Origin of the sequence: Streptomyces sp. NPDC001728 (assembly GCF_040297565.1) — a bacterium.
In the GTDB taxonomy this organism is placed as follows: domain Bacteria; phylum Actinomycetota; class Actinomycetes; order Streptomycetales; family Streptomycetaceae; genus Streptomyces.
Genome location: NZ_JBEOZK010000004.1, coordinates 168,412 through 226,082, shown reverse-complemented (window position 1 = coordinate 226,082; position 57,671 = coordinate 168,412). Strand labels below are relative to the sequence as shown.

The window sequence follows — 57,671 nt, the reverse complement described above, 5'->3', positions numbered from 1 at the left end:
CTGACCCAGCCGGTCGCGAACAAGGCGGTCGCACTCCAGGCCTGCAACGGCTCCGCCGCGCAGCGCTTCGTGTAGTCCCGTCGTCCGAGGGGACCTGCCGTGAGATCGGAACACTGAACTGGCTCTGCCCGCCGGGCGTTTGATCTAGATGACCAGCACACGGGCCACGGCGAGCGCAGGCGCTGGCCGTGGTCGTGGTCGTCCGCGACCACGGCCAGCGCCAGGTCCAGTCCCGAGGTGACGCCCGCGCAGGTCCATACCCGTCCGGCCTTGATGAAGATCGGGTCCGCGTCGACGGCGACACGCTCGTGGTCCGCCACGAGGCGCGGGGCGGTGAGCCAGTGTGTGGTGGCCGGGAGTCCGTCCAGCGGTCCCGCCGCGGTCAGCAGGTGCGCGCCGGAGCAGATCGAGCCGACTCGTCGGGCCTTCGTGCCGCCGCACGCTCGGCGTCCGCGATCTCCACCCGGTAGCCGGGAACGCCGGCGGGCAGCATCCGGGTGGCGACCGAGAACACCTCGGCGGGACCTGTGACGTCCAGCAGCTCTACGCCGGGGAAGGCCGTGATGACGACTCTTCGGGTTCTTGGCACCCCGCCGTCATCACTCCGGGCTCCAGAAGGCCGCACTGACGCAGTTCTTCTGTCAGTTCGGGCCATGCAGCGGGCACGGAAGGGCCACCGGCCGTCGAGGTCGCGGTCGCGGGCCATGCGGTCGCCGTCCGTGCCGGGGGGGGCAGTTCCCCGGGCGGCTGCGTCAGTTCGACTGCGCCGTCGGCTGCGGGACTGCCAGCTGGCGGATCGTCGGCAGGTCCGCGTACAAGTTGGCCCCGGGGCACTCCGTCGGGTAGCCGTCGCGGTGTCCCGAGATCCGGTTCAGTGTGACCACCTGGCCCTTCTTGTACAGGCCGTTGTCCGCCGCCGCGACGAGGTTCACGGTCCCGGCGGGGTCGTACCCGTACAGACCGAGCTTCCACGCGGCGACGCCCGCGATCGCGTCGAGTACCGGTGCGGTGCTGACGGCCTCGTTGTAGTTGCCGAGGACGGCGATGCCGGTGGTGTCCGTGTTGAAGCCGTACGTCTGGGCGCCCAGGACCGGCTTGTCGATGCCGCCCGCGCGGCCCTCGAAGACGGTTCCGCACTTGTCGACCAGGAACTGGTAGCCGATGTCGTTCCAGCCCTGGCCCTGGACGTGGTAGAGGAAGATCGCGCGGATGATGGCGGCCGACTGGTCGCAGGTGTAGTCATTGGTGCCGGCGGTGTGGTGGACGAAGACGGCCTTCGTCTCGGCCGTGTACGTCGGGGGGGCCAGGACCAGCGACTCGTCCGCGCCCCAGCCCGAGCGCGGGGTGACGGCCGGCTGCCCGTTCGCGGTGAGCGTCGTGGACGTTCGCGTCTCCGCACGGGCCTCATCGGCGAGCGGGTCCACGAGTTCGAGCCGCAGGCCCTTGGGCAGGCTCGCCCGGGTGCCGGGCGCGGCGGTGACCCGTACCTGCACGCCGTTCGACGGACCGGTCCACAGCGGCTGGGTACCCGCTCGTACTCCGGGGGCGCGGCCGTCGAGGCCCGTTTCCGGGGTTCGTGCGTCCAGGTCGAGCGCGCGCCAGGCGGACCAGGCACCGGTGCGGTGGTCACGGGTACGGACCTCGGCCGTGCCGCCCAGTTCGGCCCGGGGATCGGTCCAGGTGAGCCCGATCATGCTGAAGGGTTCGGTGGTGCGGGCCGGCAGGGCGCGGCGTACGGGATCGGTGTCGTCGAGCCGGATGCTCTGCAGTCCGTGCCCGCTGCCGTCGGCGGCGGGGGACGCGGATACGGGCGTCGGGGCGGCTGCGGTGGTGGTTGCGGTGAGGCCGGTGGAGGCCAGGACGACAGCGGCGAGTCCGGCCACGGTGGCGGCGCGGCGGCCGGTACGGCCGAGGAGCTGGGGAATCACGGTGTTCCTTAGGAGCTGGTGGGGACGGGGCTGGGGGTCGAAGCGGGGGCGGCGTCGGGGTCCGCGCTCGCGCAGTTGCCGCGCCCGAAGGCGCCCTCCGCGGTGGAGCGCATGACGTGCCGACCGGCGACGGTGAGGCCGCAGCCGGCCCGGCCGCCCCTCTCGCCGAGGGTGACGCTGACGGCCGGGGTCGTGCCCTGAGGCAGACGTACCGTCTTCCGCCAGGGCAGGCGGACGTTCCTGACGATGTCTTCGGCGTCCGCCTCGCGGTAGGCGATGTCGGCGGTGCCCTCGCCGAGGACCTCGTACGCCACTTCGGTCCGCGCGGTCGCGGATGGCCCTCCGGCCACCGCGTTCCCGTTGGCGTTCCCGTGTCCGGGCTCGGAGGTGTTGTCGGATCCGAGGGTTCCGTAGGCCGCGAGCGCGCCGCACAGGGCGAGCAGGCTCGCGGTGGCGGCCACGAGGATTCGGTGGCGCTTCCGTGAATCCGTTGCGGATCCCGGGACTTCTGGTCCGTCCGGAACCGGCGGACCTTCCGTGGACGACATCATCGCTCTTTCGTTCGGCGGCTGATTGCGCTGCGTTATACACCGCCGGGTTCCCCGGATGCGAGGGTACGGAAGAATCGGACGAATTCCCTCGTCACACGCCCTCCGGTCACCGACACGCCGTCATATGCCCGCATGGTGACGGAGTGCGACGCTGTCGTCCGCTCGTTCGGGCACGCCCTCGTTCCGTTCGAATTCCCACCCGACTGGCAGACATGTCACCTGGGCCGACACCCCGCCCGGAAAGTATGATGAGGCGATGTCTGACATGACCGAGACCACGCCCGGCTGGCTGACCAAGGACGAGCTGGAAGCCGCCCGCGCCCAGATGCCGATCCTGTACGTCGAGGCCGTGCCCGTGCGCGTGGACGACAGCGGCGAAGTCACCAGTATCGGAGTGCTTCTGCGCATCGGCGCGGACGGAACGATAAGCCGCACCCTGGTGTCGGGGCGTGTCATGCACCACGAGCGGGTCCGTGACGCGTTGCTCCGCCATCTGGAGAAGGACCTCGGTCCCATGGCCCTCCCCCGAGTCCCGGCGTCCTTGCAGCCCTTCACGGTCGCCGAGTACTTCCCCACGGCCGGTGTCACGGCCTACCACGACCCGCGTCAACACGCCGTCTCCCTCGCGTACATCGTTCCGGTGACCGGCGACTGCCGACCTCGGCAGGACGCGCTGGACCTGGTGTGGTTCAGCCCGCAGGAAGCGGCGTCCGCCGCCGTGCAGGGCGAGATGCCGGGCGGTCACGGGATGGTGCTGAAGCAGGCGCTCGCCCATGTGGGTCACGTCTACTGAGGGCCCCTGCGCGCTCACCACGAGGGGCGCCGGTTCCCGTCCGCTCGACGACGGAACCGGCGCCCCTCTCGCGCGTCCGGGTCAGGACACCACGCGCAGGTGGGTCGGCCAGCCGATGTCGGCGCGGTCGAGGAGCCGGAACATCGCCTTGATGTCCACCGGATTGAGCTTCACACAGCCGTTGGACTTGTAGTCGCCGGCGCCGTCCCAGCGGCGGGGTTCAGTGCCGCCCGCGCTGCCGTCGCGGTTCATCTCGGAGTGGATGAACATCTCCGTGCGTGTCAGCGTGCCCTTGGAGCACTTCATGTCCTCCAGGTGGATCGCGTAGCCCTTGATGAGGTTGCCGTTGTACGTGGGGGTCTTGAGCTTGATCCTCCAGTTGCCGTTGGGCAGCCAGCCCCTGGCACGTACGCAGTCGTCCGTGACCTTGAGACCCGATCCCGCCCGGTAGGTGGCCCAGAGCTTCGTTCCCTTGAAGACGGACAGGCGCGAGTCGGTCGGATCACTCAGGTTCTTGTCGAAGACCAGGGTGGTCGGCGCGTCCACGGGCTTCTGCGGCGCACCCCCGGGCCCTTGTGCGAGGGCGGCCGGTGCCAGGGCCAGGACGGTGGCCGCGGACGCGGCGATCACGGCTCCGCGCAGACGGCGTCCGTTGCTGCTGCTCTTGCTCATGTCTCTCTTCCTCGTGCTTCCCGCACGACGGGGGGACCCCGTCGTGCGGGAAGGGCGGGCGGTCGGGCCGTCAGACGGTGGCGAGGCGTACCTGTGCCGTCTTCGTCCCCTTGAAGGTGAAGGAGAACTGCTTGCGGACACCGGAGTTGCACGCGGTCTCCGCCTTGTACTCGCCGTTGCCGGCGTTGATGCGGACCTTGGCGCACTTGCCGTCCATGCTGGTGTCCTGGAGCCAGCCGGACACCGTCACGTCCTTGCCGGAGCAGCGCAGGCTCCAGCTCGCCGCCGCGCCGTTGATCACCGGAGCGGCGGAGGACGGGCAGCCGGCCGCGCTCGCCGGAGTGACGACGCCCAGGGCGAGTCCCCCTGCGAGTACGGCGGTCGACAGAGCGGACGTGATGGTCTTGCGGACAGCGGACATGGGTGCCCCCTTCGGGCGGACTGCTGGTGGGAACGCGGACCGGGACGAGGACCTGAACGCGACGCCCACCGAGGGGGCGTGCCGTCCGGGGTGCCGGCCGCAGAACCAGCATTGCCGGGCCGGCCGGGTCCGGGGAAGCCGATCCGGCGGCTGACCCAGGCACATCGATGCACCCTGCATCACGGGGCTCTGACCTGGGATTATGTACTGCTGCATGAAGGCCGTGCCGAGGAGACGGCATAGCAGGGCCGCTGGATCACGCTCGGGCCGCCCTTGCCCTCGCCGAGCGCCGATCCCTCACCCGGGCGCGGAGGGCTGCCGGCTGCTCGTGCCCCTCTGATAGTCCGGCGCCTTGACGGGGGGCTGTTGTCCCACCAGCAGGGCCAGCCAGGTGTCCGCGTCCACGCGGCCGGTCTCCGGCAGATCGTGCGTGCGCTGGAAGTACTTCAGGTCCTCCGTGGTGACCGCGGTGAACCTGCCCGAGACCGCTGTGCCGCCCTGGCCCACGTTGTTCAGCAGCTCCTGTACGGCTCGTACCTCGAACTCACCTGAACCCGGCCGGACGTCCATGACCAGCTCGGGCCAGGTCTTCTCGCCCACCTTGCCGTCGGCCTGCAGGTCGTGCCGTCGCTGGAAGTCCACGACGGCGTCCCAGGTGTCCTGCCGGAAGAAGCCGTCGGCCCGCACGTCGTAGCCGCGGGCGGTCAGGAGGTACTGGAGGGCGCGGGCGCGGGTGAACTGGTCTTCCACGCCCATGCGCAGCAAAGGCCACCTGCGCGGCGCCTCCCCCGCCGGTACGGCACCGGCCGCACCGGCGACCGTGGCCGCGGGGTCCTCGGCGGAGAGGCGGTCGTGGACCACCGCTCCGGCGATGAAGGCCAGGGCGACGGCCGACACGAAGAGGGCCGGGAGGAGCCGGCGGTTGCGGCGACGGGCGGGGGTGCTGCGGGCGCTCGGGGCGGTGGCTTGATCGGGTACCTGGTCGGGTGCTTGGTCTTTTGCGTGGTCGGGTGCGTGCTCGGCGGTTGCCGCTGCGGATTCGGGCCTTGCCCCGGCCCCGGTGGCGACGGCTCCCTTGTCGGCGGAGGGCTCGGAGGTCGGCCCGGCGGTTCCGGCCGTGCCGTCGGCTCCGGCCGTGCCGTCGGCTCCGGCCGTACCAGCGGTCCGCTCGGTCGCGTCCGTCGGAGCGGCGGGCGCCCCGCCTCCGCCCTCAGCCGTCCGCTGTCGGCCGTTCTCCCGCCAGGCGGCCCGGCAGAGCGCCCGCGCCTGTTCGAGTTCCGCCGCGGGGGCACGCAGTTGGGCGTGCAGATTGTCGACCACCCGCAGAGGAGCGGTCGACGCGTGCCTCGGGTTCAGGTAGCGCGACAGGGTCGTCTGGTCGACCCCGAGCCTCGTGGCGAGCGCCTGTTGCGTCGGCCGGGCGCCGCCGGTCGTACTCCCGGCCTCTTCCCACCAACGGCGCATCAGTTGTGCCAGTCGGGTCCCCGCACTCCGCTGCCCGTCCCGGGCGCCTCGCTCGTCCGTCATGTACGTGTGCCTCCCCGGCCTCGTGCGGAAGAGCCGGGCCTCGCCACCGCCGGCCTAGCGCATATCAGCAGGTCAGGTCTGTGCATGACAGCAGGCGTGGCTACGTCGGCCTCGGCGGCGCCGATCGTAACGACGTGGCCGTGGGGTCCGGCACCGGACCTTGCGGGTCGACCGCGCTCCCGCCCCGCCACCGCGCGGCGGCCGACGGGCCTACGTTCACCTGAACGAGTGCGCTGGACGGCACGGTCGCGGAGTCGGCGGCTCACCCGTGGGGAGGAACGAGGGCGGCCCCCTCGCGACGGGCTACTGCACGTTCAGCCGGAACTGGTGGGAGAGGTCCGTGGGGCAGGTGAAGACGCGGAGTTCGCCGAAGCGGCCCAGGTTGAGCCCGGGGTCCTTCCCGCTGTCCAGGGTCAGCAGCAGGCGCATCCGGGTTCCGCATGCGGCGCAGTCGATGGGCACGAGGTCGGTGAGGTGCCAGCTGGGCCAGCCCCCTGCCTTCCAGCCGGGGAGGCAGGCGAGCGTTCTGGCGTACTCGGTGTCACGTTCTTCGGCCCACTCCCGCGCCGTTTCGACGAGCTCCTCGGGGAGTTCGCCCTGCTCGGGCAGGTCCACGACACGGAACGGGTCCAGGAGGCACGGGTTCGGCAGGTAGACGTCCTCGGCGTGCTCCGGCTGCGGCGGGTCGTCGAGGATCGGACCGGCGGCTCCCTCGGCGCGGAAGCGCAGTTCGGCGTTCGGGCCCCAGTAGTTCCACTGGCCCGGCGGCTCGGCGTGGTCGTCGGGGCACCACAGCAGCTGAAGCAGGTCCGTCCCTTCCGGCATGGGCAGGACGGGAACATCGCCGGCGCGGAGCTGGAGCACCGGGATCATGGGAACGGGTACGGCGGGGGCTTCCGAAACCGTCCGGATCCGCTCCCAGGTGACCATGTCGAGCGAGCCGGCACCGTCCATGATCCGCCGCTGCGCTTCGGCGTCCTCCTCGCTCATCACGTACGCGCCGCCACCCCGCGCACGGCGCCGTTCCTTCATCCGGCGGTCGCAGTCCTGCCAGATCTCCTTGTCCTGATCCGACAGCTTCTCCCGCTTGTCCACCACGTGCGGCGCCCGGCACACCGGCCACGGCTCGTCCCTCGGCCACAGCAGCGGGCCGCCGACCGAGTTGTCGTGCGGGCCGGGGTCACCCGCCGCCGGACGGAGGAGTACGGCGGAGCGGGCATGGGCGGCGAAGGCCGGTACGTCCGCGATCAGTGTCTGTGGGCCGAGCACGTCGATGTTCACGTTCGTGGTACCCCCGGGGAATTCGTACGGATGGTGGTGTCATGCGGGGAAGGAGCCGCGTACGAGGAGCCGCACGCCGACGCCGTGATGCGGCTGCCGATTGCCGACCCCCGGGTCTACCGGTTGCCGACCCCTGCGGCTGTCGGTCAGACCGCCGTGCTGTCCTGCTGCCTGCGCACCATCTCGGTGATCCAGACGGGCGCGAACGGCGACGTGCAGCCCGAGGGCGTCGGGTAGTCCTTGAGCACCTGCAGGCGCTCGCCGATGCCGATCGCGCGGGCGCGGTGTTCCGGGTGCTCGATCCCGATCTGGGCCAGGCAGTGGTTCATCGCCCATTGCAGGCGCTCCGGGGCGTCCCGCATCCGGGCCTCGATGATGTCGAGCAGTCCCGAGAGGTCGAGGCCGTCGGGCTTCTTGGCGACGCGCTCGGTCGTCAGCGCCCAGCCGGCGCTCGCGACCACGGGATCGGCGTCGGCGAGCCACGCGAGGCGCAGTTCCTCGGCATGCGGGTTCTTCTTCACGACGTAGTTCACGAGCCAGTCGTGCACCTTGGGTGTGCGGGCCTCGCGCAGCATCGCGTCCAGCTCGTCGCGCCCGAACGCCTTCGGGCGGCAGATCAGGAGGGCCAGCAGCCGCGCGGCGGTGTCGCCCGTCTCCCAGAGGCGGGACGCGAGGTCCTGCTGCGTCTTGAGCCGTTTCGCGAGCGCGCGCAGTCTGCCGAGGTTCACACCGTGATCGTCACCGTGCCTCTCGTTCACCGCGCGTGCCTTCGGGTCTTCGAGGGCGGCCAGCTCGGCCATCACCTCGGCGAGCTTCGACTCGGCCATCTCAGCCTCCTGTCCGTCCTGTACGACAGTCAGCCTACGACGGAGGCCGGCCGGAGCGTGGAGCGCACCGGCCGGCCCCCGAGCGCGATCCGGGCTCTCACCCGGCCGCCGGACCCCCGGGTTCCGTGAGGGCGGCGGGGTCGGTGAGGAGTCCGTCGTCGAGTGGACGGTCGGGGGTGCTCTCCTTGCTCAGCTCGTGGAACTTGCCGCCGAGTGGCGCGATGATGTTCTTCTCGATCTGGTGGTAGCTGGTGAGCTGGGAGAGCGGGACACGGCGCAGGTACCACTGGCCTCGGAGGTCGCAGCCCATCTCGGCGCCGCGGAATCCGCCGGTGGTCCACCCGTCGGCCTCGTTGCGGCGGGTCCGTTCCAGGCGGAAGAACTGGAAGATCTTCTCCGCGCTGTCGTACGCCCTCTCCCGGGGGTCGGCCGGCCGGGGGTCGCAGACGCCGAACCAGCATTCGGGCTCGTCCGCGTCGTCGAGGTAGGCGTCGTTGAAGCCCAGCCGGGGCCAGACGAAGGCGATGAGACCGGCTTCGTCCATCGGACAGTCGCTGGGGTCGGTGCCGTGCGGGACCGTGGTCGGGTCCAGGTAGAAGCGGCCGAGCCAGGTCGGCTGCCACAGGTAGAAGGGGTAGGAGCTGTCGTCCGAGAGTAAGTAGCTGTTGGCGTTCGAGAACAGCGCGTTTCCGCCGATCGGGCGGAGGCTGACCCCGTACTCGGGGATCGAGAAGCGTACGTCGAGCACTTCGAAGAACGAGCGCACATCGCGGAAGTACCGCTCCATCTGCCCGTAGCCCTCGGCAGCCGATGCGGGTACGCCATTCCGGAACGCCATCGTTTGAACCCCTTCGCCGTCGGACAGGGATCGCTCCGGCGAGAGCGGTCGTACGCCGCCGAGAGGTCGGCGGTTCGCCGGAGCTGCATCGGAGCGGGACCCACTCCAGGACCCGCGCCAGGCACCACAGCGGGCACCGCGGGCACACGGCCGATCGACGAGCACCCGCGACGACCACGCTGTGTGACCAAGATGCTTCAGTGTGTGGGATCTGTCGAACCGTCACAAGGGCGCGAAGCAGCCGATCTCGGGGGAGGGAGCACCACGATGTGGGATGCGGTGGTGGTGGGCGGGGGCGTGGGCGGGTGCTATCTCGCCCGTCGGCTCCTGGACCGGTCGGACGCCGTTCGGCGCCCGCCCCGGACCGCGCTGTTCGAGGCCTCGGACCGGCTGGGCGGCCGTCTCTGGTCGGCGCCGCTTCCGGGCATGCCCGGACCCGTGGCCGAGTTCGGGGGGATGCGCTTCGACGGCGGTGAGCACCATGTCGTCGACCTGGTCGAGCACCTCGGTCTGCGGACGGACGCGGCGCCCTTCTTCTTCGACAGGCCGGAGAACCTCGTCCACGCGCGCGGGGTACGGCTCCGCCGACGGGAGTTACGGGACCCGGCCGCCCCCGTCCCGTACCGGCTCGCCCCGGGTGAGCGGGGCCTGACCGGCGGCGAGCTGTCGCTTCTTGTCGCACGGCGCGTGCTGCCCGAGTTCTCGGCGCTGCGGGACGCATACGACCGGGCCGCCGTCCGCGGGGACGGGAGGACGGCGGCCTCGGCGGTCGCCCGGTACCGGGTGGCGCGTCGAGACGCCCGGTGGCGGGGGCTCCGTCTCCACGAGGTCCCCTGGGCGCTGCTCTTGGACACCGTCCTCACCCGCGAGGCCGCCGCACTGCTGCACGACACCGGGGGGTACAACAGCCGCTCCTCGGCCGGAAGTGTCGCGGGCACCCTGGACGAGATGTTCCAGGGCGCCCCGCCCGGCGGGCACCTCCGATTACGGCACGGCTTCCAGCAGGTCCCCCTCGCACTCGGCGAGCGCTTCGCCGCCGCCGGCGGCGACATCTTTCTCGGCCACCGGCTGACCGGAGTCGACCGGGCGGGGGAACGGGACGGCGAGCCCCTCTACCGGCTCCGCTTCGTCCGTACCGATGCGGCGGGGGCGGCCGGGCAGCTCGTCCACGTGCTGGCCAGGACGGTGGTCCTGGCGCTGCCCAACCGGGCCGTCGAACTCCTCCGACCGGGCGTCCTGCCAGTTGACGAAGGCCCCTTCCGCTCCGGGTTCGCCGCCTCGCGAGCCGTACCCGCGATGAAGCTGTTCCTCGGATATCCGTCCTCCTGGTGGCTCGGATCGGGGGTGAGTGAGGGCCGTGGCACCACCGATCTGCCGCTCCGTCAGTTCTGGTACTGGGCGACCGGGCCGGGTTCGGGGGGCGCGCCGGGGACGATGCTGGCGGCGTACGCGAACGGCTCGGCCGTCGACCAGTGGGCGGACCTCGCCTCCGGTCCGCCGTATCCGGACGGTGGGCTGAGGCGTCGGACGGGGGCGAGACCGGGGGGCGGGTGGGGTCCGGAGCCCGGGGTCGGATCCGGCTCGGGCCCTCGGATGGGGCCCGGGGTGGGGTCGGGGCCGGGGGTGGCGAGCCGGCTTCAGGTCGAGCGGGCGCACGCGATGCTTCTGGACGTTCACGGCATCGCCGACGCGCCGCCGCCGGTGTCGGCCCGCTGGCAGCACTGGTCCGTCGAGGAGCACGGCGGGGCCTGGCCCGTCTGGCGTCCCGGTCATGACCTGGAGGAAGTCATTCCGGTCATGCGGAGGCCTCTTCCGGGCGAGCCGGTGTACTGGGTCAACGACGCGTGGACACTGCGGCCCGGCTCGGTCGAAGGGGTCCTGGCAGCCGCCGAGCACGTACTCCAGGGACCGCTGCGTCGGGCACGGCCGAGCTGGCTCCGCGCTTCGGCCGCTCAGGGGTGGGAGCTTCCGGAGCACGACGGCGTGTGAGCCGGCTGACCGCCCGTCCATCCATCCGTCCGGCCTTCCGCACGTCCGCCCACCATCGTTGTCCGCCTTGACGCTTGACGGAGGATCATGAACATCCAAGCCCCGCCCCGTCTGTTCGACGAGTACACGCTGCCCGCGTACCTGGGATCCGTCCCCTCCGTGGCGGCTCTCCTCGGCGGCCGGCCGGACTCCTGGCAGGCCAAGGAGATCGGAGACGGCAACGTCAACTACGTCTTCGAGGTGACCGGTCCGGCCGGCCGCGTGTGCGTGAAACAGGCCATGCCGTACGTGCGCGTCAGCGGCGCGTCCTGGCCGCTCACTCCCCTCCGGGCGCGGTACGAGTACCGGGCGCTCCAGGAGCACGGCGGGGTCGTTCCGGAACGCGTGCCCCGGGTGCTGCACTACGACTCCGGGATGAGCTTGCTCGTCACCGAGTTCCTGACGCCGCACATCGTGCTCCGACAGGGGCTGCTCCAGGGCACCCACTATCCGCGGCTCGCCGGCCAGCTCGCCCACTACCTCGCGCGCTCGCTCTTCCTCACCAGCGACCTCGCGTGCGCGGCGCCGCGGAAACGGGCGCTCGTCGCCGAGTTCAGCGGCAACACCGAGATGACGCGGATCATGGAGGACATGATCTTCACCGAGATCTACCACGACCACCACCGCAACCGCTGGACCAGCCCCCACCTCGACACCACGGTCGAGCGCCTCAGGAAGGACGCCGCGCTCAAGATCGCGGTGTCCCGCCTCAAGCTGCGCTATCTCACCGGCGCCGACGCCCTGCTCCACGGCGACCTGCACACGGGGTCGATCCTGGTGACCGAGGACGACACGCGCGTCATCGACCAGGAGTTCGCGGTCCACGGCCCGATGGGGTTCGACATCGGCAGTCTCTTCGCCCACCTCCTCCTGGCCTACTTCGCCCTGGACGCGCACGGGAGCGGAGTCGCCGCCTCCCCTGTCCGCAGGACCGAGCAGCAGGAGTGGCTGCTGCGCGTCGTCGACGACGTGTGGCAGGGCTTCGCGAGCGGGTTCACCACGCTGTGGGAACAGGCGGACCAGGGGGACGCCTATCCACGCGCCCTGTTCGCGGACACCCGAGGGCTGCGGGCCGAACGCGAGCGGTATCTGAACGCGGTCCTCGCCGACACGATCGGCTTCTGCGGCGCCGAGATCATCCGCCGGATCATCGGCATGGCTCACGTGGCGGAGCTGGAGAGCATCTCCTCGGACGAGGACCGGGCCGCGTGCGAGCTGCGCTGTCTGCGGCTGGCAACCGATCTGTTGACGCGCCCGGCCGCGTATCGCGAGCCCGGGGCGCTCACCTCGGCGGCCGGAGCACTGCGCTGACCCTCCGGAGCCACCGGCCCGTGGCTCCGGGGACCCCTCTCGGCTCAGATGCCGCTGAGCGTGACGCCCGCCGTGGCCTCGCGCAGTTGTGGGGTCTGGGCCTGGATCAGGTGGAAGAGCGCCTCGCGGGCGAGCCGGCCCGCGGTGTCGCCGTACTGGACGGCCCGGCCTCCGGTCGCCGCCACACAGGCGGTCGCGGCCCGGACGCCGAGGTCCAGGGCGGCGGCCCGGATCTCGGTCCGGGCCGTCAGCTCCTTGTCCGGCGGGAGCTCGTCACGCAGGGCGTAGGCCTCGGTACGGAGCCGGGCGGCCTGGTCGGCCAGTCGGTGGGCGAGGGTCTCGTACGCGGCCCCCGCCCGTGGGGCGGCGGCGAGCAGCAGGTCGACGGCCGCCCGCAGGTGGCCGAAGACGGCCGGGTGGGCGTTCGCGTTCTCCGTGTCGTAGGCGAGGGCCCAGTCCTGCCTGGGTTCCAGGGAGATCACGTCCTCGTGCGGCACGAGGACGTCCCGGACCTCCACCGCCGTCGTGTGCGTTCCGCCCATCGCCCACAGCGGTGGGGAGTCGACGGCGACCAGCCCGTTCCGGGCTTCCGGCCCGCTGTCGACCCGTACGAAGAGGGCCCGGTCGTCGGGAGTGACCGCGCCGAGGATCGCCGTGTCCGTGATGGTCCAGCCGGTCATCCAGGGCATACGGCCCCGCAACCGCCAGCCGCCCTCGACCTGCTCGGCGGTCACGGGCGGGCTGGGATGACGGAGATACGCGAAGCCGGCGGTGGCGTGTCTCCCACCCGTGACCAGTTCGGGGAGCCGGCGGTCGCGCAGCTCGGTGTTGTCGCTCTTGGTCAGTGCCTTCACCAGCGCGAAGTGCTGGGTGTACACGAACCAGGTCGACGGATCGACGGCCGAGAGGATCTCGTGGACCGCGCGCACCACCTGGTCGTGGGTGCACCCGCTCCCCCTCGACGGCTCGTACCCCACGAGCCCGTACGCCCCTCGCCGGGCCAACTCGTCGAGGTGGGCCGGGGGAACACCGTCCAGTGCCGTGCGCTCCGCGACCGGTCGCAGCTCGGTGACCGCCGCCTCGGTGACGGCGGCGACCAGGCGTTCCCGGGCCAGAGCCGGATCCGTATCCAGGGCAGTGCCTTCTCCCGGCATCGTTCGCACCGGCGATCACCTCGTTCTGGGGCCGTCGTTCGATTCTCCGGTCGGGGGAACACTCCCCCGCCACGAGCGGGTGCACGCGGCCCAGTACACGCCACTTCGCGGTGGCGGATCCCGGCCGCCGGGGCGTCGGCGGTGCTCGTACGACCCTGCCGCTTCGACGCGCCCCCGTGCGCCCTCCGGAATGCTCGTGGTTCGTCCACCGTTCATGGCACGATCAGCCGTCGGAGGCCGCTCGTTCGGTCCGTGCCTGGAGCGTCGTGCCGCCCTGTCGGAACTCATCCCTGGACGGACATCGTGACCACACGTACACCTGGGTGGGGCCGTAGCCTCCGCCTCGCTCTCACCGCCCCTCTGCTGGCCGCCGGCGTGCTCCAGGCGACGCCGGCCCACGCGGCCCCGGCCGACGACATCCGGATCAACGAGGTGGTGACCACCGGCAGCGTCGAGGACTCCGTCGAGCTGTACAACAAGGGCGCCGCGAGCGTCGACATCTCCGGCTGGATCCTCAGGGACGACCAGAGCGGCTCGAAGTACAAGATCCCCGCCGGGACCTCGCTGGCTCCCGGCGGGTTCCGCGCCTTCGACGTGCACGGCTCGTTCGGTCTGGGCTCCGCCGACAAGGCACGCCTCTACCTGCCGGACGGCAGCACCCTCGTCGACAGCTTCACGTGGACCACGCACTCGGCGCCTTCCTGGTCGCGCTGCCCCGACGGCACCGGCGCGTTCAAGTCCGCCGCCCTGACCCTGGGCGCCCCCAACGGCTGCGGCGGGACCGGCGGAGGTTCGACCACCCCGGTGGCCTGGCCGGGCGGCACCGCGGTGGCCACCGCCGACGGCTCCGACGTCTTCGGAGAGGACCTCAGCGGCCTCCACCAGGAGGGCGGTGTCATGTGGGCCGCGCAGAACTCCGGCAAGCTCTGGCGCCTGGTGGGCGACGGCTCGGGTGGCTGGAAGCCGGACACCGCGAACGGCTGGTCCGCCGGAAAGACCCTGCGCTTCCCGACGGGCTCCGGAAGCCCCGACAGCGAGGGCGTCACGCTCACGGGTACGGGCTCGGCGGGCGGCGTGTTCGTGGCGAGCGAGCGGAACGGTGACGCCTCCGGGACCAGCCGCCTGTCGGTGCTCCGCTACGACGCGACCGGGACGTCGGGCACCCTCACCGCGGCCAAGGAGTGGAACCTGACCTCCGACCTGCCCTCGGTGGGGTCCAACCTCGGCTTCGAGGGCATCACCTGGGTTCCCGACGCCGCCCTGACCGGCGCCGGGTTCAAGGACGCGTCGACCGGCGCCGCCTACGACCCGGCCGGGTACGGCGCCCACACCGGCGGGGTCTTCTTCGTCGGTGTCGAGGGAACCGGTGCGGTCCACGGCTACGTCCTCGCGGACTCCGGCTCCTTCACCCGGGTCGCCACCGTCAGCAGCGGGCTGAGCGGGGTCATGGAGGTGCAGTGGGAGCCGGGAGCCTCGCGCCTGTGGGCGGTCTGCGACGACACGTGCGGCGGGCAGCACCGGACGCTCCGGGTGAACGCGGCCGGCGCCTTCGCCGTGACCGCGGTCTACAACCGTCCCACCGGCATGGCGGACCTCAACAACGAGGGCTTCTCCGTGAGCGGCGCCGAGACGTGTGCCGGTGGCTCCAAGCCGGTGTACTGGTCGGACGACAGCAACACCGGCGGTCACGCCCTGCGCAGGGGCACCATCACCTGCTGACCGGCGGGCATACGACTACGCGCCCCTTGCCGGAGCCGTAGCGGAACCCGATCCCTCCCTGGGTTCGTCCTGATCAACGACGCCGAGGGAGGGAACGAGGGTGGGGACGAGGGAGACCGGGGCGGACCGCGAGCCGGAGAACCGCCGGGGTAGGGCCCGGCTCTGGGGCTGGGTGCGTGGCCCGGGCGGGTGGACGCGCGGTCGCGGTTCCGGGCGGGTGATCGCCGCACTGGCGTGTGTCACGGCGGGGCTCCTCGCCTTCCCTTCCGTCCTGCCCAACTCCCCCGGCCGGCTGGGCAGTCTGCTGGAGTCCTTCCTGCCGTGGCTGGGGCCGGTGGTCGCCCTCCTCGCCGTCCTGGCGCTGATCCGCCGGTCCGTCGTGGCGCTGGTGGCCCTGCTGCTGCCCGTCGCCGTCTGGAGTCGTTCGTACGGCGTGCTGCTGCTCCCCTCCGGATCGCCGAACGGGCGCGAGCTCGTCGTCGTACAGCACAACGTCAGTGACGAGAACCCCGATCCGGTGGGAACCGCCCGTGCCCTCGCCGCCGCCGGACCCGATCTGATCGCGCTCCAGGAACTGGTGGATCCGGCGCGGCGGGAGTACGAGGCGGTGCTCGCCCCGGAGTACCCGTACCACGTGGTGCACGGCACGGTCGGTCTCTGGTCCCGCCATCCGCTCGCCGATGCACAGCCGTTGGACATCAAGCCCCGGGACATCGCGGAGGGCTGGAACCGCGCGCTGCGCGCCGTGGTGCGTATGCCGTCCGGGGACGTCGTCGCGTACGTGGCGCATCTGCCGTCCGTGCGGGTGGGGGCCGGCGGCCTCGCCTCCGCCCGGCGCGACGAGAGCGCCGGACTGCTGGGCCGGATGCTGGCCGCCGAGGAAGCGAACAGGGTGGTCCTTCTCGGCGACCTCAACGGGACGGTCGACGATCGTGGCCTGGCGCCCCTGACTTCGCGGCTGGGCACACCAGAGCGGGGCTTCGCGTTCAGCTTTCCGGCCGGTCTGCCGGTGGCCCGCATCGACCAGGTCCTGGCGCGCGGGGCCGTGGTCCGGTCGATCCGCACGCTGCCCGCCACCGGCAGTGACCATCTTCCCGTGACCGCGCGGATCGCCCTGCGCTGACGCCCGGAGCGGCTGTCCACTCGTCGTGGAACGCGCGCGCTCGTGGCCTCACCTCACGTCAGGCAGTCCGCGACCAGTTCGGCGAAGGCTTCCGGTGCGAGTACCTCCACTCCGAGTTCGGCGGCCTTGACCGCCTTCGAGCTGGGCTTGCCGTTCGCGGACGGGGCGGCGACGAGGATGGACGTCCTGGCGTTGACGCTGCTTCCCGCTCGCCCGCCGGCCTTCTCGATCAGGGCGTTCATCTCGGAGCGGCCGAACCCCTCCAGCGGTCCGGCCATCTTGCCGGTGACCACGACGACCTTGCCGTCCAGCGGCCCGCCGCCCTGGCCGGCCGACGGGTCCTCGGGCTCGGTCATGTTGACCCCCGCCGCGATCAGCTTGTCGATGACGGGGGCCAGCGCGGCCACCTGCTCGACGATGACCGGGGCCTTCTCCGGGCCGATGCCCTCCACGTCCTGCATCTCCGCCGCGTCGGCCCGGCGTATCGCGTCCATGGTGCGGAAGTGACGGGCGATACGGCGGGACATGCTGCGGCCCGTGCCCAGGACGCCCAGGGCGCAGAAGACCCGGTTGAGGGGGCGGGTCCTGGCGATCTCGATCTGCTCGGCGAGCTTCGCGGCCCGCTTGGCGCTGCCGGAGGCGATGGTGAGCTGGTCGATGGTCAGGGTGAAGAGGTCCGCGATGTCCGTGACGTCGCCGGAGCCGACCAGGGCGGCCACATACGTCCTGCCGAGGCCGTCGATGTCGAGCATCTCGCGCCCGGCGGCGTACTCGATCAGCGCCGGGAGGGCGCAGGCGGTGCCCTTGGCGCAGCGCCACCGCTCCTGGCCCTTGTCGATCGCGCCGTCGCAGTGGGGGCAGGTCTGCGGCAGTGGCACCTCGCGTGCTCCGGCGGGGCGGAGCACGACCACGGCGGCCTGGACGCGCGGGATGATGTCACCGGCCTTGTAGACGGTGACGGTGTCGCCGAGGTGGAGGTCGCGCCGGCGGATGTCGGCGGGGTTGTGCAGGGTGGCCCGGGTGACGGTGGAGCCGTCGATCTCGACGGGGGCGAGGATCGCGGTCGGTGCGAGGACCCCGGTGCGGCCGACCTCCCACACGACGTCCTCCAGGACGGTCTGCCGCTCGACCGCGGGCAGTTTGACCGCGATGGCCCAGTAGGGGAACCGCGTACCGGTGCCGGCGGCCGTCTGCTCGGCGGTGTCGTTCAGTTTGACGACCACGCCGTCGATGCCGACCGGCAGCTCCGCGCGCGTGGCGGCGATCGCGTCGATCCTCCGCTGGGCCTCGGCGAGGTCGGGGACGACGGCGAGGCCCGCGGGGGAGGCCGCCGTCGTGCACACGCCGGCGGTGGCCACCGCGGACAGCGTCTCGGCGTGCGTCGCCGCGGCGTCCTCGGGCGGGAACGGTGTCCCGTCGAGTTCCACCGCGCCGTAGGCCCAGAAGGTCATGCGGAGCCGGTACGGGCGGTCCTTCGCCCTCAGGGTGCCGGCGGTGCCGTTGCGGGGGTTGGCGAAGACCTGTGCGCCGTGGGCGGTGCGGACCTCGTTCGCCGTCTCGAACTGCTCCTGGGTGAAGGCGACCTCGCCCCTGACCTCGACGGTGACCTCCTCTTCGAGCTGTTCGGGGAGGCCGTCGATCTGGCCGATGACATGGCTGACGTCCTCGCCATGGCTGCCGTCCCCCCGGGTGATGACCTGGACGAGGCGGCCGGCGCGGTACCGGGCGGCCACGGCCGCGCCGTCGATCTTGGGCTCGACGGTGAAGCCGCCGACGGGTGCACGGCCCAGCCGACGCTGGACGGAGGCGCCCCAGGCCACCAGTCCTTCGGCGTCGAAGACGTTGTCGAGGCTCAGCAGCCGGGTGGTGTGCGCGATGTCGCCGACCGGGGCGGCGCCGTCGGCGACAAGCCCGGTGGGAGAGTCCGTCGCGACCTCGGCGGGGTTCTCGCGCTCCCAGGCCAGCACGGCCAGCCGAAGCCGGTCGTACGCGGTGTCGTCCATGACGCTGTCACCGTCGTCGTAGTACTGCCGCGAGGCTTCGCGCAGGCTTCGGAGGGCGGCCTCGTACTCGTCACGGCCGGTCAGCACGGGCAGGTTGGGCAGGCCGGACATCGCCTCAGCGGCGGGAGAAGTCGTCATGGAGAGATCTTCTCGTGGGGGTCTGACATCGGTGCCCGGAGCGGGTTCGGCGACCCTGGCCCCGGTGGTCCGCATGCCGCTCGCCACCTCCCGATCCCCCACTCGCGGACGTCGCGTGCGGGCGGTCGCCCCGGCGTCATCGGAACGACAAGCGGCGGTCAGCTCGGCGTGGTTGACGCGCGTCGACCGGGGCGTCAATCTCGGGGGGACTCTCATCCCTGGGTCATCTCGGATCCGTGAGGCCATGGAGGATCGATGTTCCGACGCTCCCCGAGTTTTCCGCCCCTGCGCCTGCTGCTCTCTATTGTCATGATCATGACCGCATCTTTGACCGGGGTGATGGCGACCGCCGGCGCCGCCCAGGCCGACGGCTGCTACACCTGGTCGCGCACCCTCTCCCAAGGCACTTCCGGCGCCGACGTCACGGCCCTGCAGGTCCGAGTGGCCGGATACCCCGGCTACGGCGGAGTGCTCGCCATCGACGGCGACTACGGACCGGGCACGGCAGCCGCCGTCAAGCGCTTCCAGAGCGCCTACGGACTCGCCGCCGACGGCGTCGCAGGACCCGCGACGTTCAGCAAGATCTACGCGCTCCAGGACGACGACTGCACCCCGATCCACTTCACCTACGCCGAACTCAACACCTGCAACACCACCTGGGCCGGAGGAGCGGTGAGCGCGGCGACCGCCAAGTCGAACGCCCTGCGCACCATGTGGAAGCTGGAGGCCCTGCGGCACGCCCTCGGCGACCAGAGCATCCGCGTCACCAGCGGCTTCCGCAGCCAGGCCTGCAACGCCGCCGTCGGCGGCGCCTCGTCGAGCCGACACCTCTACGGCGACGCGGCCGACCTCGGCTCCGGACCGCACTCGCTGTGCCTCCTCGCGCAGCAGGCCCGCAATCACGGCTTCAACGGCATCCTCGGCCCGGGCTACCCGGGGCACAGCGATCACACCCACGTCGACCACCGGGACGGCCGCTTCTGGTCCGCTTCCGGCTGCGGCATCTGACGCGTACTCATTCGCCCCTCGTACACCCCTGAATCTCCCCCGACTCGTCCCTGGCTCTTCCCTGGGCCGGTCCCCGACTCGTCCCTGATCCCGCGCCTCCGCCCACCCCCTCCCCCGCCTGGCGGGGCGCCAGGGGGTGGGCCCGCGTCACGAGGGGGTCCGCCGTCCTCCGGCACCCGGGCGGGCGTTGTCAGTGGCTCTGGATAGTGTCCCGGCATACCGCAGTTCAGGGGCGTCGTCCTGTCGTCCCCATGGTTCGAGCTGCGCGGATTCTGACCGGACAGGCGGAGGGGCACGGCCCATGGCGTGGCTTGCAGCGGGTGAGGGATACGAGATCACCCTTGATGACGGACGGGTGGTCGCCCGGCGTTCCGGGGGGCGGCAGTTGAAGAGCCTCCCAAAGGCCTTGCGCGACCATCCGGAGACCGACCGGCTGCGGCAGCTCGGCGAATGGCTGGACCGGCACGCGGCCTCGTGCGTGGCGCAGGTCGACACCTGGATGGTGTCCTCGCTGCCGGTGCCGACCGAGCTGATCGCGCGGGTGTGGCCGGACGAGGCGTGGCAGTCCGCCCTCCGTGACATGGCGGTGGTGGGCGACGACCCGGACGAGGTCGGCTTCCTCCGCGACGTCACCGCGGACGGTGAGCTCAAGACGGTGGACCTCGACGGCGAGACCGTACGGCTCTCCCCGCGCACGGTGACCCTCCCCCATCCCGTGCTCCTGCCCGACCTGGACGACGTCCGGGACTTCGCGGCCGAACTGGGCATCACCCAGCGGGTGGAGCAGATCCACCGCGCCACCTGGGCCAGGCCCACCGCCGGGCACGCGGAGACGGCGACGGAGGTACGGGACTACGCGGGCGGGAAGTTCGCCTCGCGCTTCGGGCTCGCGGCGCGGGCCACCGGCCTCGGCTACCGCGTGTCCGGCGGCTACGCCACGTGCAAGGTGCGCGACGGGGGCAGCGGCACGGAGGCGTCCGTCTGGATCGGCGAACCGTACTGGGAAGGGGAGTCGGAGACCGGCGCGCTGAGCTGGCACGACGAGGACGGCCGCGCGGTGCGGCTGAGCGAGGTCGGACCGGTGGCCTGGTCCGAGGGAATGCGCATGGCCGCGGCGCTGTACGCCGGCCGCACGATCGAAGAGGGTGAGGACGCGTGACCGGCACGACCGTTTCCGACAACACGGAGCTGCTGAAGGCCGGAGCGGTGCTCCCGGCCGACACCGAAGGGGCGGGCGAGGCGGCGGTCGAGCTGACCGCGCGGACCTACCGCCACGCGGTGCTCGGGGAGGAGCGGGTCGTCGTCCGGCTCGCCGCCGCCGAACTCGGCCCCGCCGAGGACCTCGCCACGGGCTTCCTCGGACTCGAACCGCACGGGAACCCGGTCGTGGTGGGCCTCGGCCAGCGCCGGGAACTGGGCTTCCCTGAGTGGGTACTCGTCCACCACCCGGCGGACGGGCACCACGCGCTGGCCGTGGTGCCGGAACTGGACCGGCTGGCCCGGCAGGCGAAGACCAAGCCGAAGGCCGCCCTCGACGCCTGCCACGAGCTGGCCGGACGCCTCGCCTCCGCCGTCCCGCACTTCCTGCCCGTCTTCTACGAGCAGAGCGCCCGGGTCTTCCTCGGCGTCGAGAACACGACGTACGCGGGCCAGCTGTTCGGGCGCGCCCGCACCAGCGAGGCGCAGCACGGTCTGTCGGTCGACGAGGACCGGCTCGACGCCGTGTTCCTCGAGTTCGCCCTGGCCGGCGCGCTGCCGGTGAAGGTCCTCACGAGCTACGGCAAGGAGCTGTCCGCCCGGCTCTCGCCCGCCGAGGCCTACGCGCGCTTCCGGCGGCTGTGCGTGCGCCGGACCGCCGGCGGACTCGTACCGTCCGCCCAGGCCGCCGTGGAGCTGCGGCGGCTGGCCCGCGCCGCGGGTCTGTCCGCGAGCGAGGAGGAGCAGGACTACCTCGCCGAACTCCTTCCCCTGCCGGCGACGCTGCGGGCGGCTGCCGGCTGGTGGAAGACGCACCGCGCCGCGCTGGTCGCGCTCGCCCACCGCGTCCCGTCGGTGCGGGGCACTCTGCTGTCGATGACGCCGCCGGGGGGTGAGGCCGAACTCAGCGACCTGTGGCTGGACATCCTGGTGGAGTCCGGTGCCGACGCGGGTCTCACCGACGCGGACGTCCCGCAGGAGGAGAGCTGCGCCGACGGTGCGGCCGGCTGGCTGGAGCGCTTCCACAACGCCCGGCACCAGGGCTGGGGCACCCGTCCGACCCCGGCGGCCCTGCTGGACCTGGTGAACCGGGCGGCCGGGCGGCTGCGGGCCGATCTGGCGACCAGGCCCGAGGGCGGGGACGCCCTCCGGATGGGCGTCGAGGACGTGAACCTGCTGGATCTGCTGCTCGCGCTGGAGATCCCGGTCGCCGACCCGGCGGCGCCCGGCCGCAACAGGAGCCACGAGGCCCTGGGCCTGTCGGACTGGGCGCGCGGCGAGCACCGCCGGAACCTGGTCGCCCTCGCCGCCGACCCCCGTTTCCGTCCCGCCTTCCGCGCCGGGGCGAACGGATTCAATGACGCGAGCACCGGGGCGTACGTGCTGCGGCGGCTCGCCGAGACGGACGGTGGCCGCCCGATGCTCGCCGAGTGGGTGCGCGAGGTCGCCCGCGATTCGGCGGCGGCCGGACTGCCGGGACTTCCGGGCGCGATCGCACGCCTGACGTGGCTGCCCGTCGAGGCCCTCGCGCTCGCGCCGCAGGAGGTCGCGGCGGCGGCCGCCGCCGATCTCGGCGAGACGTTCGCGCGCACCCTGCGCGGCGGTCTGTGGGAGGAGCTGCACTGGCCTGCGTGGGAGGAGGCGCTCGCGGAGCTGGCTCCCGGGCGCGACCGCAGCGACAGGTTCGACGGTCTGACCGTCGTCGAGGCCTGGCCGTACCTGATCGTGGCGAATGCCGTGCAGGTGCGGGTCATCGACGCCGACTCCACCGTACTCACGCACGATCTGCGCGTACCGTCGGGGCCGTCCCACCGCTTCGGGTTCCACTACGTGGACGGCGCCCTGCTGGTGTTCTGGCGGTCCTACGGGCGGAGCGAGGAGCCGCAGGGCTACTGGCACACCGCGCCCGACCGGGTGTTCCCCCTGGACGGCGGCGCCGACTTCTGGTCCATGCGTTCCTCTCACGTCAGCCTGCCGCTGCCCGGCGGTGGCCGCACCACCGGCGGCGGAGTGCTGCACCGCGGCGACACGAAGGTGCCCTCGGAGCGACCGCTGGTGTCCGACGGCACGGCGTACTGGGTGTGGCAGGCGGAGGACCGGCACGGCGAGAGCGGTTGGGTCGAGTACGACCCGGTGCGGGGCGGGTACGGCCGGCGGTCGCAGCCCGGGTTCCTCGCCGACGCACTGCGTTCCCACGGTACGGGGGCCGAACTGCTCGCCCACGCGTCGTGGCTGCGCCCGGCACCGGCGGTCGGGGGATCGGCACTCGGCACGTCGACGGACGGGCTGATGGGCTGGCGCGTCGTACGGCTGCCCGGCAACGGCTGGCAGGCCGAGGACACCGCCGGGCGGCGCGTCGTCCTGCCCGAGGGCTCCGACATGCCGCTCGCGGCGCTCACGTTCCCCGGCGACGACCGGCCGAGGGCCGTGAGCCAGCAGTGGCGGGTGCTGTCGCTCAGCGACCCGGAGGGCGTGGTCACGGCGAAGACCGACGGCACCCTGAACCAGTTGTACGGGACGGCCGCCGCGCCGCTGCCGCCCCTGTCCCACCTGTACGCACTGCGCACACGGGACGCGGCGGGATCGGCCGTGCTGCGCGGGGCGGACGCCGGGACGGCCGGCACCCTCCTGAAGGCGGCTGCCGCCGCGGAGCGCGCGGCGGACCTGCCGGAGCTCGTGAGCAGCGCGCTGCCGGAGATCTCCGCGCCCGAACTGATCGCGGGTGTGGTGAAGGTGCTGCACTTCGCCGTCCAGCAGCAGAAGGCCCTCGACTCCGTGGCGGAGCGGCTCGACCCGGCGGCCGAGCCCGAGGAGGTCCGCCGGGAAGGCCCGGCCGACCGTCTGCTCGGCACGGCGCTGAGCGGCCTCGCCGGCTCCGGGTACTACCGTCGGGGCTCCGACGAGGACCTCGCCCACCGATTCCTGGAGGAGCTGGCCTCGGTACGGGCCGATGCCACCGCCGTGGCCCGACCGGGCCGGACGCACTTCGACCTGCCGTCCCTGCCGTACTCGGGGCTGGTCTTCACCTCCCTCCTCGACGAGCCGGCGGCGATCGCGTACCGCGCCTTCGCCCCCGGAAGTACGGACGAACACCGGGCCGCGCTGCTCGGCGTCCTCGGTCGGATCGACGCGCTGGGGCTGGCCTCCACGGCGGGCTCGGCCGCGCAGTGGCGAAGGGTGACGGTCCACCTCGGCTCGTCGCACCTGCACAACCCGGACGGCCGGGAGCACGGGATGTGGCACCGCTGCGTCCTGCCGCTCGGCGGCGGGTCGGTGCTCGGGATCACCGAGCACAACCAGAGCGTGCCCGACGGGCGGGAGTTCGGGGCGCTGCTGTACGACCCCGCGGGCCGATTCGAGGTGCCCGGCCCGTACACCCTGCGCGACGCCGCGCCGGTCGGTGACGGCGCGCGCGGCGCCGAGTGGCTGACCGCATTCCTGCGGGAGGCGTCGTCCCGTGCGGCGGTCCCTTTCCTGCCGGAGGCGGCGGAGGAGTTCGGGCGGCTCACCGGGGCGTCCGGGGCGCTGGCCCGGCTCGTGGTCCTGGGCATGCCCGATGTGGACAGCTGGGAGAACAACTTCCTTCCGGCGGAGCTGCGCAAGACCCTCGGCCTGAAGGTGGCCGAGGCCCGGCAGGCGCGCGACGAACTGCGGACGCTCTCCGTCGAGGTGCGCCGGGCCGTGGTCGCGGCGCTGCTTCCCGACGACCCGGCGCGGCTGTGGAGCGTGGGGCCCGACGTGGCGGCGGCGGCAGCCGTGTGGAACGCGCGCGTGGGACGCCGTGCGCAGGTCCCCGACTGGCTCGCCGCGGAGGCCTCGCGCGGTGCGCGCGTCGGCTGGCCCGTGCACCGGGCCCTCCCGGCGCTGATCGACCCCGCGACGTCGCCGGAGCTGAGCGTGGACGTCGCGTGGCACATCGCGGGCGACCGTCCGGCGACCGTGGCCCCGGCCGAGGATCCGTTCACCTCGTCGGTGCTCACGGGCTCGATGGGCCTCGCGGCCTGGATGGCTCACCGGCTGCCCGCCGGGGATCCCCTGCGCGCGGCGCTCCCCAGTGCGCTCACCGCCGTTCGGCAGCGGCTCGCCTCGCCCGACCTGCTGTTGTCCGTGGGGCACTACACAAACCTCCCGGAATTCCGCAAGGTGGCGGGCGCGCCGACCGAGGAGGCACCGGGTCACGAACGGTACGGCGCCGTGCTGATGGCCACGCAGGACGACCAGCCCCAGCCGGCGCTGCGGACCGCCCTGCTCGACTCCACCGGGTCCGACCCGTACCTGGTGGCGCTGCGGGGCCCGGACCAGGAGGAGACCGCGGTGGAGGTGGCGCTGCGGCGCGCGCACGATCCGGTGTTCGCGCGGCTGCTGGCCGATCCGGGCGCGCCCGCGGCCGGCGAGACGGGCCCGGACGGCACCTGGTGGCCGCAGGATCCGTCCCGCTCGGTGCCCGCGCTCGTGGCGGAGGTCGCCGGGGCCCACGGTCTGGGGGCGGACGCGGCCGTGCTGTACCTGATGCTGCTGGCCATGCCCGACCCGACCGACCGCAACACGGCACGGTGGACGGGGTGGAAGCCGGCCCGTCTCAAGGCTGCGCGCGCCGAACTGGAGGCCGGAGACCTGGTCGTCTCGGCCGTACGGGCCAGGGCCGGCCGCTCGCTGTTCCTGCCCGGCGCGTGGGTCGAACAGTCGGCGCCGGTGCTGCCCGTGGAGCAGTGGAAGCTGTCGATGTACGGGCCGGTGGCGGGCGGTCACCCGGTGCTTGGCGCACTGGTGCCGGTCGAACCCGTCGCGGAGCTGTTCGCCCGCGCGTGGCAGCGGGTCCTGGACGGGGACGTTCCTCGGTTCGAGGAGCTGAAGGTGCGGCGGACCAGACGGCGTCGCTGAGGGCCGTGGGCCAGGGACCGGCGGGTCGTCGCCCGCCGGTCCCGGTGAGGTGGCCGTTCCGTGAGACTTCGGGCACTGGCCACCTGGTGCGGCGGTGCGGGTTCGCGCGGTCGTATCGCGCGGACCCGGCACCAGCGCGGCATTCCGCTCTCGGTGTGCCGCGCCGGGCCGCGCCGCGTCCGTTCCCCCTCGCCTCTCCCTCCCCGCCGCACGCCCCCTGGTCCGTGGCTGTAAGACGCCCCGCGACCGAGGTGAGTTCGCACCCGCGCCGGTTCTCGTGCTCGTATCCGCACGCGTAGCTGTATCCCTTTCGTCTCGCACACCCGGAGGACTTCCGTATGACCGTCACCGAACGGGCCGTGCCGGCCCGGCAGGTTCTGCCGGCCGAGGAGCGCCATGCCGCCGAGCTCGCCTTCCTCGCCGTTCAGGACCCGGGCCCGCGCCCGCCGGGCTGGGCGCTCACCCCGCGCGCCGTCGTCACCTTCGTCTGCGGCAGCGACGGCGTGGAGCTGGCCCTGCCCGGGCGTCGGGCCGGACTGCCGTCGAAGCTGGCGATCGCGCCGAAGTTCGTCGGTGAACGCGCTCTCGTGGAGCGCTGCGTCGTCACTCTCGCCGGGGAGCGCGGACTGCTGCTCACCGGCGAGCCCGGCACCGCCAAGTCGATGCTGTCGGAGCTGCTCGCTGCCGCCGTCAGCGGGACGAGTGCCCTGACCGTGCAGGGCACGGCGGGCACCACGGAGGACGCGTTCCGCTACGGCTGGAACTACGCCCTCCTCCTCGCGCAGGGTCCGACCCCGCAGGCCCTGGTCGACTCCCCCGTGCTCGCCGCCATGCGTACCGGGCGCGTGGTGCGCGTGGAGGAGATCACCCGCTGCCTGCCCGAGGTACAGGACGCCCTCGTGTCCATCCTGTCCGACCGCCGGATCACCGTGCCCGAACTGACCGCCACCGAGGACGCGGTGGTCGGCGCCGCACCCGGCTTCACCGTCATCGCCACCGCCAACCTCCGCGACCGCGGGGTCTCCGAGATGTCCGCCGCGCTGAAGCGCCGGTTCAACTTCGAGACGGTGGGCCCGATCGCTGACGCCGACGCCGAGGCCGTCCTGATCCGGCGTCAGGCGGTCGCGGCGGTCCAGCGGGCGGGCGCGTCCTTCGGGGTCGACGACGCCGTCCTCGACGCCCTCGTCACCGTCTTCCGGGACCTCCGCTCCGGTCGGTCCACCGAGGGCTGGGAGGTCGAGCGGCCCGGCACGGTGATGTCCACGGCCGAGGCCGTGCAGGTGGCGGCGTCGTTGGGCGTCGCGGCCGCGTACCTGCCTGGCGGTGATGTCCTCGACCTGCTGCCGGGCCACCTGCTGGGTGTCGTACGGAAGGACGATCCGGCCGACCACGCCCGGCTCCTGGGGTACTGGGACGGACCGGTCCGGCGCCGGGCCGAGGGCGGCTCGGCGATGTGGCGTCGGCTCTGGGACCTGCGCGGGAGCCTGCGTTGACGAACGTCGATCCCCGGGCGGCCGTGGACGCGCTGGCCGCGTCGCGCGAGCCGTACCTGCTCGGAGTGCGCCACCACAGTCCGGCGCTGGCCGCCGTGGTGCCCGCCCTGCTGGACGAGGCGGGCGCCGAGGTGGTCTGCGTGGAACTCCCGGCCGACTTCCAGCCGTGGCTGGAGCATCTGGCCGACCCGGAGACCGTCGCCCCGGTCGCCCTGGCCGGGGCGGGCGAGGGCGAAGGCCTGGCGTTCTACCCGTTCGCCGACTTCTCGCCGGAGCTGGCGGCGGTGCGGTGGGCGCGGGAGCGCGGGGCGGAGGTCGTGTGCTGCGACCTGCCGTTGGGCGATCCGGGCTGGTCGCGGGAGACCGTGCCGGCCGCGGGTCCTGCGGGTTCCGGCGAGGACGGGGACTCCGTGGATGTCGCCAGTTCTGGGGATGTCACGGATTCCGACCAGGTCACGGGGTCTGCGGATGGCGCGGGTTCCGACGATGCGGCCGGCGCCGGGGCGGGTGGGGAGGCCGAGGAGAGTGCGCGTCGCGACGGACCGGGCACGGACGACCGGGAGGGCCGCCGTTCCTTCGGCGCCGCGCTCGCCGCCGCCGGCACGGGCCGGGACGGTGAGGACATGTGGGACCGGGCCGTGGAGGTCCTCGCTCCCGGCTGCCCCGCCGAGGCCGTGCGCCGCGCGGCCCTGGGCGTGGGCTGGGCCCTGCGTGCCGACGCCGACGTGCCAGCGACCGATCTGGCCCGTGAGGCCCGGATGCGGCAGGTCGTCGCGGCGGCCTCGGTGGGAGGGCGCCGGGTCGCCGCCGTGATCGGCGCGTTCCACGCCCCGGCGCTGATGGCCCGCCCGGAACCGGACCCGGATACCGACGCGCGTACGGAGCCGGCTGCGAGCACAGGTACGGAACTGCCCACGGACACGCGCAGCGACACCGGCAATGGCTTGGACACCGGCACCGGCAATGGCTCGGACGGGGTGGGCGTTCGGCGTCCGGGGGCGGCCGACTCCGGACGTACCGGCGGCCAACCGGACCGGAGCGGGTCCGGGGGTGCGAGCGCTTCCGCGCCCCGGGGCGCGAGCAGCGCCGCGGTGACCTCCTTCGTCCCCTACTCGTTCGATCTTCTCGACTCCCGGTCCGGCTACCCCGCCGGTATCCGTGACCCCCTCTGGCAGCAGGCCGTACTCGGCGCCGCCGGTGACGCGGACCGTATCCGTGAGGCGGCCGCCGTCGCGGTGACGGGCGTCTGCCGGGAGATGCGGCGCGCCGGCCACACCGCCGGTACCGGTGAGGCTGCCGAGACCCTGCGGCTCGCCTGCGACCTGGCCACGCTGCGCGGGCTGCCCGCCCCCGGGCGCGGCGAACTGCTGGAGGCGGTCACCACCGTACTCGGGCAGGGCGAGCCCCTCGGCCGTGGCCGGGCGCTGGCCCGGGCGCTGGAGGCCGTGTTCGTCGGCAGCGCGCGGGGGCGGATCACCCCGCGCGCGCCCCGTTCCGGTCTGGGCCCCTCGGTCGATGACGAACTCGCCCGGCTGCGGCTGCCCGGCGCGGGCGAGCCCGAGCCGCGCGAGGTCCGCCTCGATCCGCTCCGGTCGCCGCTCGACGGCCGGCGGGAGGTCCTGCTGCAACGTCTGATGGTCATCGGTGCCTCGTACGGCGAATCCCTCACGGTGGCCGCCACCGGCGACGGCACCGCGCTCGGCACCAAGTGGCGTCTGCGGTGGACCCCCTCCGTGTCGGCGCGCCTCGATCTCGCCGGAGTCCGTGGGGTGACCGCGGCACAGGCCGCCTCCGGCGCGCTGGGCGAGACCGCGCGTCGTGAGGCGGCCGACGGTGGACCGACCCCGGCGCAGATCCTGACCGGGCTCACCGCCGCCGTCCGCTGCGACCTGCCCGATCTGGTCGACGCACGGCTGCGCGAGGCCGGCGCCGTACTGCCCGACACCGCCGAGCTGCCCGAACTCCTCGAAGCAATGGACCTCCTGGAGGGCATACGGCGCGGACACCACCCCGGCACGACCCAGGGCGCCCGCGCCACGGCCGAGGCGCTCACGGGCGAACTCCTCGACGCCGCCGTACGGTCCCTGCCGGGTCTGGCCGGAAGCGACAGCGCCGCGGACGCTCGGGCGCTGGTGGCACTGGCGGACCGGACGGCCGCCCGGCACCTGGGCCTCCGGCTCGACCGGGCCCTGGCCGAACTCGACTCGGGGGCGGCGCCGTTGATGCAGGGCGCCGCCCTCGCCGTACGGGTCATGCTCGACCTGGATCCGGCCGCCGGGCTCGGCGCGCGCGTGGCCGACTGGCTCGACGGTGCGACCGCGCCCGCCGCCCGGCGGGCGCTCACCAAGCGCCTCGCGGGACTGCTGACAGCCGCCGGACCGCTGCTCCAGGCGTCCCCGGACGCGCTGACCCCGCTGCTCGACGGGGTCGAGGCCCTGGTCGACCAGGAGTTCCTGGACCGGCTCCCGGCGCTTCGGGGCGGTTTCGACGCTCTGACGCCCGCCGCGCGGGACCGGCTGCTGACGACCGTGACCGAGCGGCTCGGCGACCGGCTCGACCTCTCGCTCGACGCGCCGCCCGAGTTGCTCGCCCTGTGGGCCGCCGCCGACGCGGCGGGACTCGCCGCGCTGAAGAGCCTGGCCCTGGCCGTGCCGGACGCGTCCGAGGGGCTCCGTCTCGCGACGGATGCCCGCGATGCGGCGGCCACCGGGGCGGGGTCGTCGGGGTCGTTGTCGAGGTCGCTGTCGAGATCGTCCCAGCCGTCGGTGCCGAAGGGGGAGCCTGAACAGGCCGAGCAGGATCGAGGCCGGGGGCCTGAGCCGCTGCTCGGGCATGCCGATCGGTGGCGGCTCCTCCTCGGACGCCACAAGGAACGGCTCTCGGCGGACGCACGCCGGTACGCCCGTGCCCTGGACGAGCTGTACGGCGGCGGGCGGGGCGAGGGCGCCGACGACGTGGACGGCGGGTCGGGTCAGGGCGGAGGGCAGGACGCCTCCTTCCCCACCGCCAGGGAGTGGTCGCAGGAGCTGGAGGCCCTCTTCGGAGCCGACGTACGGGAAGAGGTCCTCGCCGAGGCGGCGGACGCGGGGCGCTCCGACGTCCTCGCCCAGCTGGACCCGGCGGCGGTGCGCCCGTCCGTCGAGCTGCTGAGTTCCGTCCTCTCCCTGGCCGGCGGGATGCCCGAGGCGCAACTCGCCCGGCTGCGCCCGCTGGTGAAGCGGCTCGTCGACGAACTCGCGCGGGAACTGGCCACCCGGCTGCGCCCGGCGCTCTCCGGTCTGGCCACACCGCGCCCGACGCGGCGCCCCGGCGGTCGGCTCGACCTCGCCCGTACGCTGCGCGCCAACCTCGCCCACACCCGGCGTACGGACGACGGCCGCGTCGTGGTCGTACCGGAGCGTCCGGTCTTCAGCACACGGGCGAGCAAGGAGGCGGACTGGCGGCTGGTCCTGGTCGTCGACGTCTCCGGGTCGATGGAGGCGTCGGTGATCTGGTCGGCGCTGACCGCCGCGGTGCTGGGCGGCGTTCCGACGCTGTCGACGCACTTCCTGGCCTTCTCCACCCAGGTGGTGGACCTCACCGACCGGGTCGACGACCCCCTGTCCCTCCTCCTCGAGGTCCGGGTCGGCGGCGGGACGCACATCGCGGCGGGGCTCGCGCACGCCCGCTCTCTGATCACCGTGCCGAGCCGCACCCTCGTCGTCGTGGTCAGCGACTTCGAGGAGGGCGCGCCGCTGTCGGGGCTGCTGGGCGAGGTGCGCGCGCTCGCCTCCTCCGGGGCGCAGCTGCTGGGCTGCGCGGCGCTCGACGACGCCGGCACGCCTCGCTACTCGGTCCCCGTGGCACGCCAACTCGTCGCCGCCGGTATGCCGGTGGCCGCCCTCAGTCCGCTCGCCCTCGCCCGCTGGGTGGGCGACCGCCTCCGTGGAGAAGCCCGTTGAGCACCGATGCCCTGCCTCCCGTCGCCCCCGAGGTCCTCGCCGAGGCCGTCGAACAGCTCAGCGCGAGGCTGCGCAAGAAGCTCGACGCCGCGATCGAGAGCTGTGCGGCGAACATCGCCGCGGCGGCCGACGGATCCGTGGACGTGCCCTTCGGTGAGGACGCGGTCGTCAGCCTGCGCCCCGGCCCGTCCGGAGCGGTCGTCGACGCCGGGCAGGCGGTCTGTACGTGCCTGCTGGCCCCGCGCTGCCTGCACCGGGCGGCCGTCCTGGGAGCGGCGCCGATCGCGGAGATGGGGGCGCCGGGCGAGCTGGAGGCTTCGGGCGAGCAGGGGCGTTCGGGTGGGCTGAACGGGTCGAGCGGGACGGACAGTTCGGGGGCCTCGGAGGCCGGCGACACGTCGGCTCGGGGTGTGGGTGCCGTCGGCGCCGAAGCGCCGCACGAGCCGGCCCCCGCGCTCACCACCGCTCAGGTGCGGGCCGCGACCGCGCTGTGGCAGGCGGCGGCCGAGGCGCTGTCCGCGGGTGTCACCGCCGGCGGGGCCGTGGTCCAGGCCGAGTTGCTGCGCGCCGCCCACACCGCGCGGCTGGCAGGGCTGCCCCGGGCCGAGGCCGCCGCTCTGCGCGTCGTACGGGGATTGCGGGCCGCGCGGGAGAGCAGCCAGGGCCAGCGGCTCGGGGACCTCACGGGCGCCTTCCGTGAACTCCTCTCCGAGGCCGCCCTGCTCGCCTCGGGATCGGCCGGTGCCGGTGCGACCGGCTCCGTGCGCCGTGCGTACGGGGAGGGCGGCAGCCTGCGGGTGTACGGACTGTGCCGGGAGCCGGTGCTGTCCGCCACCGGGTACGGGGGCGTCGCGACCCATCTGGTGGACCCTGCCGGTGCCTGCTACACAGTGTCCGACGTACGTCCGGGGGGCCTGGCCCGCGCCAAGGGGGCGGGGACCGCGTCCGTGGCGCTCGGCGGGGCCGTCCTCGACCACGGCGGGCTGGCGCGCGGTGGGCTGCGGATCGTCGGCGCGACCGTGTCCCAGGACGGACGGCTCGGGGCGGGCCGGGGCGTGAGCGCGACGCCGGTGCGCGGGGTCGAGTGGTCCGAGGAGCCGGTCGCCGCGCTGTTCGCGCGACCGGTGCACGAGGCCATGGCCGCCGCGCTCGACGCCGGTTCCTCCGAGGGCGACGGGACCGCGGCGCCCCTGCTGGGCTGTGACGTGGTGGTGGTCGGCGCGGCCGGGGAGTATCTGGTGGCCCGTGTCGCCGATGACGGTCCGCTGGTGCGGCTGCGCCCCGCGCACCCCCATCCGGGGCTGCCGCACGCCGCGAACCTGCGCAGGCTCGCGCGGTGTCCGGGGCTCGCGTTGCGGGTGCTCGGCCGGCCGGACCTGGAGCGGGCCGCGACGCTCCGGCCGCTGGCCGTCGGCCCGGTGCCGGGGGCCCCGCACACACTGAGGCTGCCGGAGGAGTGGCTCGGTCGGGCCGATCTGGGATACGACCGCCTCCAGGGCGGTCACTTCCCGCCCGAGGTGACCGGGGCCGAGCCGACGGGGCCGGTGACCGCAGGGCCGGATCCGCTGGCGGACGCGCCGTTGTGGCGGGTGCGGCGCCTTCTGGAGACGGGGGTCGCGGGCGGGAGACGCGCCGTGGCCGAGGCCGGTCGCGGCGCGGAGACGGCAGCCTTCGTCGTACCGCTGCGCAGGGCGGGACTCGGCGGGGCGGCGCAGCTGGCGGAGGCGGTGATGGCGGAGGCGGACCGTCGCCCCCGCGACGCCTTCGGCCGGCTCACCGACGCCTCGGCCGACGGGTACGCCCGGGCGTGGCTGGCCTCGGCGGTCCACCTGGCGGCGGCGGAAAGGTCGCTGGTGGCGGCTTCGTGGTCCTGATGGGCGGGGAGGCGCGCGGTGCCACCTGCTGGAACGTCCTGTGCGGGACAGCGCGCCCATCGGGCCCGCCACAGGGCGGCGCCGCGCCTCCGGGCGATGAGTTTCCGCCATCTCGGAAGTCCCACGGAGAGACGCTGCGGGCCGCGAGGACTGGGAGAGGTCATGACGGAGGACGTCTGGACGGAGGACGTCTGGACGCTGGTGCACGCCGAGCGGGTGGCCCTGATCAGGGACCTCGTCCACCTCGATGACGAACAGTGGCGGGAGCCGTCGCTCTGTGACGGCTCGACCTGCACGACGTGCTCGCCCATCTGGTCGACACCGCCCGGACGACACGCCTCGGGTTCGTGATCGCCCTCGCCCTCGGCGGCAGGGAAGGGGGCTGCAGTGGTGCTGCGGCGGTCATCGGCGCCCCTGGTCGGCGTATCCGCAAGTGAGGGTGGGGAACCGTAATGAGTGTGCGCCTCTATCTGGACAGGGCCCTGGAGCCCCGTACGCCGGACGGGTCGGCGGGTGAACGGGCCGGATTCTTCGACGGGGCGATGGAGCTGGAGGCAAAGAACTGGCCTCCGCTGCTGTGGTGGGCGATGTTCGGCCCCGGCGACCTCATGGAGGCGAGGATCGCCGACACCGAGGACGCCGGTACCGAGGAGCACGCGGAGTTGCTGAGCGAGTGGGGCGATGCCACGTACCCCTACCTGGTGGTCGACCAGCCGACGGCGCTGTCGCGGCTGCACGCCCGGCGACCGGGACTCGTCGGTCGGCTCGGCGAGCGGTACTCGCCCCTCTACGACGAGTTCGCCGCGCTCATCGAGGCCCGGTTCGGCCCCTACGTACTGCTGCGGACCGAGGCGTTGGCCGACGGCGGTGACGGCGGCATCCGCCTGCTGTTCGAGGAGACCCTGTCCGAAATGGAGCGCCTCGACGCCGATCCCACCACGGCGGCCGGCCGACGCGTGGACAGACTGATATCGGATTTTCAGCGGTGGCAGCACACGGATCCGGTCTGGCTCCTGGCAGGTGCCGGCGACGGATGGCCGAGCGCCGCGCTGCGGGAGCACTTCGCCGCCATCGCGGGCAGGCGGTCGTCCAGCGGGGGTTCCGGGCGGTCCACCGCTGTGGGGTGGGTGTGGGGCGTCCTCTTCGTGGTCTGCGGCATCGGTGCGTACCGGCTCACCGAGCATGTCTGGCCCGTCGTCGTCACGGTTGGTGCGGTCCTGGCCGTGGTGATGCCGGGGTTCGTACGGCAGCGGCGGGGCTGAGCGGGCCGGCCTGCTCTGTAGGTCCGTGGCCAGCGCATCGGCCACCCGCCACCCGCCACGATTCAGCCACCTCGCACCCCATGAGGCAACCCCCGAAGCCCCGTTGCCCTCTCTCGGACGGGGCTCCGTTCGTTCCCGGTTTCCCGGTTCCCGGTGCCCAGGCCATCGGCGGCGGCGCCTGCCCCATCGGCGCCGGAGCGCCCCCTGCCTCCATGAGATCGATCGAATCGTGAGGAAGACCGCTTTGATACGTGTCGTACGTGGCATACGTGGCATGACCGCCACGACCGCCTCCTTACTCGCCCTTGCCCTCGTGTCGCCCGGGTCCGCTCATGCTCTGCCCGCCCCCGGCGGGTCGTCCGTCGCCGCGTCCGTGGGCCGGTTCGGGGAGTCCGAGCTTCCCGAGGGCTGGCAGGTCGTCGGTGGCGGTGCGGGTCGCCAGTTGGTCTGGACGGCGTCCGAGCCCGTGCCCATGGGCGATGCCCGGGTCGAGTTCCACGCGGGTGACCGGCTGCTCGGCATACCCGTGGCCCAGCGGGACGGCCGGACCTTCCGGTTGCCGCTGGGGGACTTCCGGTTCACCGAAGGGACGCGGTTGCGGGTGACGGCCGGTGGGCGTCGGCTGGACGCGACCGGACCCGCCCGTTCCGTCGGCGCCCGGCCACCCGCTCCCGCCGCGCTGCCGGAGGCCCCGCTTCCCGCGAACCGGGTGGATCCCGGGGTGCCGGGCCGCTACCGCACCGTGAGCGGCTCCTACGACCTGGCGTCCGTGCGGCTTCCCGGGTTCCCCGAGCCCGTCGAGATGCGCGCCACGGTGGTGGGACCGGCCGACGCGCCGGGCAAGCGGCCGGTGGCCCTCTTCCTGCACGGCCGCCACGACACCTGCTACACCCCGGGAACTGAGGAGATGAACGGTTCCTGGCCCTGCGCGGACGGAACCCGGCCGATACCGAGCCACGAGGGGTATCTGCGCGCCCAGCGGCTCCTGGCCTCGCAGGGGTACGTGACGATGTCCGTCTCCGCGAACGGCATCAACGGCCAGGACGACCGGGCCGAGGACGGCGGTGCCCAGGCCCGCTCCTCGCTCGTACGGCTGCATCTGGCCCGTTGGGCGGCCTGGTCCGCGAACAGGTCGGCCGCTCCGGCCGCCGTACGCCGCACCTCCCCCGCCGACCTGTCGCGGGTGCTGCTCGTCGGCCACTCCCGGGGCGGCGAGGGAGTCAACCGGGCCGCCCTCGACAGCCTCAACCCGGCGCCCGCCGGGCAGGACGGCTACCGGGGTCCCGTCCGGTGGAGGATCCGCGGCACCGTCCTGATCGGCCCCACGATCTTCGGCAACAACCCGGCTCCCGATGTGCCCTCGGTGACCGTCCTGCCCGGCTGCGACGGCGACGTGTCCGACCTCCAGGGCCAGAACTACGTCGACGGGACCCGGGGCGTCAGCCGGGGTGCGGCTCTGCACAGTGCCGTCTACGTGGTCGGCGCCAACCACAACTTCTTCAACAGCGAGTGGACCCCCGGCCAGGCCGAGGCGCCGGCCCACGACGACTTCTTCTCCGAGGACGGCGCCGACCCGGTCTGCTCGCCGGGGGCCCGGACCCGTCTGACGGCCACGCAGCAGCAGGCCGCCGGCGCCACCTATGTCGCGGCGGCGGCCCGGCTGTTCGTCGGCGGAGACGACCGGGTGCGTCCGCTCCTCGACGGCACGGGCCGCCGTGCGCCCTCCGCCGGCCCGGCCCGCGTCCTCGCCCACGCCGTCGGCGCGAACCGTACGCCGGCCTTCCTGCCGGGTCCCTCGGTGACCGTGTCCGGTGGCGGCAGGCTCTGCGCCCAGGTCGACCCCGACGCCGCCCGCGCCTGCCTGTCCCCGGAGACGGGTGGCCTTTCGCCGCACTTCGCGTACTGGGAGGCCAATCCCGAACCGGGCCGTGACGCCGTCGCGATGGCGTGGCCGAGGCCCGGGGCGCCCGTGCGGGTGCGCTCCACCCGGCCCGTCTCCCTGGCGGGTGCCGATTCCCTGGCCCTTCGCCTGATCGTCCCGCCCAACAGCACGGGCACCGAACTGGACGTGAGCGTCACCGACGGGTCCGGGCGCCGCGCGCACCTGGGCCGTACCCGGATCGACGGACTGCCCGGCAGCGAGCGGACCGCCTCCTCCTGGGCACGCGAGGTGCGTGTACCACTGTCGGCCGCGGTGCGCTCCCGTCTCGATCTGAAGCGCGTCACGACGCTGGAGCTGACCCCGCGCGGTCGTGCCGGTCGCGCCTGGCTGATGGACGCGTGGGGCTGGCGCCCCGGCACCCCCGCCGTGCGCCCCGCCGCCCTCGCGCGTGTCGACGTCGGCCGTCTCAGCGTCGCGGAGGGCGACTCCGGTGTCCGCGCCTACCGGGTGCCGGTGCGGGTATCCGGCCAAGGCAGCGGTCAGGTCCGGCTGTTCGTCCCCAAGCCGGACTCGGACGAGTTCACCTCGCGTGTCGTGACGGTGCGTCCCGGGCGCCACGACATCGACGTACCGGTCGAGGTGCGCGGCAACACCCGTTACGGATACGACGTCGCGCACGACGCCTTCGTCAAGGCCGTGCGCGGGACCGTGGTCGGCGCGCACCGGGGCGGGGTGACCGCGCTCAACGACGACGCCGTGCCGGCGGTGAGCCTCGCTCCCGTCGCGGACGACGTGCCCGAGGGCTCCGCCCTCACCTGGCGGGTGACGCTCTCCGAGCCCGCCGATGTCGACATCTCCGGCAGCGTCACCTTCCTCCCGCCGGCCGCCGATGCGGGACCGTCCCCGGTGGAAGCGCCGGAACTGTCCACGGCGGACGTCGACCGGGCGTGGCTGCTCGACCACCTCGGCGAGGTTCCGGACCCGGCCGTCCCGCTTTCGCGCATCGAGAACGGCGGCCTGTACCTCGGCGTCGACGTCCCCGCGGGCGCCACGAGCGCGGAGGTGACCGTGCCGACGGTCAAGGACGGCCTCAGCGAGCCGGTGGAGTCGTTGCGGGGGCAGCTCACCACCTACGACGGGGCTTGGGAGCCCGTGTCTGGCCCGGAGTTCGCGGGACGGGTGCGGGACGAGCCGTGATGTGCGCGGGGCGGGAGGGACGCCGTCTCGCGTGCGCCCGTCGGGACGTATGCCCGTCGGGACGTACGTCTGTCTCGCGTACGCCCCTTGGGACGTACTCCCTTCGGGGGCGTACGCCTGTCTCACGTACGCCCGTCGTCACGTACTCGTAGTGCTGTACGGCGGGCCTGAGGTACGCGCAGGTGCCTGCGCGCCCTGACGTACGCGCCGCGACCTGCCACGGAGGCGGGCAGCGGGCCCCGGGAAAGGGTCCGCTGCCCGTCTCTGTCGCTTCCCGACGCCCCGGCGGCTCGCTTCACGCACAGGCATACGACCGCTCCCCCTGGGGTGTGATCAGGCGCGCGCCCGCGCCACCCTGCGTACCGCTCACGCGTTGAGGTTGCCGTGACGCCGCTTGCAGTGACGGTTCTGCACGCTGGGCCTGCGGCTTTCCCGCCGCACGGCGAGGCCTTCGAGGTGGCGTCCTCAAGGGAAGCGATGGCACCGAGGTCGTGAAGTACCCCCATGTGTGGACACGGGCCGACGGCTTCGACGACGGGCCCGGCAGCCCGTCCGCCCTGGAGACGGGCGGCCTGCTGGGCCGCGCCGGGGAACTCGCGGAACTGCGTGCCGCCCTGGCCCGCCACCGGCAGGTGACCGTGACGGGGGCGGCCGGAGTCGGCAAGAGCCGTCTCGCCGTGGCTGTCGCGGCACCCTTCGCCGGCGGTCCCTGGCAGGACATGGTCCGGGTGCGGTGGCACGACGGAGTGCCCGTCGGACCGGACGCCCTGGCCGGGCGGGTGGCCCGGGCGCTCACCGCCGCCACGGGAGTGCCGCCGGGCACGAAGCCCGGGGACGTCACCGTCGCCGCGTGCGCCGCAGCCGCGCACGGGCTCCTGCTGGTCCTGGACGACGTCGACCCCGTGCACGCCGAGTGCGCGGGCCTGGTGCAGCGGCTGCTCATGGCCGTGCCCGCGCTGCGGGTCCTCGTGACCGCGCGCCGCGCGCTCGGGCTCGGCGCCGAACGGGTGGTGCGGGTGGCGCCGTTGGCCGTCGATGCGCCTTCGGGTTCGCCGGATCTCGCACCCGCCGTCGAGCTCTTCCTCGCACGCGTGCACGGCTGCCCGCCGGTGGCGGAGGAAGACATGCCGGACGTGCGGCGGGTGTGCCGTCTCCTGGAAGGGGTTCCGCTGGCGATCGAGCTGGCGGCCGGCCGACTGGGCGACCGTACGGTACGTGAACTCGCCGACCGCCTGGAGACGGACCAGTGCTGGCTGGCCGGTCCGGGTCCGGCCCTCCGCCGTCACCGGTCCCTGCGGGCCTCCCTCGGCGCGGTGCACGCGCTGTGCGATCCGGCGGAACGCAAGGTCTGGCACCGCGCGAGTGTCTTCGCGGGGTCGTTCAGCGAGGAGGCGGCGGTTCGCCTGTGCGCGGGTGGCGAAGTCGAGCCGGAGCACGTGCCCTCCTGCTTGGCGCTGCTCAGTGCGACGGGGGTGCTCCAGGTGATCGGCGAGCCGGGTGCGGTACGCCGTCCCCGCTATCGCATGGTGCGTGCGGCGCGCGACTTCGGTGCCGAACGGCTGCGCGGGGCAGGCGATTCGCAGCATGCGCTGGCTCGGCACGCGAGCCACTTCCGAGGGGTCGCGGCGGTCGCCGAGACGCTGTGGGACATGGGGCTCCAGCGCCAGGCGGTGCGGATCGTCCTCGACGAGCACGACGAGCTGATGTCCTTGGCCGAGGGGGTGCTCGCGGGCGCGCTCCACGCACACCACATGCCTCGCACCGAACACGCGGCCGGCGCCGGGCGCTCCGACGGCGCCGGGGGCGCGGCCACCGCCGTGGACACGACGGACGCGGACGCCGTGCACCCAGCCGATCCCGAGACCACGACCGACCGCGACCCGACGGCCGATCCCGGGAACACGACCGACCCCGACCCGACGGCCGATCCCGGGAACACGACCGACCCCGACCCGACGGCCGATCCCGGGAACACGACCGGCTCCGACCCGACGGCCGGTGTCGAGCACGCAGCGGGCTTCGACCGTTCAACCGGTTTCGAGCACACGACCGATGCCGACCGCACGGCCGAGGCCTGCGGCGTCGCCTGCGCCGAGCACGTCGAAGCGGCGGTGGAGACAGTCCTGCACCTGTGGTTCTGGTGGGCGGCGCACGAGCGCGGCTCGGAGGGTGGCCGTCTCCTGCTCGGTCTGCTCCCCCACCTCCCCGCCGGCAGTCCTCTGACGGCCCGTGGGCGATGGCTGGCGGCCTGGCTGGTCGCGGCGCGGGACCCCCGGACGGCGCACCGGCTGCTTGACCTCGCGTGGCCGGCCGCCGTCATGGCCGGGGACGACGCCCTCGTGGGCCGTATCGCCCACGTCCACGGAGCGCTCGCCTGGCAACGGCGCGACCGGGAGGCGGCCTCCCGCTCCTACCGCCTGGCCGCCGACACCGTTCCGGAGGGGGCCTACGGCGGCCCGCCGCCGGCCGTCAGCCTGGCGGCCCTGTCAGTCGTCCAGGCCCATCATGATCCCGAGGCCGCCGCGCGCACCGCGGACCTCGCGCTGGCCCGGCCGAGCGGCGCCGACGACCTGTGGGCCGCGGCCCTCGCCCAGTACGCCCGCGCCTTCGCCGACCACCGCGCGGGCCGCACGGGCCGCGCGTGGCACCGCATTCGGCGGACGCTGGCGCGCCTGGCCGACGAACCCGGTGCCGCGCCACAGGCCCTCGCGGTGCTCCGCCAGTTGCTCGACCACATCGAGGGCGCCCGGGACGGCTCCCCCAACCCATCGGATCGGCACCGGCCGTTCGTCCCGACCCCCCGCACCGAGGTACGGCCGACACGCACCACCGAGGACGGCCTCGGCCGACCGTGACCCACCGCTCGTGAGCCGTCCTGAACAGACAGCAGGACGGCAGGACGGCGAGGTGGCACGGCGACGCCCCGCCCGGGTTCCACGCCGGCGGGGCGCCGGTCCCGAGCAGCGACGAGCAGCCAGCACGCGTGACTAAGGACCCCTCCACGGTAGGTCCAGGGTCTGACATCGATGCTCGTGGCCGGGGGTTGGGTGGTCGTGACTCAGAGCCTGAGCAGTCGCAATTCTGGGTCCGAATGACGTTCTGGCGGGCTGTCCTCCGACTGTTCCGTCCGGCTGCCGAGACCCGTTCTCCATGGCTCCGTCCATGGACATCATGGAGGTGGTTTCCGTGGATGATGAGGCGATGTTCGTTCGCACGGAAGCCCTGCCGCAGTCGTCTCTGCATCAGCACATGACGGTTCAGGTTCACACCCCCATCGGATCCGCCGTGGTGCTCTGGCACGGCGATCCGCCAGAAGCCGACGGCCGGCACCACGTCGAATGGACTGTCGGCGAGGACATCCACTGGGGGCGGAACGCCCAGCCTGCCCTCTCCAACGAACCGGAAGTCCGCCAGGAAGGCGACCGGGTGATCGTGTGCGGTCTTCTCCACCTGTACGACGACGGTGTCGCCTGCCTGCAGATGGGTCACTGGACCGTGCTGTTCGACGTGGCATCACCGGTCCCCGACAGCATGGACGAATCCTGGGTGGAGATCAGCGTCGGATCAGAGAACATCGCCCTCTGCCCCTACCAAGTCTGATCGGGTCGCCTTCCCGTTCTCGGGACTTCTGGACTGCCGAAGGGAGCATCGGTCGCGCCCCTGCAACCGCTGTCCGCGTGGGCGGAGCACCCGCCCCCGAACCCGTACACCTGACCCCGTACGGGCGTCTCAAACCCGAGAAGCGGGACTGTCTCACATCGGGTGGGGAGGCGAGTAGGCCATCGACAATGCGTTATTCAGGCGTTATAAACACAAGATATTCGCCGGTTTGGGGTGGTTTTCCTTGCCCTCGGGGGTGCATCGGCGCCTATGAGCGCCGTCGTGCATCTATCACGCGCCCGCTCGGGCATACAACCCCTCCGCCCCAGGAAGTTCCCCTCTTCGCTCGGTAGCTTCGGCGCACATGACCACCGCCCATGCGACCTCCCCGGTCACCAGTCCCGACCACCCCGCCGGATCCGAACGCGGCCCCCGACGCGGCCCCGAGGCCAGGCCCGATCTCGGTGTCAGCCTCGGACGGGCCCGTGCGAGCGACGGTTCCGGGCTGTGGCGGATCGCCCGTGACTCGGGGGAACTGGACGTCAACTCGCCCTACAGCTACCTGCTGTGGTGCCGGGACTTCGCCGACACGACCGCCGTCGCCCGTGACTCCGTGGGACGGCCGGTCGGCTTCGTCACCGGGTATCTGCGCCCCGACGACCCCCGCACGCTCTTCGTGTGGCAGGTCGCCGTCGATGGTTCGCACCGCGGAACCGGGGTAGCCGGAGCACTGCTCGACTCCCTGGCCGCCCGCGTCGCGGCCGAGCACGGGCTCGACCGGATGGAGGCGACCGTCACCCCGGGCAACGCGCCCTCCGACCGGATGTTCCGCTCCTACGCGCGCCGCCACGGCGCGACCGTGACCCAGGAGGTCCTGTTCCCGGCCACGGACTTCCCCGGCACCCCCGGCTCCGACGGCACCGGACACGAACCCGAAGTGCTCTACCGCATCGGGCCCCTGACGTACTGACCCACGGCACGGCCCCCGCCCAGCATTCACCCGCACCCGTACCGATCCTGGAGAGACGTGACCGCCCTCACCGACATCATCGCCGCCCCTTCCGTCTTCGAGACCGTCGAATCCGAGGTCCGCAGCTACTGCCGCGCCTGGCCCGTCGTCTTCGAGCGCGCGAGCGGGAGCCGGCTCTACGACGAGGACGGGCGTCCCTTCCTCGACTTCTTCGCCGGCGCGGGCTCCCTCAACTACGGCCACAACAACCCCGTCCTGAAGCGCGCGCTCCTCGACTACCTCGCGCGCGACGGCGTCACCCACGGCCTGGACATGTCGACGACCGCCAAACGGGACTTCCTCGAAGCGTTCCGTACGACGGTCCTGGAGCCGCGCTCCCTGCCCTACAAGGTCATGTTCCCCGGCCCCACCGGCACCAACGCCGTCGAGGCCGCCCTCAAACTCGCCCGCAAGGTCACCGGGCGCGAGACCGTCGTCTCGTTCACCAACGCCTTCCACGGCATGTCCCTCGGCTCGCTCGCCGTGACCGGCAACGCCGCCAAGCGTGCCGGCGCGGGCGTCCCGCTCAACCACGCCACCCAGATGCCGTTCGACCACTACCTCGGCGGCCGAATGCCGGACTTCCTCTGGTTCGAGCGGCTCCTCGGCGACCCCGGCTCCGGTCTCGACCACCCCGCCGCCGTCATCGTCGAGACCGTCCAGGGCGAGGGCGGCGTCAACGTCGCCCGCGTCGAGTGGCTGCGGCAGCTCGCGGACCTGTGCCGCCGCCGGGACATGCTGCTCATCGTGGACGACGTGCAGATGGGCTGCGGCCGCACGGGCGACTTCTTCTCCTTCGAGGAGGCGGGCATCGTGCCCGACATCGTCACCCTGTCGAAGTCCATCAGCGGCTACGGGCTCCCCATGGCCCTCTGCCTGTTCCGCCCCGAGCTGGACGTCTGGCAGCCGGGCGAGCACAACGGCACGTTCCGCGGCAACAACCCCGCCTTCGTGACCGCCACCAAGGCCCTGGAGACGTTCTGGGCCGACGGCACCCTGCGCGAGCGCACCCTGACCCGCGCCGGACGTGTCGAGCACGCGCTCCTCGATCTGTGCGGCGAGGACGGCCGCACGGCGCTCCGGACCCGGGGCCGCGGTCTGGTCTGGGGCCTGGAGTTCGGCGACGGCGAGCGGGCCGAGGCCGTGTGCCGGCGCGCCTTCGAGCTGGGTCTGCTCCTGGAGACGTCCGGGCCGCACGGCGAGGTGGTCAAGCTGCTGCCGCCGCTGACGGTGACGGACGACGAACTCGACGAGGGCCTCGGCATCCTGGCCCGTTCCGTCCGGCACACGGCCGACCTCCGCACGTCCGACCGCCGGGCCGCCTGAACCCGCCACCGGGCACCCCACGTCGCGCCCGGCTCCGCATCGCACCCGGTTCCGAATCCCGCCGAGCGCCGCATCGCATCAGGCCCTGGCGTCCGTTCCTCCACCCCACCCCACCCCACCCCCGACAGAAAGGCGATCCCTCGTGATCGTGCGTTCCTTCGACGAACTCGACGGCACCGAGCGGCATGTGAAGGCCGCCTCCGGCACCTGGGAGAGCAGGCGCATCGTCCTGGCCCGTGAGCGGGTCGGGTTCTCCCTGCACGAGACCGTGCTGTACGCGGGCACCCGTACCTCCATGTGGTACGCCAACCACGTGGAGGCCGTCGTCTGCACCGCCGGTGAGGCCGAGCTCACCGACCTCGAGACAGGCCGTACGTACACGATCGTGCCCGGAACGATGTACCTGCTCGACGGGCACGAGCGGCACACCCTCGACGTCAAGCGGGACTTCCGCTGCCTCTGCGTCTTCAACCCGCCGGTCACCGGCCGTGAGGACCACGACGAGAACGGCGTCTACCCCCTGCTCACCGAACCCGAGCCCACCGCCTGAACCCCTGCGCCCCCGCACCCCCGCACCCGACAACCCCGCACGAGACAAGGAAGGCACCGCCTCTCATGACCTCCGCCCCCGCCCGTCCCGTCGACCTCTACCCGACCCGTGGCACCGAGGAGCAGCTGATCGGTCGCAAGGACCCCGTCGTGTGGTCCGCGCCCGGCACCGCCGGGCCCTTCTGGGCGCGGGAACTCGAGGAGTACGAGCGCGACGGGTTCGTCACCGTCGACGAGCTCGTCACCCCGGAGGAGGTGGAGGTGCTCCGTGACGAGCTCGACCGGCTCGTCACGGACCCGGCGGTCCGGCAGGACGAGCGGGCCGTCGTCGAGCCGAACTCGCAGGAGATCCGCTCGGTGTTCGAGGTGCACCGGATCAGCGAGGTGTTCGCCAAGCTCGCGGCGGACCCGCGCGTCGTCGGGCGCGCCCGTCAGATCCTCGGTTCCGATGTGTACGTCCACCAGTCGCGGGTCAACGTCAAGCCGGGCTTCGGCGCCAGCGGCTTCTACTGGCACTCCGACTTCGAGACCTGGCACGCGGAGGACGGTCTGCCTCGGATGCGGACGGTCTCCGTGTCGATCGCCCTCACCCCGAACCACAGCACCAACGGCAGCCTGATGATCATGCCGGGTTCGCACCGGACGTTCCTGGGCTGCGCCGGCGAGACGCCGCGCGACAACTACAAGAAGTCGCTCCGTACGCAGGACGCGGGGACGCCGTCCCACGAGGCACTCACCACGTTCGCCGACGCCTGCGGCATCCGCCAGTTCACCGGCCCCGCGGGCTCGGCGACCTGGTTCGACTGCAACGCCCTGCACGGTTCGGGCGACAACATCACCCCGTACCCGCGCAGCAATGTGTTCCTCGTGTTCAACAGCGTCGACAACCAGCCGGAACTGCCCTTCGCGGCGCCGGTGCGGCGGCCGGCCTTCATCGCCACGCGGGACATCGCACCCGTCGGATGATTCTCGCCGCCCATCGTCCGTACGACAAGGAAGGGGACGTCCATGTCCCGTCAGGATGCCGGCCGGGGCCGCTCGCCCCTCGACCGCCGCGGATTCCTCACCAGATCGGCACTGCTCGGCGCTGCCGCCCTCACCCCGGCGTTCGTGACGGCCTGCAGCCGCACCGAGGCCGGCACCGGGGCGCCGAAGGGCGACGCGGACCTGCTGGCGAAGCTGCGGAAGCAGGGCTTCGTGCGGGTGGGGTTCGCCGGTGAGGCGCCGTACGGCTTCCGGGACGGCGACGCGCTCGCCGGCGAGGCCCCGACGCTCCACCGGGAGATCTTCACGGCGCTGGGAGTCCGCGAACTGCGGCCCACGCTGACCGAGTTCGGCACGCTCATCCCTGGTCTGCTGGCGGACCGGTTCGACCTCGTGAGCGCGGGCATGGCGATCACGCCCGAGAGGTGCGCCAAGGTCCTGTTCTCCGAGCCGGAGTTCATCTCGCCGACGGCGCTGATGGTCCGCGAGGGGAACCCGAAGGGGCTGAGCGACTTCGCGTCCTGTGTGGCGCGGGGCGCCACCGTGGGGGTGCTCACGGCGGCGGTGGAGGCCTCGTACGCCAAGGCGGCGGGCGTGCCGGACGGCTCGGTGAAGACGCTGGCCAAGCAGCAGGACGGTCTCGACGCGCTGCTCGCCGGCCGGATCGACGCCTTCGCGCTGACCGGCGTCTCGCTGCGCTGGCTGTCCCGCACGAACCGGGGTGCGGCGGTGCAGGTGGGCGCGCCGTTCGTGCCCGTGGTGGACGGGGTCAAGCAGTTCAGCGCGGGCGGCGCGGTGTTCCGGCTGGGGGCGACCGGGCTGCGGGACGCCTTCGACCGGGAGCTGGCGAGGATAACCGGCGACCCGGCACGGTACGTGCGGCTCGTCGGCCGCTACGGGTTCACCGAGCGCGAGGTGCCGCCCCGCTCCCTGCGGACGGCCGATCTCTGTGCGGCCTGAGCAGGTGGCCGAATCCCTCGTGTCGAACGGGCAGTCGGCCGGATCCCTTCCGCTCCCCGAGCAGGTGGCCGGGACTCCGCTGCCTCCTGCGCAGGCGGCCGGCACCACCGAGGCCGCTCCCGGGTTCCTCACCGAACTGGGGAGCGCCCTGCCCCGGCTCGGAGAGGGCCTGCTCGTCACGGTGGAGGCGACGGTCCTGGGGGCGGCGCTCGCCCTCGTCCTGTCGTACGCGCTGGGGCTCGCGACCGGTTCCTCGCACGGGATCGTACGCGGCGGGGCGCGGGTGGTCGTCGAGTTCTTCCGGGGCACCTCGCTGTACGTGCAGCTGTTCTGGCTGTTCTTCGCGCTGCCCATGCTCGGCTTCCGGCTGGAGCCGCTCGCGTGCGGTGTCCTCGCGCTCGGACTCAACTTCGGGGCGTACGGGGCCGAGGTGGTGCGGGGCGCGGTCGCTGCGGTGCCGGCCTCGCAGAGCGAGGCGGCCGTCGCGCTCGGCATGCGGCCGGGGCTGCGGCTGAGGCGGGTGGTGCTGCCGCAGGCACAGGCGCTGATGATCGCACCGTTCAAGAACCTGCTGGTCCAGCTGCTGAAGGCGACCCCCTTGCTGTCGCTCGTCACCGTGCCCGATCTGACCTTCGAGATCGACCAGTTGCGGTCCGCGACCGGTGACACGGCCGCCGCCTATCTGCTGCTCCTCGCGCTCTACGGTGCCGTGGCCGCCGTACTGAGTCTGCTGATGAACGCCCTGGAGCGGTCCGCGAAGGCCCGCCTCGGGCAGGGAGGTGGTGCGTGATGTGGGACGGTGACGCGGCCCTGACCGCGCTGCCCGTCGTGCTCAAGGGCTTCGGGGTGACCCTGGCCGCGACCGTCCTCGGCTTCGTCGTCGCGGCCGTCCTCGGCCTGGTCCTGGCCGTCGTGGGGCGGGCGGCGCCCCGGTGGGTGGCGGCGCCGGTCGGCGGTGCGGCGGCGTTCGTCCGCTCGACGCCGCTGCTCGTGCAGCTGTTCGCGGCGTGGGTGCTGATCCCCGCCCTCGACCCGCTGGCGCTCGGCGTGCTCGTCCTGGGCGTGCACTACGCCACGTACCTCTCCGAGGTGTACCGCACGGGCATCGACGCCGTACCGAAGGGGCAGTGGGAGGCGTGCACGGCGCTCTCGCTGCCGCGTCACCGGACGTGGCGGGCGGTGGTGCTGCCGCAGGCGGTGCGGAACGTCCTGCCGCCGCTCGGGAACTACGCCGTCTCCCTCTTCAAGGAGACGCCGCTGCTGTCGGTGATCACCGTGCACGAGATGGTCCACGAGGCGAACGCCTTCGGCAGCACGCACTTCGCCTATCTGGAGAGCTTCACCCTGGCCGCCGCGGTGTTCCTGCTCGCGAGCTGGCCCACGTCCCTGCTCGTACGACGACTGGAGGCACGCCTTGCCCACTGAGCGGCTCTCGAAGACCCCGGGGCCACGACCGGACCCGCCCGCCGTGGCCGTGGACGGGAACCCGGACGCGGTCCCGGACGCGGTCCCGGACGCGGTCCCGGACGCGGTCCGCTTCGAACGGGTCACCAAGCGGTTCGGGGACAACACCGTGCTCGACGGCCTCGACCTGTCCGTGGGGCGCGGCGAACGCGTGACGCTGATCGGGCCGAGCGGTTCGGGCAAGACGACCATCCTGCGGCTGCTCATGACACTGGAGCGGGTCACCGAGGGCGTCATCCTCGTCGACGGGCTCCCCTACTCCCACACGCCCTCGGGTTCCGACGGCGGCAAGCTGGTGCCGGCGAGCGAGCGAGAGCTCGCGACGCGGCGGCGCCGGGTCGGCATGGTCTTCCAGCAGTTCAACCTCTTCCCCCACATGAACGTGCTGGAGAACGTCGTCGAGGCGCCCGTCCACGTGCTCGGCGAGAGCCGGGAGGCGGCGGAGGCGCACGCCCGCGACCTGCTCGGGCTGGTCGGCCTCGACGACAAGATCGACGCCAGGCCCACCCGGCTCTCCGGCGGGCAGCAGCAGCGGGTGGCCATCGCCCGCGCGCTCGCGATGCGGCCCGAGATCCTGCTGCTCGACGAGGTGACGTCCGCGCTCGACCCGGAGCTGGTGGCCGAGGTCCTGGACGTGCTGCGGGACATCGCGCGCGACACCGAGATCACACTGCTCTGCGTCACCCACGAGATGGGCTTCGCCCGTGACGTGTCGGACCGCATCCTGATGTTCGACCAGGGCCGGATCATCGAGTCGGGAGCGGCGGCCCAGCTGCTCGACGCCCCGGAACACGAACGAACGAGGTCGTTCCTGCGCTCGGTGAGGTGAGAGCCCGTAAGGGGTGACGGTCGTCCGGGTCCGGGTCCGGCTCGTACGGGGTGCCGGATCGTACGAGGGGGTGGCTCACACGGGGTGGCGGCTCGTACGAGGGGCGGGCCCGTACGACGTGGCGGCTCGTACGAGGTGACGGCCCGTACGAGGTGACGGCTCGCGCGGGTGACGGCGAGCGGCCGGCGGGAATCCCGGTCGCCCCGGGCCGGGCGTACGCGCTCCCCAGGTAGAGTCGGCGGGCGGCGAGGCCGGTGGACCGGCTGCGCGCCGTTGCTGTGGCCGGGCCGACGACGCTCCTGGCGAAGATCCCGATCCCGCTGGAGAGAAGCGTGCGCGACCCCGTGTCCTCCGGCGTCTCCGTCTGCCCGCCATGAGGGCCTGCCCCCGGCCGTGAGCCCGGACCGCGCGCATCCCGTACGGCTCCTCGTCCCCCGCGTTCCTTCCCGCACCCCCCGGCCTGCCGTACGGGGGTGTGCCCGAGCACGACAGGTCCCCTCTCCTTGCCCTCCCCCGCTTCCCGCCCGGCCGTCGCGCCGCGCACCACCTCGCGCCTGCGGCGTCTCGGGCCCGACTGGCTGTCCGATCCGAAGGTCTGGCGTACCGAGGTGCTGGCCGGTCTGGTCGTCGCCCTCGCGCTGATTCCCGAGGCGATCTCGTTCTCGATCATCGCCGGTGTCGACCCTGCGCTCGGTCTCTTCGCCTCCTTCACCATGGCGGTGACGATCTCCGTCGTCGGTGGCCGGCGGGCGATGATCTCCGCCGCGACCGGCGCCGTCGCCCTCGTCATCGCGCCGCTGAACCGTGAGCACGGGCTCGGGTACCTGATCGCCGCCGTCATCCTCGCGGGCGTCTTCCAGGTCGTGCTGGGGCTGCTCGGGGTCGCGAAGCTGGTGCGGTTCGTGCCCCGCTCGGTGATGGTCGGGTTCGTGAACTCGCTCGCGATCCTGGTCTTCATGACCCAGCTCCACGAGCTGACGGACGTGCCGTGGGCCGTCTATCCGCTGCTCGCCGCCGGCCTGGCGCTGATGGTGTTCCTTCCGAAGATCACCACGCTGGTGCCCGCGCCGCTCGTCTCCATCGTGGCCCTCACCGCGCTCACCGTCGCCGCCGGGATCGCGGTCCCGACCGTGGGCGACAAGGGGGCCCTGCCGACCTCCCTGCCGGTGCCCGGTCTGCCGGACGTCCCCTTCACCATGGACACGCTGACGACGATCGCGCCGTACGCCTTCGCGATGGCGCTGGTCGGGCTGATGGAGTCGCTGATGACCGCCAAGCTGGTGGACGACATCACCGACACGCCGTCCGACAAGAAGCGCGAGTCCGTCGGCCAGGGCATCGCCAACATCGTCACCGGCTTCTTCGGCGGCATCGGCGGCTGCGCCGTGATCGGTCAGACGATGATCAACGTGAAGGTCTCCGGCGCCCGCACGAGGCTCTCGACCTTCCTCGCCGGCGCGTTCCTGATGGTGCTGTGCATCGCCTTCGGCCCGGTCGTCTCCGACATCCCGATGGCCGTCCTGGTCGCCGTCATGATCATGGTGTCGATCGCGACGTTCGACTGGCACTCGATCGCCCCGAAGACGCTCCGCCGGATGCCCACCGGTGAGATCGTCGTCATGGCCGTCACCGTCGTGGCCGTGCTCGCCACCCACAACCTCGCCGTCGGTGTCGTCCTCGGCTCCCTGACCGCCGTGGTGATCTTCGCCCGGCGCGTCGCCCACCAGGCCGAGCTGACCGCCGTCCCCGATCCCACCGGCACGACCGTGGTCTACCGGATCAGCGGCGAGCTGTTCTTCGCCTCGGCGGGCGAGCTGGTCGGCCGTTTCGACTACGCCACCGACGCCGACAGGATCGTCATCGACCTGTCCGGCGCGCACGTCTGGGACGCCTCGTCCGTCGCCGCCCTCGACATCGTCGAGAGCAAGTACGCGCAGCGCGGGAAGGCCGTCGAGATCGTCGGCCTCAACGACCCCAGCGCCCGGCTCCACGGCAGGCTGAGCGGCGAACTCGCTGTCGGCCACTGACCGTCGCCCCGCGCGTCGAAGGTGAACGGCTGCGGGCGTGACCGGTGGCCGGGTCTCGCGCCGCCCCTCGCGGGGTGGCGGTCGACGGCCCGGCCGGTCGCCGGTCACGCCCGGTGGGTCAGATCCTCGTCGACAGCGGGACCGTGATCTGCTTCAGCCAGCTGCCGGCCGCGAAGTCGCGCGCCTTCACGACCACCCGGTCGTGGAAGACCTCGACCTGGAGGCCCTGGTTGAACGTGCCCGCCACGGCGACCTCGCCGCCCTTGCCGTCGTCCGTGTAGCCGGTCTGCACGGCGCCCGTGTTGATCACGGAGAAGCCGTCCAGGTTCGCCGTGCCGGGGACGACCCGGCGGACGTACCAGTCCGACAGGGCGAGGTCCCAGTGGGTGTGCCCGCAGAAGAGGAACACGTCACGGTGGCGGCCGAGGATGCCCAGGAGCCGGTCCGCCTGGAGGTAGTCCCGGGAGTACAGGCGGTTGTGGCTGCCGGAGACGGTGTTGGGGAGCGGGTGGTGCGTGACGACCATGACGGGCCTGCGCCGCCGCGCCCAGTAGGCGAGGCGCTGTTCGAGCCAGGTGAGCTGGGCCTCGCTGAGCCATACCTCGTCCCAGAGCTTCGGGTCGTGGTAGTGCATGTACTTCTCGGTGCCGATGCTGAGCACCGGGATGCCGCCGAAGACGTGCTCCGCGTTCACCGAGTTGCGTCCGGCGAAGTGGTAGAAGCTGCGGAACAGCGAGTCCTCGGTGGTGCCGTTGGGCCAGGCGTCCTGCGCGAGCGTCGACGGGTCGCGCCACTTGGGGACGTAGAACTCGTGGTTGCCGATCGCCCAGGCGACCGTCTTCGCGTGCTTGTGGCGGGCGAGTTCGGTCGCGACCGCCGCGTACTCGGCGTCGTAGCCGCGCGGCGTGATGTCGCCCGCGACGGCGAGGCCGGAACTCGTGGGGTTGGTCCGGTTCATGTCCTCCAGGGCCACCCCGAAGTCACCGAGGTCGCCCTGGATGTCGCTGACGACGTTGAACGTGGCGAAGGGCCGTCGCCCGGGTTCCGCGTGCGTGGGGAGCGCCGCACCCGCCGGTATCTGGGAGGCGGCGACGGCGCCCACCGCCCCGGTCGCGACGGTGAGCAGAGACCTGCGATCCACTGAGAGTTCCTTTCGGGCCGGCGGCGCCGCCGACGAGCACACGTCCCGGCGCTCCCCCACGCCCGGACCCTGCGCACTCGCGTCCCGGGGCCCCGCACTTCGATCTGGACCCGTTATGAATACGCAACGTGTCCGACCCGTTCCCCGCCCGGGGGATGTCTGCCGTGTGAACGTGTCCCGACGGTAGGGGGCATGGCGTCCCGGGGGTACGGAGGAGAGCGGGTCCGCCGTCGGAAGCGGGTGAAGCCCGAGGACGGGGCTGCTTCGTGCGGGCCGCCGGCCAGGAAGGTCGAGCGCGCAATCGGTGACGTCCAGGCCGATCGTGAGCAGGGTTCCCCACTGCTCGTGCGGCGGCTTGGCCGCGTCGGGCCGTATGCAGACGACGGCGGGCCCGTCGCTCCCGCACAGCGCGCCCGCCCGCTCGGCCTGGCTGAGACGGGGCATCGCGGCGCGCACCTCGCGCAGGTGGGCGAGCCGCTCCCCCGTCAATGAGTACGTCTCCGCACTCATGGGGCGAATGCACCAGACATCCCACGCGGGGTGGCCGGCGGGGCAGGGGTGGGCGCGTGCCCCTCGCGTCGGCGGGGCCGTCCCGCCCGTCAGCGGTCGAACGGGGTGATCACTCGTTCGTGATTTTCCGCGTGGTGGGGGCCCGCGCGCCGCCACACTGCCCACGGCGGCGCGTGACCTGCGCCGTTCCGACGCACTGTGGGTGGGGAGACGGAATGACTCGGGATGCGGGGCGCCGCGAGGGGCCCGGCGAGCAGACGGTGCTGCTCGTGGCGGGACTGGCGGACGTGGCGGTGAGCACCCTCGGTTCGGCCCTGGGGCTGGTACGGGGTCTGGCGCGCCGCTCGGACACGGCGGAGCTGGTGGCGGACGCCGAGCAGGACCTGATGGCGCGCGGCCGGCTCGTACGGGACCGCTACGCGGCCGTCCCTCCGGCCCACTTGGAGGTCCTCGCCCGGCACGTGCTGGCCACCCGGGTGCGCGATGGCGACTGAGCGGTGGGAGCCGGCCGCGTTCAAGGCGCGGGTCGACGAGGTGCTGCACCGGTTCGTCGCCGACGAGGCCGACCTGCTCGCGGCGGTCGATCCGGCGCTGGGGCCGGTGGCCGATCAGGCCGAGGCGGCGGTCGCGGTCGGCAAGCGGCTGCGGGCGGCGTTCTGCTACTGGGGCTGGCGCGCCGCACGGCAGCCCGACAGCGAGGCCCTGTTGCGGGCGGCGGCCTCCATGGAGCTGGTGCACGCGGCGGCGGTCGTGCACGACGACCTCATCGACGACAGCCCGTTACGGCACGGGCGGCCCACGGCTCACATGGCCCTCGGCGCCGCCGTGGGCCACCATCCCCGGGCGCCCGAGGCGGCCCGGTCGCTCGCGATGCTCGTCGGCGACCTGCTGATGTCGCTGGCCGGGCAGCTGTTCGCGACCAGCGGTCTGCCGACCGCCTACCTCGGCCGGGCGCGCCCCCTGTGGGCGGCGCTGGCCCGCGAGCTGATCGCCGGTGAGTGCCTGGAGATCCTGCACACTGGTGCCGTCCCGGACACGGCGGCCTCGCTGAAGGTCATCCGCTACAAGACCGCCAAGTACACCGTCGAACAGCCGCTGCTGATCGGCGGCGTCCTGGCCGGGGCGGGCGGGCGGCTGCGCGAGGGATTCAGCGCGTACGGGCTTCCGCTGGGCGAGGCCTTCCAGCTGAGGGACGATCTGCTGGGTCTGTTCGGTGACCCGCGCCACACCGGGAAGGCCAACGCCGACGACGTACGCGGTCATCGGCCGACGGCCCTCCTCGCCGAGACCTGGCGCGTCGCGGGAGACGGGGAGCGCGCGCGGTTGCGTGCCCTGCTGGGCCGGCCCGATCTGGACGAGGACGGTCTGGAGGCCGTACGGGAGGTGATGCGCCGCCTCGGGACGCCCGACCGGGTCGAGGACATGATCACCGCCCGGGTCGAGGAGGCGCTCGGCGCCCTCCACGAGCTGGACGTGCCCGCGCCGGCCGCCTCGGCGCTGACCGGGCTGGCCCATTCGGCGGCGGTCCGCCTGTCCTGACCACCTCGCGGCGACGGCTGGTGACGCCCGCCGCCACGGCTCTTCCTCCTTCACACGCGCCCCAGCCCCTCCGTACCCCTCGCCCCCGTTCAAGGAGTCCTGTCATGTCCCCCATCGAGGCGTCGATGAACGCCCTGCGGCAGAGCGGCGACGAGCTCGCCGACGCCACCGTCGCCGAGCTCTTCGAGCGCGGCGAGTCGGGCACCTTCAACACCCTGATGCGCTTCGTCTCCACCGCCGGCGCTCCGCTGCCGGACGGGCTGCCCGAGGTCGCGAAGGAGTATCTGCGGGCCACCGAGGCGCCACCGTCCTGGGTGGACTGGGACGAGATGGAGAAGGCGCGGCTGTTCTTCATCGACAACAACGTGCACATCTCGACCGCCCTGTCCTTCGCGTCGATGCCCGCCTGCTACCTCGTCCCGCACGTGGCGAAGCTGCTGTCGACGACGCACGGACTGAACTACCCGTCCAACAGGATGGCGGCGACCGGCCAGTTCACCGTCCAGCTGATGCAGCCCGACGCCTTCGAGGCGGGCAGCCGTTTCATCCCCGCCGCGCAGAAGGTCCGTCTGCTCCACGCCTCCATCCGTCACCACCTGGTCCGCGAGAACCGCTGGGACGTGGAAGCGGCGGGGGTGCCGATCTGCCAGGAGGACATGATCGGCGGGCAGATGTTCTTCTCGATGCTCGTACTGGACAGCCTGCACCGGCTCGGCATCCACATGTCCGAGGAGGGGGCGGCCTCCTACTACTACGCGTGGCGGGTCGTCGGGGCCATGCTCGGCGTCGACCAGGAGGCCGTGCCGAAGACCCTCGACGAGGCACGGGACTTCCTCGACCGCTACATGGTGCGGCACATGGGGCCGTCCCCGGAGGGCGCACATCTGACCCGGCAGCTGATCGACCTCTACGAGGACATCGTGCCCGGCACCCTGTTCGACCCGGTGGTCGCCGCCCTGATCCGCTACCTCGTCGGGGACACCTGCGCCGACTGGCTGGAGGTCGCCAGCACGCCCTGGGACACCGTCGTGAAGGCGGTGCCGCACCTCCTGGGCGTCCTGGAGACCATCGAGGACCGTTCCCCGCTGGGCGGCTGGGCCCTGGACCGGCTCGGCCATCTCACCACCCTCTTCGAACTGTCCTCGCTCACGCGCGGGCGGGTCATGCACTACGCCGTCCCCGAGAACCTCAGGGAGGAGTACGGCGTCGCGGGCGCGGCGCCCCGCACCCGGCGCTGGACCCCACCGGCGGCGACGGTCTCCCCCTGACCTCTCACCGGCAGCCGGGTGACACCCATGTCGACGATCCTGGATACTGCCGCGATGCCGCAGACTCCGCAGGGCCGTGCGGCACGAGCCCGTGTCGGCCGAGCCGCCGCACGGCCCGACCGTGACGTACGCGAGCCGACGGCGCTGGCCCGGCCCCCGGGGCGCGCACAGCGCGATCAGCGTGGCCGTCGGCGAGCGGGTCGAGGAGCCCACGGAGCTGGAGCACTTCCTGACCGCCCGCTGGGGCCTGCACAGCGGGTACCTGGGCCGGCCGCTCTACCTTCCGAACACCCACCCCCGCTGGCCGCTGCACCGCGCCCGTCTCCTCGACGGCGACGAGTCGCTGCTCGCCTCGGCCGGCCTGGAGGAAGCGCTCGGGGAGCCGGTCAGCGTCCTGTACTCCCCGGGCGTCCCGGTCCGCATCAGCCGCCCGCAACGGGAGCCGCGGGTGTTCGCGCCGCACCAGCGGACCGGGGACGGTGGCGGTGGTCTTCGAGGGCGGTGACGCGGGACCCCCGCGCGGCGCTCCCTACGTCTCCAGCCCGCACGTCTCCAGTCCGTACGTCTCCACGGCCGTGCCCCCGAACACCGCCCGGCGTTCCGTGCGGCTCAGCGCATCGGTGAGTTCCCCGGCGGTCGCGAGCGTCCGGCCGTAGGACGCCGCCAGGGTGCACACCGGCCAGTCCGAGCCGAACATGAGCCGGTGCGGGCCGAAGGCGTCCAGGAGGGTGTCGGTGTACGGGCGCAGGTCCGGCACCGTCCACGTACGCGGGTCGGCCTCGGTGAGCAGGCCCGACAGTTTGCACACGGTGTTCGGCCGGGCGGCGAAGGCGCGCAGCCGGGCCGCCCAGGGTTCCAGCCCGCCGCTCGCGATCGGCGGCTTCGCCGCGTGGTCGAGCACGAAGGTCAGTCCGGGCAGCTCCGACGCCGCCGCGGTCGCGGCCGGCAGCTGGTGCGGGAGGATCACGAGGTCGTACGCGAGACCGGTGGCGGCCACCGCCCGCAGGCCGCGCCGGACGTCGGGGCGCAGAAGCCACTCGGGGTCGGGTTCCGACTGCACCTGGTGGCGGATGCCCACCAGGTGCCGGCCTCCGGGCCGTTCCCGTAGCGCGGCCAGGGTGTCGGCGACGCCGGGTGCTGTGAGGTCCGTCCAGCCCACCACCCCGGCGACGAGGTCGCTGTCACGGGCCACGAGCAGCATCTCCGGGGTCTCGTCGGCCACGGTCACCGTCTGGACGAGCACGGTGGCCGTCACCCCCGAGGCGGTGGCCTCCGCCCTCAGGTGGCTCTCCGTGAAGGTGCGGCGCAGCGGGGCGAGCGCGGGGCCGGTGATCCAGTCCTGGTCGCGTACGGAGAGGTCCCAGAGGTGGTGGTGGGCGTCGACGAGCAGGGGGTCGTTCACAGCTGCCACACCACCGGCAGCCCGGCCCCCGCGCCGTCCTCGGAGTAGTCGTGCACGACGTCGAGCAGTTCGGCCATGCGCGTCTGCCAGGCGATGTTGACGGGCAGCTTCTCCAGTTCGGCGAGGAGCCGGGCGTAGTCCTCGCAGTCGATCAGGTGGAAGAGGTCCGTGCCGCTGCGCCAGATCGTCCAGGAGGTGCAGCCGGCCGCACGGATCGCCGCGGTCAGCTCGGCGGGTACGTCGCGGTGCGCCTCCTCGTAGGCGGCGACGCGGTCCTCCCGTACACGGGTGTGCAGGGCGATCCTCATGGGCGGGCTCCAGGGGTGACGGGGGTGTCGGGCGCCTCGGGAGTCTGGGGCACCTCAGGCGTCTCGGGGGTTTCCGAAGTCTCCGCGGTCTCAGGCCGCTCAGGGGTATCGGAGGTGACCAGGACGATGTCGAGGATCCGGGGCCCGTGTACGCCTTCGACGCGGCGCAGCTCGATGTCGCTGGTGGCCGAGGGGCCGGAGACGAGGGTCAGGGGCCGTCGGGGGTCCAGGCGCGCGAGGGCTTCCGGCACGTCGGGGACGATCTGCTCCGGGTGGACCACGCAGAGGTGGTGGTCGGGGACCAGGGTCAGCGCCCTGCGGCCCTGCCCGGGGCCGGCGTCCAGGACGACGGTGCCGGTCTCCGCGATGGCGACGGCCACCGTGGTCACCGTGCCGTCGACGGCGTCGAGCTGTCGCACGGTCAGGGGCGGGGCGTCCCGGACGAGATCCGCGTCGGTACGGGTCAGGAACTCCGGCGGGAAGCCGTCGGGGACGACGACACGCCGTACGCCCCGGCGTTCGAGGAGGGCGGCCACGGTCCGCGCCACCTCCTCCGGCGCGCAGCGCACGACGGTGGCCCGGTAGTCGGCGACGCGTTCGCCGAACAGGGTGACGATGTCGTCCGGCGGCGTGGTCCGGAGGTACGCGCGCGGGACGTGGACGTCCGCGGGTGTCTCGTCGGCGGGGACGTCGACGAGGGCGGCCCGGACACGTCCGAGTACTGCCGCGCGGCCGGTGTCCGTCCGGTCGTGGCGGTCGTCCTCGGCGGGGCCGGTCCCGGGGCGGGGTCGGTCCGTCCGTTCGTCGGTCATCGGCGCTCCCTGTTCTCTCGCCACCAGGTGCGGAAGGTCTCTCGTGCGGGCGGCGGGGTGTCCCTCGTCGCCGACCAGCGGCGCAGGGGACCGGGCAGGCGCCGGATGCGTCCGCCGCGGGCCGTCAGCCGCCCGCCGGCGGCGGCGGCGCGCTGGGCGATGCCGAGGAGCGTGGGCGAGTCGAGGACCGCCGACGCGGCGGCCATGGCCAGGGCCTCCGGTGTGGGCAGGGCGCGGCGGTTCCGATCCGACTCGACGACCCGGGCCCGCAGGTGGACGAGCACCTCCGGGATGTCGATCTTCACCGGGCAGGCGTCGTAGCAGGCGCCGCACAGGGTGGAGGCGAACGGCAGGGACGGGGCCTTGTCGACGCCCACGAGCTGCGGGGTGAGCACCGCGCCGATGGGCCCGGGGTACACGGAGCCGTAGGCGTGCCCGCCGGTGCGCTCGTACACGGGGCAGACGTTGAGGCAGGCCGAGCAGCGGATGCAGGCGAGGGTCTGCCGGCCGACGGTGTCCTTGAGGACGTCGGTGCGGCCGTTGTCGAGGAGGACGAGATGGAAGTCCTGGGGGCCGTCGCCCGGGGTCACGCCCGTCCACAGCGAGGTGTACGGGTTCATCCGCTCGCCCGTCGAACTGCGGGGCAGCAGTTGCAGGAAGACCTCCAGGTCGGCGAAGCGCGGGACGACCTTCTCGATGCCCATGACCGTGATGAGGGTCCTGGGCAGGGTCAGGCACATGCGGCCGTTGCCCTCGGACTCGACGACGGCGACCGTGCCGGTGTCGGCGGCGGCGAAGTTCGCCCCGGAGATCGCGACTTCGGCCGTGAGGAACTTCTCCCGCAGATGGAGCCTGGCCGCCTCGGCGAGCGCCTTGGGGTCGTCGTCGAGGTCC

Annotated in this window: 44 protein-coding genes and 2 pseudogenes (2 of these 46 only partly in view); 30 read left to right on the top strand and 16 right to left on the bottom strand. The window is 73.0% G+C overall.

Annotation, left to right across the window (positions count from 1 at the left end):
* Window positions 1-75, top strand: the 3' end of a protein-coding gene (locus ABT154_RS08865; RefSeq protein ID WP_351854719.1) for a ricin-type beta-trefoil lectin domain protein. It extends 1,458 nt beyond the left edge of the window; the window shows 75 of its 1,533 coding nt (coding positions 1,459-1,533); its start codon lies beyond the left edge, outside the window; it ends in the stop codon at window positions 73-75.
* Window positions 76-85: 10 nt separating this feature from the next.
* Here ABT154_RS08865 and ABT154_RS08860 read toward each other — a convergent pair.
* The 3 genes and pseudogenes from ABT154_RS08860 to ABT154_RS08850 form a co-directional block, all read right to left on the bottom strand.
* Window positions 86-589: pseudogene (locus tag ABT154_RS08860) on the bottom strand (DJ-1/PfpI family protein); the annotation flags it as partial.
* Window positions 590-752: 163 nt separating this feature from the next.
* A complete protein-coding gene (locus tag ABT154_RS08855; RefSeq protein WP_351854717.1) occupies window positions 753-1,928 on the bottom strand; it encodes a peptidoglycan recognition protein family protein in 1,176 nt (391 codons plus the stop codon).
* 8 nt (window positions 1,929-1,936) lie between these two features.
* Complete coding sequence (locus tag ABT154_RS08850; RefSeq protein WP_351854715.1) at window positions 1,937-2,389, bottom strand: hypothetical protein; 453 nt, start codon at window positions 2,387-2,389, stop codon at window positions 1,937-1,939.
* A gap of 346 nt (window positions 2,390-2,735) precedes the next feature.
* Between ABT154_RS08850 and ABT154_RS08845 the strand changes: the two genes are divergently transcribed.
* Window positions 2,736-3,272, top strand: coding sequence for an NUDIX hydrolase family protein (locus ABT154_RS08845; RefSeq protein ID WP_351854712.1), 537 nt, complete (start codon window positions 2,736-2,738; stop codon window positions 3,270-3,272).
* Window positions 3,273-3,353: 81 nt separating this feature from the next.
* Here ABT154_RS08845 and ABT154_RS08840 read toward each other — a convergent pair whose 3' ends face one another.
* The 6 genes from ABT154_RS08840 to ABT154_RS08815 form a co-directional block, all read right to left on the bottom strand.
* A complete protein-coding gene (locus ABT154_RS08840; RefSeq protein WP_351854710.1) occupies window positions 3,354-3,944 on the bottom strand; it encodes a L,D-transpeptidase family protein in 591 nt (196 codons plus the stop codon).
* A 70-nt stretch (window positions 3,945-4,014) separates the two neighbouring features.
* Window positions 4,015-4,365 carry a hypothetical protein gene (locus ABT154_RS08835; RefSeq protein WP_351854708.1) on the bottom strand — a complete coding sequence of 117 codons (351 nt, stop codon included), beginning with the start codon at window positions 4,363-4,365 and terminating at the stop codon, window positions 4,015-4,017.
* 297 nt (window positions 4,366-4,662) lie between these two features.
* Entirely contained in the window at window positions 4,663-5,892 is a 1,230-nt protein-coding gene (locus ABT154_RS08830; protein ID WP_351854705.1) for a peptidoglycan-binding domain-containing protein, read from the bottom strand.
* A gap of 303 nt (window positions 5,893-6,195) precedes the next feature.
* A complete protein-coding gene (locus tag ABT154_RS08825) occupies window positions 6,196-7,173 on the bottom strand; it encodes a hypothetical protein (RefSeq protein WP_351854703.1) in 978 nt (325 codons plus the stop codon).
* 146 nt (window positions 7,174-7,319) lie between these two features.
* Window positions 7,320-8,000, bottom strand: coding sequence for a DNA alkylation repair protein (locus ABT154_RS08820; protein ID WP_351854700.1), 681 nt, complete (start codon window positions 7,998-8,000; stop codon window positions 7,320-7,322).
* 97 nt (window positions 8,001-8,097) lie between these two features.
* The gene (locus ABT154_RS08815; RefSeq protein WP_351854699.1) at window positions 8,098-8,838 is read right to left on the bottom strand and encodes a hypothetical protein; all 741 of its coding nucleotides are present in this window, start codon (window positions 8,836-8,838) and stop codon (window positions 8,098-8,100) included.
* Window positions 8,839-9,105: 267 nt separating this feature from the next.
* Here ABT154_RS08815 and ABT154_RS08810 point away from each other — a divergent pair, with 267 nt between their 5' ends.
* Window positions 9,106-10,827 carry a flavin monoamine oxidase family protein gene (locus ABT154_RS08810; RefSeq protein ID WP_351854698.1) on the top strand — a complete coding sequence of 574 codons (1,722 nt, stop codon included), beginning with the start codon at window positions 9,106-9,108 and terminating at the stop codon, window positions 10,825-10,827.
* 87 nt (window positions 10,828-10,914) lie between these two features.
* Window positions 10,915-12,177, top strand: a complete 1,263-nt coding sequence (gene mtnK / locus ABT154_RS08805) for an S-methyl-5-thioribose kinase (RefSeq protein ID WP_351854695.1) — start codon at window positions 10,915-10,917, stop codon at window positions 12,175-12,177.
* Window positions 12,178-12,221: 44 nt separating this feature from the next.
* Here mtnK and ABT154_RS08800 read toward each other — a convergent pair whose 3' ends face one another.
* Window positions 12,222-13,331, bottom strand: coding sequence for an acyl-CoA dehydrogenase family protein (locus ABT154_RS08800; RefSeq protein WP_351855091.1), 1,110 nt, complete (start codon window positions 13,329-13,331; stop codon window positions 12,222-12,224).
* Window positions 13,332-13,634: 303 nt separating this feature from the next.
* Between ABT154_RS08800 and ABT154_RS08795 the strand changes: the two genes are divergently transcribed.
* Together ABT154_RS08795 and ABT154_RS08790 are read left to right on the top strand one after the other, a co-directional pair.
* Window positions 13,635-15,050: a lamin tail domain-containing protein gene (locus ABT154_RS08795; protein WP_351854693.1), complete on the top strand. Its 1,416-nt coding sequence runs from the start codon at window positions 13,635-13,637 to the stop codon at window positions 15,048-15,050.
* A 172-nt stretch (window positions 15,051-15,222) separates the two neighbouring features.
* Entirely contained in the window at window positions 15,223-16,173 is a 951-nt protein-coding gene (locus ABT154_RS08790; RefSeq protein WP_351855088.1) for an endonuclease/exonuclease/phosphatase family protein, read from the top strand.
* Between the two features lie 53 nt (window positions 16,174-16,226).
* On the opposite strand, the gene ligA is transcribed toward ABT154_RS08790, so the two are convergent.
* The gene (gene ligA, locus ABT154_RS08785) at window positions 16,227-18,314 is read right to left on the bottom strand and encodes an NAD-dependent DNA ligase LigA (RefSeq protein ID WP_351854690.1); all 2,088 of its coding nucleotides are present in this window, start codon (window positions 18,312-18,314) and stop codon (window positions 16,227-16,229) included.
* 255 nt (window positions 18,315-18,569) lie between these two features.
* On the opposite strand from ligA, the gene ABT154_RS08780 reads away from it, so the two are divergent.
* From ABT154_RS08780 to ABT154_RS08685, 20 genes are all read left to right on the top strand, one after another.
* A complete protein-coding gene (locus ABT154_RS08780) occupies window positions 18,570-19,322 on the top strand; it encodes a D-Ala-D-Ala carboxypeptidase family metallohydrolase (protein WP_351854687.1) in 753 nt (250 codons plus the stop codon).
* Between the two features lie 301 nt (window positions 19,323-19,623).
* Window positions 19,624-20,481, top strand: coding sequence for a DUF4132 domain-containing protein (locus ABT154_RS08775; RefSeq protein ID WP_351854685.1), 858 nt, complete (start codon window positions 19,624-19,626; stop codon window positions 20,479-20,481).
* The gene (locus ABT154_RS08770) at window positions 20,478-25,400 is read left to right on the top strand and encodes a DNA-binding protein (protein WP_351854682.1); all 4,923 of its coding nucleotides are present in this window, start codon (window positions 20,478-20,480) and stop codon (window positions 25,398-25,400) included. The genes ABT154_RS08775 and ABT154_RS08770 overlap by 4 nt, the downstream gene beginning before the upstream one ends.
* Window positions 25,401-25,738: 338 nt before the next feature.
* A complete protein-coding gene (locus tag ABT154_RS08765; RefSeq protein WP_351854680.1) occupies window positions 25,739-26,893 on the top strand; it encodes an ATP-binding protein in 1,155 nt (384 codons plus the stop codon).
* Window positions 26,890-30,834, top strand: a complete 3,945-nt coding sequence (locus ABT154_RS08760) for a vWA domain-containing protein (RefSeq protein ID WP_351854678.1) — start codon at window positions 26,890-26,892, stop codon at window positions 30,832-30,834. Before ABT154_RS08765 ends, ABT154_RS08760 begins: the two co-directional genes overlap by 4 nt.
* On the top strand, window positions 30,831-32,708 hold the full coding sequence (locus tag ABT154_RS08755; protein ID WP_351854673.1) for a hypothetical protein: 1,878 nt from the start codon (window positions 30,831-30,833) through the stop codon (window positions 32,706-32,708). The genes ABT154_RS08760 and ABT154_RS08755 overlap by 4 nt, the downstream gene beginning before the upstream one ends.
* Window positions 32,709-32,870: 162 nt before the next feature.
* The gene (locus ABT154_RS08750; protein ID WP_502969470.1) at window positions 32,871-33,059 is read left to right on the top strand and encodes a hypothetical protein; all 189 of its coding nucleotides are present in this window, start codon (window positions 32,871-32,873) and stop codon (window positions 33,057-33,059) included.
* Between the two features lie 101 nt (window positions 33,060-33,160).
* Window positions 33,161-33,970: a hypothetical protein gene (locus tag ABT154_RS08745; RefSeq protein ID WP_351854671.1), complete on the top strand. Its 810-nt coding sequence runs from the start codon at window positions 33,161-33,163 to the stop codon at window positions 33,968-33,970.
* 274 nt (window positions 33,971-34,244) lie between these two features.
* Complete coding sequence (locus tag ABT154_RS08740) at window positions 34,245-37,049, top strand: alpha/beta hydrolase (protein WP_351854668.1); 2,805 nt, start codon at window positions 34,245-34,247, stop codon at window positions 37,047-37,049.
* 491 nt (window positions 37,050-37,540) lie between these two features.
* Window positions 37,541-39,904, top strand: a complete 2,364-nt coding sequence (locus tag ABT154_RS08735) for an ATP-binding protein (protein WP_351854666.1) — start codon at window positions 37,541-37,543, stop codon at window positions 39,902-39,904.
* 307 nt (window positions 39,905-40,211) lie between these two features.
* Window positions 40,212-40,649: a hypothetical protein gene (locus tag ABT154_RS08730; protein ID WP_351854663.1), complete on the top strand. Its 438-nt coding sequence runs from the start codon at window positions 40,212-40,214 to the stop codon at window positions 40,647-40,649.
* A 364-nt stretch (window positions 40,650-41,013) separates the two neighbouring features.
* The gene (ectA, locus tag ABT154_RS08725; RefSeq protein WP_351854661.1) at window positions 41,014-41,619 is read left to right on the top strand and encodes a diaminobutyrate acetyltransferase; all 606 of its coding nucleotides are present in this window, start codon (window positions 41,014-41,016) and stop codon (window positions 41,617-41,619) included.
* Window positions 41,620-41,676: 57 nt separating this feature from the next.
* Window positions 41,677-42,984 (top strand): diaminobutyrate--2-oxoglutarate transaminase, encoded by a 1,308-nt coding sequence (ectB, locus tag ABT154_RS08720; RefSeq protein WP_351854659.1) that lies wholly within the window; start codon window positions 41,677-41,679, stop codon window positions 42,982-42,984.
* Window positions 42,985-43,126: 142 nt separating this feature from the next.
* Window positions 43,127-43,534, top strand: a complete 408-nt coding sequence (locus tag ABT154_RS08715; RefSeq protein ID WP_351854656.1) for an ectoine synthase — start codon at window positions 43,127-43,129, stop codon at window positions 43,532-43,534.
* 65 nt (window positions 43,535-43,599) lie between these two features.
* On the top strand, window positions 43,600-44,499 hold the full coding sequence (thpD, locus tag ABT154_RS08710) for an ectoine hydroxylase (RefSeq protein WP_351854653.1): 900 nt from the start codon (window positions 43,600-43,602) through the stop codon (window positions 44,497-44,499).
* 42 nt (window positions 44,500-44,541) lie between these two features.
* Window positions 44,542-45,477, top strand: coding sequence for an ectoine/hydroxyectoine ABC transporter substrate-binding protein EhuB (gene ehuB, locus ABT154_RS08705; RefSeq protein ID WP_351854651.1), 936 nt, complete (start codon window positions 44,542-44,544; stop codon window positions 45,475-45,477).
* Window positions 45,478-45,556: 79 nt separating this feature from the next.
* A complete protein-coding gene (gene ehuC / locus ABT154_RS08700) occupies window positions 45,557-46,267 on the top strand; it encodes an ectoine/hydroxyectoine ABC transporter permease subunit EhuC (protein ID WP_502969474.1) in 711 nt (236 codons plus the stop codon).
* A complete protein-coding gene (ehuD, locus tag ABT154_RS08695) occupies window positions 46,267-46,902 on the top strand; it encodes an ectoine/hydroxyectoine ABC transporter permease subunit EhuD (protein ID WP_351855084.1) in 636 nt (211 codons plus the stop codon). The genes ehuC and ehuD overlap by 1 nt, the downstream gene beginning before the upstream one ends.
* Window positions 46,892-47,770, top strand: coding sequence for an ectoine/hydroxyectoine ABC transporter ATP-binding protein EhuA (gene ehuA, locus ABT154_RS08690; protein WP_502969469.1), 879 nt, complete (start codon window positions 46,892-46,894; stop codon window positions 47,768-47,770). The genes ehuD and ehuA overlap by 11 nt, the downstream gene beginning before the upstream one ends.
* Window positions 47,771-48,273: 503 nt before the next feature.
* Window positions 48,274-49,797, top strand: coding sequence for a SulP family inorganic anion transporter (locus tag ABT154_RS08685; RefSeq protein WP_351854648.1), 1,524 nt, complete (start codon window positions 48,274-48,276; stop codon window positions 49,795-49,797).
* Window positions 49,798-49,915: 118 nt separating this feature from the next.
* Here the strand turns inward: ABT154_RS08685 and ABT154_RS08680 are convergent, their stop codons facing one another.
* Complete coding sequence (locus ABT154_RS08680) at window positions 49,916-50,938, bottom strand: metallophosphoesterase family protein (protein WP_351854645.1); 1,023 nt, start codon at window positions 50,936-50,938, stop codon at window positions 49,916-49,918.
* Window positions 50,939-51,663: 725 nt separating this feature from the next.
* On the opposite strand from ABT154_RS08680, the gene ABT154_RS08675 reads away from it, so the two are divergent.
* The 4 genes and pseudogenes from ABT154_RS08675 to ABT154_RS08660 all read left to right on the top strand — a co-directional run.
* On the top strand, window positions 51,664-51,942 hold the full coding sequence (locus tag ABT154_RS08675) for a polyprenyl synthetase (RefSeq protein WP_351854642.1): 279 nt from the start codon (window positions 51,664-51,666) through the stop codon (window positions 51,940-51,942).
* Window positions 51,932-52,987, top strand: coding sequence for a polyprenyl synthetase family protein (locus tag ABT154_RS08670; RefSeq protein ID WP_351854639.1), 1,056 nt, complete (start codon window positions 51,932-51,934; stop codon window positions 52,985-52,987). Before ABT154_RS08675 ends, ABT154_RS08670 begins: the two co-directional genes overlap by 11 nt.
* Before the next feature lie 104 nt (window positions 52,988-53,091).
* Entirely contained in the window at window positions 53,092-54,255 is a 1,164-nt protein-coding gene (locus ABT154_RS08665; protein ID WP_351854636.1) for an oxygenase MpaB family protein, read from the top strand.
* Between the two features lie 112 nt (window positions 54,256-54,367).
* Window positions 54,368-54,760, top strand: a pseudogene (locus ABT154_RS08660) (DUF2071 domain-containing protein); the annotation flags it as partial.
* A gap of 24 nt (window positions 54,761-54,784) precedes the next feature.
* Here the strand turns inward: ABT154_RS08660 and ABT154_RS08655 are convergent.
* The 4 genes in view from ABT154_RS08655 to ABT154_RS08640 are tightly spaced (each overlapping or abutting the next) and all read right to left on the bottom strand, a layout consistent with a single transcriptional unit that may run on beyond the window.
* Complete coding sequence (locus tag ABT154_RS08655) at window positions 54,785-55,657, bottom strand: amidohydrolase family protein (RefSeq protein ID WP_351854633.1); 873 nt, start codon at window positions 55,655-55,657, stop codon at window positions 54,785-54,787.
* Window positions 55,654-55,965: an L-rhamnose mutarotase gene (locus ABT154_RS08650; RefSeq protein WP_351854630.1), complete on the bottom strand. Its 312-nt coding sequence runs from the start codon at window positions 55,963-55,965 to the stop codon at window positions 55,654-55,656. Before ABT154_RS08650 ends, ABT154_RS08655 begins: the two co-directional genes overlap by 4 nt.
* Window positions 55,962-56,777: a LutC/YkgG family protein gene (locus ABT154_RS08645; protein WP_351854627.1), complete on the bottom strand. Its 816-nt coding sequence runs from the start codon at window positions 56,775-56,777 to the stop codon at window positions 55,962-55,964. The genes ABT154_RS08650 and ABT154_RS08645 overlap by 4 nt, the downstream gene beginning before the upstream one ends.
* Window positions 56,774-57,671, bottom strand: the 3' portion of a protein-coding gene (locus ABT154_RS08640; RefSeq protein ID WP_351854624.1) for a LutB/LldF family L-lactate oxidation iron-sulfur protein. The gene runs 584 nt beyond the window's last position; 898 of the gene's 1,482 nt are visible here — the last part of the coding sequence; the start codon falls outside the window, past its right edge — the gene reads right to left on this strand; the stop codon is at window positions 56,774-56,776. Before ABT154_RS08640 ends, ABT154_RS08645 begins: the two co-directional genes overlap by 4 nt.

Coding starts and splice junctions, on each gene's coding strand:
- ectA (WP_351854661.1), top strand. CDS start 41,014: ATGACCACCGCCCATGCGACCTCCCCGGTCACCAGTCCCGACCACCCC.
- ABT154_RS08830 (WP_351854705.1), bottom strand. CDS start 5,892: ATGACGGACGAGCGAGGCGCCCGGGACGGGCAGCGGAGTGCGGGGACC.
- ABT154_RS08665 (WP_351854636.1), top strand. CDS start 53,092: ATGTCCCCCATCGAGGCGTCGATGAACGCCCTGCGGCAGAGCGGCGAC.
- ABT154_RS08800 (WP_351855091.1), bottom strand. CDS start 13,331: ATGCCGGGAGAAGGCACTGCCCTGGATACGGATCCGGCTCTGGCCCGG.
- ehuD (WP_351855084.1), top strand. CDS start 46,267: ATGTGGGACGGTGACGCGGCCCTGACCGCGCTGCCCGTCGTGCTCAAG.
- ABT154_RS08845 (WP_351854712.1), top strand. CDS start 2,736: ATGTCTGACATGACCGAGACCACGCCCGGCTGGCTGACCAAGGACGAG.
- ABT154_RS08840 (WP_351854710.1), bottom strand. CDS start 3,944: ATGAGCAAGAGCAGCAGCAACGGACGCCGTCTGCGCGGAGCCGTGATC.
- ABT154_RS08820 (WP_351854700.1), bottom strand. CDS start 8,000: ATGGCCGAGTCGAAGCTCGCCGAGGTGATGGCCGAGCTGGCCGCCCTC.
- ABT154_RS08745 (WP_351854671.1), top strand. CDS start 33,161: ATGAGTGTGCGCCTCTATCTGGACAGGGCCCTGGAGCCCCGTACGCCG.
- ehuB (WP_351854651.1), top strand. CDS start 44,542: ATGTCCCGTCAGGATGCCGGCCGGGGCCGCTCGCCCCTCGACCGCCGC.
- ABT154_RS08670 (WP_351854639.1), top strand. CDS start 51,932: ATGGCGACTGAGCGGTGGGAGCCGGCCGCGTTCAAGGCGCGGGTCGAC.
- ABT154_RS08780 (WP_351854687.1), top strand. CDS start 18,570: ATGTTCCGACGCTCCCCGAGTTTTCCGCCCCTGCGCCTGCTGCTCTCT.
- ABT154_RS08650 (WP_351854630.1), bottom strand. CDS start 55,965: ATGAGGATCGCCCTGCACACCCGTGTACGGGAGGACCGCGTCGCCGCC.
- ABT154_RS08810 (WP_351854698.1), top strand. CDS start 9,106: ATGTGGGATGCGGTGGTGGTGGGCGGGGGCGTGGGCGGGTGCTATCTC.
- ABT154_RS08740 (WP_351854668.1), top strand. CDS start 34,245: ATGACCGCCACGACCGCCTCCTTACTCGCCCTTGCCCTCGTGTCGCCC.
- thpD (WP_351854653.1), top strand. CDS start 43,600: ATGACCTCCGCCCCCGCCCGTCCCGTCGACCTCTACCCGACCCGTGGC.
- ABT154_RS08835 (WP_351854708.1), bottom strand. CDS start 4,365: ATGTCCGCTGTCCGCAAGACCATCACGTCCGCTCTGTCGACCGCCGTA.
- ABT154_RS08730 (WP_351854663.1), top strand. CDS start 40,212: ATGGACATCATGGAGGTGGTTTCCGTGGATGATGAGGCGATGTTCGTT.
- ABT154_RS08815 (WP_351854699.1), bottom strand. CDS start 8,838: ATGGCGTTCCGGAATGGCGTACCCGCATCGGCTGCCGAGGGCTACGGG.
- ABT154_RS08645 (WP_351854627.1), bottom strand. CDS start 56,777: ATGACCGACGAACGGACGGACCGACCCCGCCCCGGGACCGGCCCCGCC.
- ABT154_RS08750 (WP_502969470.1), top strand. CDS start 32,871: ATGACGGAGGACGTCTGGACGGAGGACGTCTGGACGCTGGTGCACGCC.
- ABT154_RS08765 (WP_351854680.1), top strand. CDS start 25,739: ATGACCGTCACCGAACGGGCCGTGCCGGCCCGGCAGGTTCTGCCGGCC.
- mtnK (WP_351854695.1), top strand. CDS start 10,915: ATGAACATCCAAGCCCCGCCCCGTCTGTTCGACGAGTACACGCTGCCC.
- ligA (WP_351854690.1), bottom strand. CDS start 18,314: ATGACGACTTCTCCCGCCGCTGAGGCGATGTCCGGCCTGCCCAACCTG.
- ABT154_RS08675 (WP_351854642.1), top strand. CDS start 51,664: ATGACTCGGGATGCGGGGCGCCGCGAGGGGCCCGGCGAGCAGACGGTG.
- ABT154_RS08775 (WP_351854685.1), top strand. CDS start 19,624: ATGGCGTGGCTTGCAGCGGGTGAGGGATACGAGATCACCCTTGATGAC.